Raw genomic sequence first — 57,671 nt, 5'->3', positions numbered from 1 at the left:
CAGCCGGGGTCCCGGTCAGACCGGTCCCGGCGGGCGGCCGAACCAGCCGCATCAGCCGCAGCCGGTGGCCCGTGGCAACGACTTCGGCCCCGGCGCGCAGCCGCACACCGGCACACCGGGCACGCACGGCCCCGGCTCCCGGCCCGGCGGCACCGGTCCCGGCAACACCGGGCCGGGCGGCCGCGGCCCCGGTGGCCACTCGGGGCCGCCGCATTCGCCGGACGGTCACGGTCCCGACGGGCACGGCCCGCGCCAGGACCCGAACGGTCATCCCGACGGCTCACCGCACGACCGCGGCCCCGACGACGGCCAACCGGACCGCCCGCTGACCCCGGACGAGGTCAACCAGCGGCATTCCGAGAGCACCCCCGCGGGCAGCTCGTACCACCGCGGCGACCCCGACATGGGCGACCTGCCGCACCGCGTCCAGCCGGACCCGGACGGCCGCTACACCGTCGACGTGCACGTCACCCCGGACGGGCACGCCCGGATCGGCAACCGCACCTACACCCCCGAGGAATTCGCGGACATCCTGCGCCGGAACGGCGATTACGACGGCCGTCCCATCAGGCTGATCGGCTGTGACGCGGGCTCGAACGACTTCGCGCGCCGTCTGTCGCGGGAACTCGACACCGAGGTCATGGCGCCGAGCAGGCCGGCGTGGACCGACTCGAACGGACGCGTCTTCTCGTCCGACTACGAGATCGGCCCCGACGGCCGCACCCGTCCCCGGATTCCTCCGAACGGCGAATGGGACATCCACAGCCCCGACGGCACCGCCCGCCGGGCGAGCGACGACGGTTTCACCCCGGACACCTCGCACGCGGACAAGCAGGACGTCGACGCCGACAGCGCCCGCAGCCGCGGCGACGGCGACGAACCGCCGGACCGGGACGCCGACACGTCGACCAGCGGTCAGGGCAACCAGCCGCAGCACCCGAACCGCAATCCCGAATCTCGTCAGCAGGAACAGGACCTGCTCGACCCCGACCGGCAACGGGAACGCCGCCAGAATCCGCAGCGGGTCACGGACTTCACCCCGCAGTCCTCGGGCGATCCGATCCCGGTCCGGCCGAACGACCCGCCCCCCGGCGCGCCCCGTGCGCCACGCGCGCACGAGCCGTTCCCCGGCAACCAGCGGCTCGAGCCGAACCGGAGCTACGAGGTCCGCGACGCCGACGGGAACCCGCGCGGGACGTATCACACCGACGGCACCGGCCGAGTCACGCATATCGACACCAGCCAGCCGAACGTGCCGCACCGGATGCCGGACGGTTCACCGAATCCCGACTACCGGGCGAACCCGGATCTGCTGCACGCGCAGCCGAACACGACCTACCGGGTCGAGATCGACGGCGAGCACCAGGTCTTCCGCACCGGCGACAACGGGATCCCTGAGCCCGCCGTCCGGTTCCACCGGCCGGACTTCCCGGCCGACAGGCACGTCGACATCGGCCCGGATCATCCGGGCTCGCCCACCCCGCCGCGACCCGGCCAGCCGTTCGTCGCCCGCACCGACCTGCAGGAGAACACCGCCTACCGGGTGCACGACAGCAACGGCGACTACCGGGGCACCTACTACACCGACGGCAACGGCAGGGTCCGCTGGGCGGAGGTCGAATCCGGCCGGATCGCGCGGACGAACCCCGATCTCGCCAACATGCCGAGGGCCGACATCGGCGAGGTCCGGCTGGTGCAGCGGATCGACCCCGACGCGGAGACTCCGCCCGGTGTACGCAATCCGCAGGACTTCGAAGGTTCGACCAGGCGGGACGTCACCCTCGACAAGAACAAGTCGTTCTTCGACGACCACACGCCGCCGTTGGAACCGAATTCGCGCTACGTCGTGGAGAGCGAGTACAAGGACGGCGACAAGACCGTCACGAGGCAGCGCGCGGTCTACTGGACCGACGAACACGGCAACATCCGGCTCGCCGAGACCTACCAGCCGCACCATCCGGACCTGAACTACCCGAAGCCGAACATGGTCTACAACGTCGACGGCGGGCGGTTCGTGTACGAGACGGGGCCGGAGGTCGGCAACCGCCACACCAGCCGGTCCTACGACACCGACACGGTCGCGCACACGAGCCACGACTTGGAACGCGCGGACAAGCACGAGATCGACCGCCGGGACGAGTCCTCGCAGAAACGCGGTGGCGGCGTCGAAGGCAAGGAACCGGAGCTGGACGCCGACGGCAACCCGACCGGCCGCAACATCAACAAATACGACGGCGGGCATATCGCGGGCAACCAGTTCCGCGGTCCCGGCGAGTTGCTCAACATGCTCGGCCAATGGCGCGCACAGAACCAGGGTCTGCACTCCGCCGGTGACGCGCACTGGTACGCCTTCGAAAGCGATCTGTCCGACTTCCTCGACCCGAAGAAACACACCGACGGCGCGACGCGGAGCATCGAGCAGGTCGACACGTTCGCGCTGCGCGCCGACGGCGACCGGGCGCCGCACACGTTGCAGGTGCGGTGGGTGGAGAATGTGACCGACGCGGACGGGAACGTCGTCCGCACCGTGCGCATCCGGAGTTTCCCGAATGTGCCACCTAGCGCAGGCTCAGGAGCAGGGGGCGGTACGTGATGGCGATCGACGCCACGCAACGGCAGGAGCTGACGAACGAGGTGGGCATCGCCCTCCTCGACGCGGCACCCGAAGGCTGGCGGCGCATCGACCTGATGTGCCTGGCCAACATCGACGTGCACGACCTGGCGCTGACGGTCCTGATGAACGACGGGTCCAACCCGGCCGTGCTGATTCCCGAGGAAGTACGCCAGAGCCTGCTCCGGCTGCGCGAAGGCATGCACGAGCCGGACAAAGGCACCTGGTTCTCCGCGCGGGTGATCCTCGACCCGCCGGGAACGATCTACGTCAAGTACAACTACGACTGGGATCCCTTGTGGAATCCGTCGATCGCGACCGAAGGCTGGGCACGTGACCTCGAAGCGTTCCCGCGCGACGAGCAGCACATCCCGGACTGGCTGAAGGCGAAGCTGGCCGAAGCGGAAACCGCGGAGGAGAACCGATGACCGCCGCGCAGGAACCGTTCGGCGCCAAGGAACAGGACCGGATCTGGAGCCTGGTCTCCAATCTGGTGACCAACTTCTGCCCGGCGGACTGGTCACAGGTGATGATCACCTACCGCGCCGTCGGCGATTACACGGAACTGTCGGTGATGGTCCGGCGGGCCACCGACGGCGGGTTGAACCGGTGGACGCCGCGCCCGGAACTGGCACGGTTGCTCGCCGAGCTGCGGACCGGGATGTACCGGCCGGGCCGGGGAACGTGGAACGAGGCCACCGCGCACGTCTACCTCGATTCGCGGATCGAGTCGGGTTACGTCTGGGATCAGGAACCGACGTGGGACGGCGAGCCGTCCACGGCGGCGTTCGTGCGTGAACTGGCCGACTTCCCGCGCGACGCGGGAATGGTGCCGGACTGGCTGGCGGAGCGCGCGGGCCGGGCGGCGGTCGCGACCCTCGCCGGGGAGTCCGACGCGGACACCGCGGCCAAGGAGGCGCTGGCCGCCGCCGATCAGGCCGCCGTCGAACTGGAACTGGACCCCGCGCGTTACCGCATCGGCGAGATCGCGGACGGCGCCTGGTGCCTGGTGCCCGAGGGCGGTCGCTGGTCGGTCTTCTGGGCACAGGGCGAGGACCGCGTCGCGCGAACCGACTTCGCCACCGCGTGGGAAGCCGCGCGGTACTTCACCGGACACCTCTACCTGAACCGGTCCGCGTTCCGGGACGAACTGCCACCGGATGCCAAGCGGCCGACGTCGGCCTGGCCGATCCAGCCGATGAGCGACGACGGCGGACTCTCGCTGTACGAAGGAAAACGGCTGGTGACCCTGCCGCCGGGGACCGAGATGGACCGCTACGGCGATCCGTCGGGCAACACGTTGTTCGCCGCCCGCACCGAGTTCACCCACCGGTCGCACAAGGCCGAGCGGGCACAGCGCGAATACCACCTGTACCGGCTGGTCGAGCCGGTCCGCGCGATCACCGGCACCGCCGTGCCCTGGTACGAACAGGCCGGTGGCGGTACGGCGTACGTCCTCGCCCGTTCGGTCGCGGATCTGCTCGCCGACGGCTCCCTCGTGGAGCTCGAGCAGGCGACCACGCAGCCCCCGCCGCCGCAGGTCTGAGGGGAGTGCCGATGACCGCACCAGGACCGCTCACCCCGGAACAGCAGCACCAGATCATCGCCCAGATCGGCAACGGCCTCGCCTCGATGGCCCCGGCGGGCTGGCGGCGGCTGCGGACCGAACACCGGGCCGTCGGCAGGCATCTCGAGACCGACGTCCTCGTCACCGGGCCGGACGGCGTGACCTATTCCCTCGCGCCGCCGCCGGAACTGATCCAGCTCCTCGGCACCCTGCGGTCCGGGATGTACCAGCCCGGTCAGGGCACCTGGCTCAGGGCGACGCTCACCTTCGACCCCGTGCAGGGCACATCCGTCGATTTCGCCCTCGACCAGGAGCCGGCCTGGCGGCGGCCCCCGCCGCCGATCGGCTTCCAGGACGAACTCCGGTTCTTCCCGCGCGCCGAGCAGTACATCCCGTCCTGGTTCAGGCAACGAGCAGGCCTGGAACCCGCCCAGCCTGCCGAGCCCTTGGTGGCGACCCCGCCCGCGGAGGCACCGGAGGCCTTGAAGTCCCCGCGTGTCTACGACGGACTCGACGAATCGGGCCGTCCCGTGGTGGATCGCGAGCCGCTGTCCCCCGCCGAGCGGGACCGCGTGCTTGAGTACCTCGACGGCGCGCCGGTCGTGCTGGCGTCACGGACCTACGACGCCGACGCCTTCGAACCGGACCGGGAACCGTTGGTACCGCTGAACTTCCGCACGGACGGCCGATGGTACTGGCCGGGCGCGGTCGCCTACTATCTGCGCGAGCACGACGTGGCGCCCGATCCCGAACTGCTCACCCACATCCGGGCGCTGCGGTTCACCTTGCCGGAGGTCGGCGAACCCGAACGCGAACTCGCGGTCGCCGCCATCACCGGCCAACCGTCCAGTTAGGACCTGCCGCCTGTCCGTCAACTGGCGCTTGGCACGCGCGCCGTCCTTGGGACAGGACTCGCGCGTGTTATGAACGGGACTTTCATTGCAAATTTTGCAATGAAAGTCCCGTTCATAACACGTCACCCCTCACACTCGCGCTCAGACGACCGTCCAGCCCGCCTTCTGCAGCGCCTCCGCCACCTCGGTGCAATGCGAAGGACCGCGGGTCTCCAGCGCGAGCGAGATCTCGACCTCACCCAGCGCGAGACTCCCCGAAACCCGCGAGTGCTCGACGTCCAGCACATTCGCGCCCAGTTCGCTGACCTTTGAGAGCACCGAAGCCAGCGAACCCGGCCTGTCCGGCACCCGGAGCCGAAGTTTCAGATAGCGGCCGCCCGCGGTCATCCCGTGGCGGACGATCTGGAGCAGCAGCACCGGGTCGACGTTGCCGCCCGAAAGGATCGCCACGATCGGCGGGGCGAAGGCGCCCGGATGTTGCATCAGCGCCGCGACTCCGGCCGCGCCCGCCGGTTCGACGACCAGTTTCCGCCGTTCCAGGCAAAGCAGCACCGCCCGCGAAAGCGATTCCTCGGTCACCGTCACGATCTCGTCGACCAGTCCGGCGACGTGCGCATAGCTGACCGGTCCCGGTTCACCGACGGCGATCCCGTCGGCCATGGTGTGCATCTCGCGTAGCCGGACCGGCGCGCCCGCGGCCAGCGACGGCGGATACGCGGCGGCCTCTTCGGCTTGGACACCGATGATCCGCACATCCGGGCGGAGCGCCTTCACCGCCGACGCGACGCCGCCGACGAGCCCGCCTCCTCCGGTCGAGACCAGTACCGTCCGCACACCGGGAACCTGATCGAGGATCTCCAGCCCGACCGTGCCCTGTCCGGCGATGATGTCCACGTGGTCGAAAGGGTGGATGAACACCGCCCCGGTGCGCTCACCGAACGCGATCGCCTCGGCCAGGGTCTCCTCCAACACCTCTCCGTGCAGATGGACGTCGGCGCCGTAGCCCCGGGTGGCGGCGAGTTTCGGCAGCGGTGCGCGCTGCGGCATGAAGACCGTCGCCTTCGTGCCGAGCAGCGCCGACGCGAGCGCGACGCCCTGCGCGTGATTGCCCGCGCTCGCCGCGACCACCCCGCGGGCGCGTTCCTCGGCGGACAGGCCGTGGATCCGGGTGTACGCGCCGCGGATCTTGAACGAACCGGTGCGCTGGAGGTTCTCGCATTTGAGATGGACCGGGCCGCCATGGAGCTTCCGGAGATCTCTGGCGTGCTCCATCGGAGTCACGCGTGTCACGCCTTCCAGCAGCTCACGGGCCGCCCGGACCTTCTCGACGTCGACCAGTTCCATGACCGGATGATGCCAGCTGACGGATACGTCACGTGACAAGTTCACTGTCCGGGTACTCTTGACGACAGCGGCGAAGGCGATCAGGGAGTGCGCATGGCACGGGGGAACATCGGCAGGGTCCGGGCGACCCGTTCCGCCGGGATGCTGCCGGTCGTGCTGGCCCTCACCTCGGCCGCGCTGCTGACCGGCGCCGCCGTCTACACCGTCGATCGCGCCGGCTGCGTGGATCCGGGCCAGTACATCCGGCACGACAACCACATCGAACTCGTCGGCGGCTGCGTCGACGGTTCCGAACTGCCCGTCGCGCCGCAGGGGACCTCGCACGAAGCCGATTCGCAGCTCGACGGCGTTCAGCCCAGCAACTACCGCCCCTGACCGGGCACTTCTCCTCGCGACACCACGCTGACCTGCAAAAAGAGAGCAAGGGACCTTTGCTGTCACTTAGTTAGCATGGGTACGCTAACGATAGCAAAGGTCCCTTGCTCCCCTCCTGGGCTCGGCGGCGGTCAGCCCAGGGCTTTGGCCAGATCGTCGATCAGGTCACTGCCGTCCTCGATGCCGACGGACAGGCGCAGCAGGTTGTCCGGCACCTCCAGGGTGGACCCGGCGGTGCTCGCGTGCGTCATCCGGCCCGGGTGCTCGATGAGCGATTCGATACCGCCCAGCGACTCGGCGAGGATGAACAGCTTCGTCTTCGACGCCACGTCGAGAGCGGCCTGCTCCCCGTCGACGTGGGTGAACGAGATCATCCCGCCGAAGCGCCGCATCTGCTTCGAAGCGACCTCGTGACCCGGGTGCTCCGGCAGGCCCGGGTAGTAGACGTGCTCGACCTTCGGGTGCTTCAGCAGCATCCGGGCGATCAGTTCGGCGTTGTCGCTGTGCCGTTCCATCCGCAGCGCGAGCGTCTTGATCCCGCGCAGGGTCAGCCACGCGTCGAACGGGCCGGGCACCGCGCCTGCCGCGTTGCGCAGGTAGAACAGCTGCTCGCGCAGTTCGTCCTCGTTGGTCAGGATCGCGCCGCCGACGACGTCGGAGTGCCCGCCGAGGTACTTCGTCGTCGAGTGCAGGACGACGTCGGCACCCAGCGAAAGCGGGTTCTGCAGGTACGGGGTGGCGAAGGTGTTGTCGACGACCAGACGGGCGCCGGCGCCGTGCGCGACCTCGGCCAGCGCGGCGATGTCGGCGATCCCCAGCATCGGGTTCGTCGGCGACTCGCACCAGATCAGCTTCGTCTCCGGCCGGATCGCGGCGCGGACCTCGGCGATGTTCCCGAGATCGGCGACCGTGTGCTCGACGCCCCACAGGCTGAGCACCTTGTCGATCAGCCGGAACGTGCCGCCGTACGCGTCGTTGCCGAGCACGAGGTGGTCACCGGGGCGCAGGGTCGCCCGCAGCAGGACGTCGCTGGCCGCCATTCCCGACGCGTACGCCAGCCCATGCCGGGCGCCTTCGAGTGCCGCCAGCGCGACTTCCAGCGCGGTCCGTGTGGGGTTCGCGGTACGGGAGTACTCGTAGTCGCCCTCGCGCGTACCGCCGACGCCGTCCTGCGCGTAGGTCGACGTCTGGTAGATCGGCACGATGACCGCGCCGGTCCGGGGATCAGGGGTCTGCCCGGCGTGGATCGCGCGCGTCTCGAAGCCCAGCAGAGAGTAGTCGTCGGCCATACGGTCCAGGGTACGACCACCACCTCGAGATCCCATCGTCTGGGATGGAACTCACCACTGCCCGGGTGGCGGACCCGGCTGGTGCGGCGGCGGATGACCGGGTGGCGGGTATCCGCCCGGCGGCTGGGGATAGCCGAAGTTCTGCGGCGGCGTGAACACCGCGGGCTGCTTCCCGGCCGCCAGCCAGCGCCCCGTCGGCGGGATCAGCGCCAGCACGATGGTCGCGATCGCCGGGATCAGCAACTGGACGATCAGCCCGAGGAATCCGTAGACGACCGCGACTCCTCCGTACGCATAGACGATGTCCGCCCCACTCGCGCGCAGGATGATCGAGACGATCCCGAAGAAGATTCCCGCGCCCGCGCCGATCACGACGAGCATGCGCCCGGTGCTCTTGCGCCGGAGCAACAGGATCCCGCCGATCAACAGGAGCACCCCGACGGCGAGGTCGAGGATCCCGCCGACGATCAAGTACGGCCGCACCCGGTTGAACAGCAGGATGATCATCCAGACGAGACCGGACAAGAACCACACGCCGCCGAGGATCGCGAGGATCCCCGCGATGACGCCGGTGGCACCGTTCGGTTTCCGCGCCATTCCCGGCGGCGGATAGCCGCCGGGTGGCGGATAAGCGCCTTGCGGCGGGTATTGCTGGAACGTCATCGCTCCCCCTGTCGAGATCCTCGCCCCATCCTGTCAGCCTCGCTACCAGCCGGGAAGCCGATCCTGCTTGGGCGGCTCCTCGTCCTCACGCCGTTTCCCCTCCAGCCAGTCCGAAGTCGGCCGGATCACCGACAGCACCAGAGCGGAGACCGCGGTCGCGAACACCATGAACGCGACGACGTCGTCCTTGACGAGCGGCTGCCCGTCCACCGTGGCGAAGAAGTAGGTCTGGATCTCGCCGTTCGCGAGAACGGAGACCGCGAGCGCGAGGGCCGTCCCGGCGACGATGAGGACGCGACCGAGAGGTTTCCGCAGGAGCAACAGGACACCGCCCACGAACAAGGTCACCGCCAGCACCCCGTTCCAGGCCGCCCCCACGAAGTACGGCGGTGACGCCTCGAGCAACGCGAGTTGCACGCCAAAGGCGCCCGCTTCGGACAGACAGCGCATGCCACAAAGGAAAGCGAGGACGGCCGCGCCGATCGCGGTCGCCGAAGACTGGTTCTGGCTCATGGAACTCCCCCAGGTCGAGCCGAGTCCGGAAGCCTCAGGATCTCACCAGCCGGGCTGCTGGGGAAACTGATTCCGCGGCCGGTAGGGCTGGGCGGGGGACGGCCGCCAGCGCAGATACTTCAGCGTCGGCGGGATGATCGCGAAGATCAGCGTGAACGGGGCGAACGCGAACATGACCACCCTGACCACGGCGATGAATGTCTTGAATTCGAACTGCAGGCGGAAGTACACACCGTAGGTCCCGTTGAACGCCAACGGTTCCACCAGCACGGCGGCGATCACCAGCAGCGAGCCGAGCACCAGGAGGACGGCGCCGGCGACCGAGCGGAAGAACGCCGACAGCGCACCGATCAGGAGGAACAGCGCGGCCAGCAGGTACAGCCCCAGCATGGTGAGCACGAGACCGGGCAGATTGCCGATGCTGAACCCGGACGGCAGCCTGAGGAAGAAGTAGATCGGGATGTACCCGGCGCATCCCGCAGCGACGAGACCGAACAACGCGGCGATGATCGCCGTCGCGCCGGTCGGCCGTGCCTGCGGTGCGGGGTAGCCGAAATCGCCCGGTCCGGGCTGCTGCGCGGGATATCCGTACGGACCGGTCACGTCGCCCCCATCAGCCGGTGTGGGTTAACGGCGCTCACCCTAGCCCGGTGTTCCCGGTCATGGCTGGCGTTTCGGGAGACCCCGGTGAAAACGCCGACGCCCCCGGCCGAGTGGCCGGGGGCGTCGGTGAGCGAAACGTTCAGTGGCGGTGACTCACCACTGCTGCGGCGGCTGACCGGGCTGCTGACCCGGCTGACCCGGCTGGCCGAAACCGCCACTGGGCGGCCCCTGCTGGCCGGGCTGCTGGCCGAAACCACTCTGCTGCTGCGGTTGGCCGAAGCCGCCCTGCTGCTGCGGCTGCTGGCCGAAGCCGCCCTGCTGCTGACCCGGCTGGCCGAAGCCACCGCCGGGCTGGCCGGGCTGCTGTTGCTGCTGGCCGAAACCACCTTGCTGGCCCGGCTGCGGGAACCCGCCCGAAGACGGGCCGGGCTGGCCGTAGGGATTCTGCTGCTGCTGACCGTACTGTCCGGGCTGACCCGGCTGGCCGAAGCCACCCTGCGGCGGACCGCCGAACCCACCGGGCTGGCCGCTCTGCGGGGCACCGAGTACCGAACCGCCGCCACCGAGGCCGACGAACTGCGCTGTCCCCGGGATCAGGCCCAGCACACCGATGATCAGGATCAGGATGCCGAAGATCAGGTGCGGCAGGCCGATGCCGATGCCGACCTTGTCACCCAGCGGCCCGAGCTCGCGCTTGAACTCCTCCGACGGCGTCGTGCCGAGCAGCAGGAGCAGACCGAAGAGGAACAGCAACGCGCCGGACGCGGTGACCGCGATCGGCACGATCTTCTTGAGCGAGGCCGGAAGCTTGCCCACCAGGGCGAGACCGGCACCGGACGCCGTCGCGACGAGCGAGGCGACCAGCAGCAGGATCACGTACAGCCAGACGACGCCGGGACCGACCGTCCCGGCCTTGTCGAGGAACTGCTGCAGTGCCTCGTCGCTCGGCGCGTTGCCGAGGCCTTCGGAGTAGTCGCTGGCGTCGCCGAAGTACACGAAGCTGAAGATCAGCGCGAGAAGACCGAGAAGGCCGACCAGGCCACCGGCGATGAACCCGAACATCGGGTTCCCGCCGCCGCCACCGGCGGGAGCGGGGCTGTAGCCCTGCGGCGGTCCACCGAAACCGGGCTGCTGGCCGAAACCGCCCTGCGGCGGTCCGCCGAAGCCCTGCTGCGGCTGGCCGAAACCGGACTGCTGCTGTCCCTGCGACGGGTCGAACCCGCCCTGCTGGGGACCGCCGAAGCCCTGCTGCTGACCGAAGCCGCCCTGGGCGCCGTAGGAACCGGCGGCCGGGTTGTCGGCCGCGCTCGGCGGCGGGGCGTACGGGATGGCGGGCGGCTGCGAACCGGGCGGCACGAGCTGGGTGGAGTCGGCGCCGGGGGCTTCCCCGCCCCCGCTCACCGGCTGCACGACCTGGGTCGCGTTCGCGTCACCGGAGCCCTGCTGCACCGGCTGCACGACCTGCGTGGGCTCCGGCGTATCGCCGAACCCGCCACCCTGGGGCTGCTCATACGAAGGCTGCCCGTACTGCGGTTGCCCGTAGTCGGGCTGCGCGGGCTGGCCGGGCTGCACCACCTGGGTCGGTTCCGGGGAACCGAACGGGTTGTCTTGCTGCGACTGGGGGCCACTCGGGGGTCCCTGCGGTGGCTGGGCGCCACCCCAAGGCTGATTCGGTGGCTGCGGAGCACTCATTTGGGTCTTGAACCCCCTTGACGAGGACATAAAAGTTCAACTCACCCAACACGCTATCGGATAGCCGGGTGGGCCGCTCGTAACGCCCCGGCCCGGCCATCCGATGGAATGCCTCTTTACCGTCCCGCGAGAAACGCGAGCAGGTCGTGACGGGTGACGACGCCCGCCGGCTTGCCGTCGACCAGCACCAGCGCGCCGTCGGCGCCCGACAGCGCGTTCATCGCCGAACCCACCTGTTCACCGGCGCCGATGGTCGGCAGCGGCGGCGACATGTGCTGCTCGAGCCGGTCGGCGAGCTGTGCCTTGCCGGTGAAGAGCGCTTCGAGCAGATCGCGTTCGTTGACCGCGCCGACGACCTCGGCCGCCATGACCGGCGGCTCCGCGCTGACCACGGGCATCTGGCTGACGCCGAACTCCGAAAGGATCGCCACCGCTTCGGCGACCGTCTCGTTCGGGTGGCTGTGCACCAGGCTGGGCAGCGAGCCGCTCTTCTTCATCAGGACGTCGCGGACGGTCGCGCCGCTCGAATCCGGCGGCAGGAAGCCGTAGGAGGACATCCAGCTGTCGTTGAACACCTTGGTGAGGTAGCCGCGGCCGCCGTCGGGCAGGAGCACGACGACGACGTCGTCCGGGCCGAGTTCCTCGGCGAGCTTGAGCGCGGCGGCGACGGCCATCCCGCACGAGCCGCCGACGAGCAGTCCTTCTTCGAGCGCGAGGCGGCGCGTGATGTCGAAGGAATGCGCGTCCGACACCGCGATGATCCGGTCGGCGATGTTCCGGTCGTAGGTGTCCGGCCAGAAGTCCTCACCGACGCCCTCGACCAGGTACGGCCGCCCGGATCCGCCGGAGTACACCGAACCCTCGGGGTCCGCGCCGATGACCTGGACGCGGCCGTCGCTGACCTCCTTGAGGTACTTGCCGGTGCCCGAGATGGTGCCGCCGGTGCCGACGCCCGCGACGAAATGCGTGATCTTGCCCTCGGTCTGGCGCCAGAGTTCCGGGCCGGTCGAGTGGTAGTGGCTGGCGGGGTTCTCCGGGTTGGCGTACTGGTTCGGCTTCCAGGCGCCTTCGATCTCGCGCACGAGGCGGTCGGAGACGTTGTAGTAGGAGTCCGGGTGCTCCGGCGCCACCGCGGTCGGGCAGACCACTACCCGGGCGCCGTAGGCCTTGAGCACGTTGCGCTTGTCCTCGCTGACCTTGTCGGGGCAGACGAACACGCACTTGTATCCCTTGCGCTGCGCCACCATGGCCAGCCCTACACCGGTGTTGCCGGACGTCGGCTCGACGATGGTGCCGCCGGGCTTCAGCTCGCCCGAGCGCTCCGCCGCTTCGATCATCCGCAGCGCGATGCGGTCCTTGACGCTGCCGCCGGGGTTGACGTACTCGACCTTGGCCAGGATGAGCGGTTGCAGCCCCTCGGCCAGTGCGTTCAGCTTGACCAGAGGGGTGTTGCCCACGAGGTCCACGATGTGCTCGACGTAATCCACGTGGACAGCCTAAACGCCGCAGGTCGGGATGTGTCCACTCAACCGGCAGCGTCACCCGGCGCCGGAACGCGCCATCGGAAAGAGTGGTGTCGGTCGCGTTCACCTTTGACCCGCACCTCCCTCCGGTGGAGGATGCGAGGTGAGCAACCGCTTAGCGCGTGTCTGGATCGAGAACAAGGGAGTGTCGTTCCATGCCCGAAGCCGTCATCGTCTCCACCGCCCGATCCCCGATCGGCCGCGCCGGCAAGGGATCGCTGGTGAACATCCGCCCGGACGATCTCACCGCGCAGATGGTCCGCGCCGCGCTCGACAAGGTCCCCGAACTCGACCCGACGCAGATCGAAGACCTCATGCTGGGCTGCGGTCTCCCCGGTGGCGAGCAGGGCTTCAACATGGGCCGTGCGGTCGCCGTCGAACTCGGCTACGACCACCTGCCCGGCTGCACCATCACGCGGTACTGCTCCTCCAGCCTGCAGACCACCCGCATGGCGCTGCACGCGATCAAGGCGGGCGAAGGCGACGTGTTCATCTCCGCCGGTGTCGAGACCGTTTCGCGCTTCGCCAACGGCAGTTCGGACTCCTGGCCGAACACGCACAACCCGCTGTTCGCCGACGCCGAGGCCCGCACCGCGCAGGTGGCCGCCGAGGGCGCCGACAGCTGGACCGACCCGCGCGAGAACGGCGCGCTGCCGGACGTCTACATCGCGATGGGCCAGACCGCCGAGAACCTCGCGCGGCTGAAGAACGTCTCGCGTGAAGAGATGGACGAGTTCGGGGTGCGTTCGCAGAACCTCGCCGAGAAGGCCATCGCGGACGGCTTCTGGGCCAAGGACATCACCCCGGTGACCCTGCCGGACGGCACCGTGGTCTCGAAGGACGACGGCCCGCGCGCCGGCGTCACCCTCGAAGGCGTCTCCGGCCTCAAGCCGGTGTTCCGCCCCGACGGCCGGATCACCGCCGGCAACTGCTGCGCGCTCAACGACGGCGCCGCCGCGGTGATCATCATGTCCGACACCAAGGCTCGCGAGCTGGGCCTGACGCCGCTCGCCCGCGTCGTCTCGACGGGCGTTTCGGGGCTGTCGCCGGAGATCATGGGCTACGGCCCGGTCGAGGCGTCGAAGCGGGCGCTCGCGCGCGCCGGGATGTCGATCGGCGACATCGACCTCGTCGAGATCAACGAGGCGTTCGCGGCGCAGGTCATCCCGTCGTACAAGGACCTCGGGATCGACCTCGACCGGCTGAACGTCAACGGCGGCGCGATCGCCGTCGGCCACCCGTTCGGCATGACCGGCGCGCGGATCACCTCGACGCTGATCAACTCGCTTCAGCACCACGACAAGCAGTTCGGCCTGGAGACGATGTGCGTCGGCGGTGGCCAGGGCATGGCGATGGTGCTGGAGCGCCTCTCCTGACCCGCTGACCAGCGAAAAGGGAGCAAGGGACCTTTGCTGTCGTTAGTTAGTGCGCTAACGAACGCTAGCAAAGGTCCCTTGCTCCCTTCCGGGCTTAGCGCCTGAATTGGAAGTCGACGCAGACGCGCCACAGCGACCCGACGCCCTCACGACCATCCGCACAGGACGCCTTTCCAGCAAAAGTGCCCGTTTTGGACAATTTGCACGGTTTCACGCCGGGGTCGTGAGTGCTAAGTAGCGTTCTAACCCCACTTGGCACTCACGACCCCCGCCCCCGCGCGAATTCCGACGCGGAACCCCTAGTGGGTCATGATCGGCGGCGCCGCGGGGACCTCGCCGCCGGCCGCGCCCTCCGGCAGCGCGGGCTTGGTCTTCGGCAGGAACGCCGCCGGGACCAGGCACAGCGCCAGCAGGATCATCGACCACAGGAACGTCGTCGAGAACGAGTCCGCGGCCAATCCCGCGGCCACCTCGTGCGTGGCCGGGTTCATGATCGCGCCCGTCGCGGCGAGCTGCCCCTGAGCGGTCGGCACGCCGAACTTCCCCGCCAGCTGCGCGGCCAGGATGATCGACAGCACCGCCGCGCCGATCGCGCCCGCGGTCTGCTGGAAGATGTTCGTCGCCGTCGACGCCCTCGCCATGTCCTTCGGCTCCAGCGTCTGCAGCGCGGCCGAGGTGATCGGCATCATCGTCGCGCCCATGCCGAGCCCGATCACGAACAGGGCCGAAAGCAGCAGCCAGTACGGCGTCGTCGCGGTGACCTGCGTGAACGAAATCAGCCCGGCGAGCATCAGCACGAGACCGGGCAGGACGATCTTCCTGGCGCCGATCTTGTCCGCCAGCCTGCCCGCGATCGGCATGGTCAGCATGGCGCCGAAACCCTGCGGCGCGAGCAACAGCCCCGCGTTCATCGCCGACTCGCCGCGGGCGAGGACGAAGTACGTGGGCAGCAACAGCATCGCGCCGAAGAACGCGACGCAGAAGAACGTCATCGTCACCATCGCGATGGAGAACGACCGGTTCTTGAACAGCTTCAGGTCGACCAACGGGTTCGAAACCCGGTTCGCCCGGAGCACGAACGCCACCAGCAGCACGATCCCGGCCAGCGCGGGCAGCCAGACCTCCACCGCGCCGACACCGCCTGCCGACGGGATGTTCGAGACACCGAAGATCAGCGCCGCCAGTCCCGGCGACACCATCAGCATGCCGGCGAAGTCGAACCGCTCGCCGGGCTCCGGCCGGTCCTTCGGCAGCAGGCGCCAGGCCAGCAGGATGGTGATCAGGCCGATCGGCACGTTGATGTAGAAGATCCAGCGCCAGCTCACCGCGTCGACCAGCCAGCCGCCGAGGATCGGGCCGCCGATCGGGCCGAGCAGCATCGGCACGCCGAGCACACCCATCACCCGGCCGATCCGGTGCGGCCCCGCAGCCCTGGTCAGGATCGTCATACCGGCGGGCATCAGCATGCCGCCGCCGAAGCCCTGCAGGACGCGGAAGGCGATCAGCGATTCGACGTCCCAGGCCATCCCGGTGAGCATCGAGCCGATCAGGAACAACCCGATCGCCGTCAGGTAGAGCCGTTTGGTGCCGAACCGGTCCGAAGCCCAGCCGGTGACCGGGATGACCGTGGCCAGCGCCAGCATGTAGCCGGTCGCGACCCACTGGATGGTGTCGAACGACGTCTGGAACTCGATGGTCAGCTTCTGGAGCGCGACGTTGACGACCGTCGTGTCGAGGATCGCCATGATCGCGCCGAGGATGACGACGCCGGCGATCTTGAGCACGCCTGCGTCGAGTTTGTCTCCGGCGGGCGCGGCCGGACCTTGCGTTGACATGTGAAACCCGTCCCTGGTGATCAGCGGACGCGACGACCCCCGCCGGTCGCGACTGCGAGCTTGATGCCCGGCGTCTGCGCCGGGCCTTCCCCATGACGCTTGTGCACTGATACACAAGCGAGAACAGGTTGCCGAGCGTAGCCGAACACGGGTTTTACTTGCCAACTTTTTCCCCGTATGCGGGCCGAAAGGGCAAGCCCGCATACGGTTTGTCACACTGGGTGATCAGCAGATGCCATCGGTCGGGGCGGGGTTGCCGAGTCCGAAGAGGGGCCGCAGCTTGAGCCCGATCCAGGTGCCGCCGAGCGCGAACACCCCCCACAGCCAGCCGTGCAGGCTCCCGACCGAGATACCCCCGAGGTAGGCGCCGATGTTGCAGCCGCCTGCCATCCGCGCGCCGACGCCCATGAGGATCCCGCCGAGCACCGCGGCGAGGGCGGTGCGCCACGGGATCGAGCTGTGGATCTTCCACGCGCCCGCCGCGGCGGCGGCCACGCCCGCGCCGATCATGATGCCGATGTCGGTGAGGCTGTTCTTGTCCTTCCAGATCGGCGCCGCCAGCGAAGCCGCGTTCGCCTTGAGCCGCCAGAATTCCCAGGTTTCCGGGTGCAGCCCGAACACCTGCAGGATCTTGGCGCCCCACAGGCTGAACGCGCTGGTGACACCCCAGATGCCGCCGGACACCAGGAAGACCGCGCCCGCCAGCACCCCGAGGACGACGGCGCCGACGAGGATCGGCCAGGAACCGCGGAAGACGCGCGCGAAGCCGTGCGCGGTCGGAACGGCGCCGACCGGCGGTGGATTGCGGCGCTTCTGCACGAACCGGGTGCCCAGCACGATCGCGGCGAGGACGGCGACGGTGATCGCCCACGAACCGAACCAGCCGACGTGGTCGGCGAGCAGGATCCCCTTGAACTCCGGCCAGCCCGAAAGCAGCGGATACGCCCACGTGTAGAGGACCGAGCCGGTGATGAACCCGCCGAGGGTCAGCACGATCGCCGACTGCCCGGAGCCGACCGCGAACAGCGTCCCCGACGCGCACGCGCCGCCCAGCTGCATGCCGATGGCGAAGATCGTCGCGCCCACGAACAGCGCGAGCCCCAGTCCGCCCGCCGTCGGATTCGGCGTGCTGCCGAACAGACCGGAACCGGTGCCGACGATCAACGCGATCAGCGTCGCGGCCGTCCCGAGCAGCAACGTGTGCGCCCGCAGACCCTGGCCGTTACCGACCGCGATCAGCTGGCGCCAGGCCGATGTGAAGCCGAAGCGGGAGTGGAAGAGCGCGAGCCCGAGCAGCAGCCCGAGGATGAGCAGGACACCGAACTTCGCGCCGTGCGCGGCCCAGACGTACCAGGTCAGACCGACGGCGAGGACACCCGCGACCGCCAGCGGCACGGTCTTGACCGGCTCCTCCGGTTCCGGGACCGGGGCGGCGCAGGAGGTCGGGAAGTCGAGGAGTTTCTTCGCACCGGCTTGGGCTTCTGTCGTCGCCACCAGGACTCCAGATCGATCGGCGAGGTTGGGGACGAGCAACGTTAGGACCGGTGACCGCCCGGTCGCAGCCCGTCCCACAGTGTGCGACGAACGGACGCGCCCGCAGGCCCGGATGGCGGCGGCGATACCAAAGGTCCCTTGCTCCCCCGGAAGCGCGCGAAGGCCCCCTTCCCTCGACTCAGCCGAGGGAAGGGGGCCTTCACGCGCTTCGGGCTACTTGCCCACTTTCAAACAGATGGTGGTCGGCGGAGTCGAGTACGACCGCACGTGCGTCGCTTCGGTGCCTTCACACACGGCCTCGTCCACGACGTTGGCGACTTTGAGCAACTCCGCGTCCTTGGTGGGGTCGGTGCAGGACACCTTTTGGTAGCCGGCGGTGGAGGAGTTGTAGCCCGTCAGGCAGTCACCCTGCTTGGCGTTGACCGCCAGGCACAACTTGTACGAGATCCGGCCGGTCATCGAGATGCTGTCGTAGTCGCCTTGCGGGCAGGCCTCGTCGCCACCCACGCGGGCGGCGATCTTGACGTTCGCCTCCGGGGCGCCGCAGTCGGCCTTCTTCGGCTCGTCGGCCGTCCGCGAGAACTCGGTCACGCTCAAGCAGTCGCCGGCCTGGGCGTTGCCCGTCCCGGTGAAGTAGTTGAACAGGAAGAGTCCGCCGCCGACCGCGACGACGAGCACCGGGATGGCGAAGCGCAACCAGCCGAGCTTGGACCGCTTGGGCGCCACCGGCTGACCGCCGGGAGGCGGACCGAAAGCATCGGGCTGTCCCACCGGCATTTGGCCCCCAGGGGCCGGCTGGGAAGTGGTCACCGAGAAACCTCACAGGTGTGAAGAGGAATAAGAACCCCGGTATCAAACACGTACCGTGATCAACGCCACCCACCGGCCCCCCGAACGAGTGAAAGCCCCTGGTCGAGGAAGCTATTTCAGACTCTTGACGCAGACCGTCGAAGGCGGCGTCGAGTAGCCCTTGAGGTGGGTCGCTTCCGTGTCGTCACAGGAGGCGGCGCCGTCGACCACCTTCACGACCTCCGCGTCCTTCGCCGGATCCGAGCACGGCACCTTCTGGTACGCGACGCTGTCGGCCAGGAAGTTCTCGAGGCAGTCGCCCTGCTTCGCGTTGATCATCATGCAGAGCTTGTACGAGGAGAACGTCTTGTCGACGGTGAGCTGGTCGTACTCGCCCTCCGGGCAAGCCGCGCCGGTCTCGGTCTTCGCCCCGGCCTTCGCGTTGGCTTCGACCGAACCGCAGTCGGCCTTGGCCGGATCCTCGTCGACATCGCCGAACGTGGTGACCGCGTAGCAGGCACCCACCTGAATGTCGTCCGTGCTGGAGAGGTACCCGACGATCCACGACGACGCGCTGAGCACGACGAGCGCGACCGGTACCAGGACACTCACCCAGAACCATTTGGATCGCTTCGGCCTGACGGGTTCGCCGCTGTGCTCGGTCATGGGGTCAGGGTATGCACGGGAACGGAAAAGGGCGCCCCGATCGCTCGGAGCGCCCTTTCGCGAAAGACCTGCGTCAATCGTTTTGGAAGTACGACAGCAGTCGCAGGATCTCGAGGTACAGCCAGACCAGCGTGGTCATCAGGCCGAAGGCGGCGAACCACGCCCACTTCGACGGCATGCCTTCGCGGATCATCCGGTCGGCCTGGTCGAAGTCGAGCAGGAAGCTGAACGCCGCGACACCGATCACCACGAGGCTGAAGATGATCGCGATCGGCCCGCCGTCACGCAGCGGGTTGAAGCCGAAGAAGCTGGTGATGAGGTTGACCAGCATCAGGATCGCGACGCCGACGACGGCGCCGATGATCCACTTCGTCAGCTTCGGGGTGACCTTGACCGCACCGGTCTTGTAGACGACCAGCATCGCGATGAACACACCCGCGGTACCGATGATCGCCTGAATCGCGATGCCGGGGTAGAGCAGTTCGAAAAGGCCGCTGATGGCACCGAGGAAGACACCCTCGGCAGCCGAGTACGCCAGCGTGAGCGGGCCGCTCGGCTTCTGCTTGAAGATGATCACGAGCGAGATCACGAGGCCGACGAGCATGCCGCCGACGAGCGCGCCGATCACGGCGCCGGGGATGGCGGTGATCTTGCCCGAAGCCGAGGTCGAGACCTGGCTGATCGCCCAGATTGCGGTGAGCACACCGGTCACCAGCGCGGTGCCGAGGCTCAGCGCCGTCTTGATGACGACGTCGTCCACGGTCATCGGACGGTCGTCGGCGCCGGCGGAGGTCTGCGGAGGACCGTAGCCGGGCACCCCGCCCTGAGGTTGGTTGAAGCCTACGTTGGGTCCGTACTGAGCCGCGCCACGCGGCAGGTTCCGGAACGCCGGGTTGCTACTGGATCGCACCTGATCCTCCTGGATCTACTGGCACCTGCATCGGGTTCAACGACCGCGGGGGCCGCCCGGTTCCCGTCGAAGTAAAGACGACTTTACTCACATTCGGGGCCGAGCCCATCTCCCCCACCGTATGCGGCGGAGATCACCGACCGTTCACCGATACCCCACCTGATGCCGTATTGCCAAAACCGCTGCTCACCCGCCACCCTCCACGGTGCGTGTTCGGATAATCACCGAAGGCGTGTCGGGGAACCTATCGATCGTGTGACCTGCGTCGACGTAAAGGCGCCGACGGCAGAACACGGCCAAAGGAGTCAACACACCATGGGGTGGACCACACGCCCGAGCGTGCGTTCGCGCGCCTTGACCAGCCTGATCGCGACATGCCTGCTCGGCGCGCTGTCCGCCACCGTCGCGGCGACACCGGCCTCGGCCGCCAAGCAGGAGGGCGTCGGCTACGAAGTCACGCCCGGTCAGACTGTCGACAAGAAACCCAGAGCACGGGACTGGCTCGGTTCCTACGTCGTCAACGGCAAGCACGTGTTCTGCGTCTCCTTCCAGCTGAAGGCGCCGGACACGAACGAGAAGTACGAGCCCGGTGACGAACTCCTCGACAAGTGGGGCGCGAAGCTCCCCGAGGACACCGCGGCCAACATCTCCTACCTGCTGCTGCGCTACGGCGGCACCCAGGACAAGGCCGAGGCGGCGGCGCTCGCGCACCTGCTGCACTCGTGGACCTCGAAGCCGCGTTCGGCCGCGGATCTCGATCCCGCCCTGCCCGCGGAGAAGATCGGCTACGACGTCCAGAGCCACCTCGACAAGCTGAAGGCGCAGCACGCCGACGCCGCCACGGCCGTCGAGAAGCTGACCAAGGACGCCGAGGCCAACCGCGGACCGTGGAGCACCGCGATCGCGCCGCCGAAGGATGACCAGCACATCGGCACCGCGGGCGAGTGGACGATCAGCGTCAAGAACGCCAAGGGCAAGGGTGTCTCCGGCGTACCGGTGAAGCTCACCCCGTCGAACGCGACGATCGACAGCGGTGAGAGCACGAAGCCCGCTTCGACGTCGACCGCCAAGGCCGAGAAGGCCACCACGGTGAAGACGGGCGAGGACGGCACTGTCACGGTCAAAGTGACGCCGACGGGTGACCAGCCGAAGCTGGCCAGTTCGCTGTCCGCCCCCGCGGACCGGCCGTACGTGCAGTTCCCGGTCGAGACCGGGGTGCAGAAGGTCGTCTCGACCGGCGGCGAGAAGGAACTGAAGGCGCAGGGTGTCGCGGTCGTTTCGAAGCCGGGCAAGGTCCAGGTGAGCAAGGTCGACGCGAAGACCGGCAAGGGCATCGCGGGCGCGGCGCTGCGGATCACCGCCAAGGACAAGACCGCGGCGGCGGTCGGCCACGACGGCAAGCCGCTCAACGGCACCGACGGCAAGCCCGCCGTCGTCACCACCGAAGGCGAGAACGGCACGGTCACCGTCGAGAACCTGCGGACCCCGCAGGAGATCTGCGTGATCGAGGTCAGCGCGCCGCCGGGCTACACCAACGCGTTCGACCCGAAGAATCCGCCGTCCGCCTGCGGCGAGGTCAAGCCGGGTGAGACGCTGGCGCTCAAGGTCGCCAACACGCCCAACGAGGTACCGCGCACCATTCCCGCCGGCGACCGGCCGGTGGCGATGATGCAGGGCACCGTCGAGAATTCGGCGTCGACCGCCGGGATCCTCGGCGTCGGCGCGCTCGCGCTGCTCGGTTCGATCTCGGTGGGCGTGGCCGCGCGGCGGTCTTCGCGACGCTAAGAGGGTTCGGAATGTCAGTACGCCGCGGGTTCGCGCTGGGAGCCGTCACGGTCCTGTGCGCGGACCTGGTCGCGGCCTTGATCATCTGGCCGCCGACGACGGTGGTGGCGGGGACGGCCCAGCCCGTCTCCGTCCCCGTCGCGGGCGGGGCACCGGCCGCGCCCGCGCAGCAGGAGGTCGCGCCTCCGCCGGAGATCGTCCCCACGACCCCGGCCACGGCCCCGCCGCCGCCGTCGAAGGAGCCCGAAGCCCCGAAACCGCAGGGTCCGGGGACGATCAGGCTGCCCGCGGGTGGCGCGGCGAAACTCGTGCGCAAGGAACTGGGGCCGGGTGCGGAGCTTCCGGTGCCGGAGAACCTCGGCGAGGTGACCTGGTGGGGCGCGGAACTGAGTTCGGCCACCGGGGCGAGCGTGTTCGCCGGGCACGTGAACTGGAAGGGCGCGACGGGTCCGTTCGCGGAACTGTGGAACGACCGGATCGGCGGCGCGGTCACCGTGGTCGACAAGACGGGGAAGTCTTGGCAGTACAAGGTTTCCCAGCTGATCACGCTGAAGAAGAACGAACTGCCGCAGCGGGCCGACGAGTTGTTCGGCCAGTCCGGTCCACATCGGATAGTCCTCGTCACCTGCGGCGGCCGTTGGGTCGGCGGGGAGACCGGTTATGCCGAGAACCGGGTCGTCATCGCCGACCCGGCCTAGTTACCCGTGAGTAACTTCACCGGCGCCATGGTGGTCAGCGTCGTCGTGATGCAGCAGAATGCCGGTGGACGCGGGCGAACACGGTGAAGGGTGAAGCAGATGGCGACTTTTCTGGTGACCGGGGCGACCGGACTGATCGGGCGCCAGTTCACCCGGCTGCTGCTCACCAGGGAGGACGTCGACAAGGTCGCGCTCGTCGTCCGCCCGTCCTCACAGGACAAACTCGCGAAACTCGTCAACTCCTGGCCGCATCCGGAGCGCGTCACCCTCGTCACCGGTGATCTCGGCGAGCCTCTGCTCGGCGTCAGCGAAGAGGATCGAGAGAAGCTTCGCGGTGTCGACAACGTCGTGCACCTCGCCGCCCTTTACGACCTCACCGCCGACGACGAAGCCAGCATCAAGGCCAACGTCGAAGGCACCGCGCAGGTGATCTCGCTCGCCGCCGACCTGAACGCCGGCTGCCTGCACCACGTGTCCTCGGTCGCCGTCGCCGGTGACCACGAGGGCATGTTCACCGAGGAGATGTTCGACGTCGGCCAGCGGCTCGTCACGCCGTACCACCGCACGAAGTTCGAGGCGGAGCGCCTGGTGCGCGAGCAGCAGGACGTGCCGTGGCGGGTGTACCGGCCCGCGGTCGTGGTCGGGAACTCCGAGACCGGCGAGATGGACAAGATCGACGGCCCGTACTACCTGTTCCCCGCGATCAGCAGGCTGGCCGGCCTTCCCGACCTGCCGATCGTCGGCCCCGACCTCGGCGACACCAACGTCGTCCCGGTCGACTACGTCGCCGAGTCGCTGCTCGCGCTGGTCACCACCAAGGGACTCGACGGGCGCGCGTTCCACCTGGTCAACCCGGAACCGCAGCCGGTCGTCTCGGTGTACAACGCCTTCGCGAAGGCGGCGGGCGCGCCGACGATCTCCGTGCAGCTCAACGAACGCGTGTCCAAAGGCATCGTCAACCTGGTGAAACTGAGCGAGCACATCCCCGGTTTCACGATCGCGCGCGACGCCGTGCTGGAGCGGCTCGGGATCCCGCCGGTACTGCTGGAGACCATGGCCTTCCCGTCGGTGTTCTCGTCGGCGTCGACGCGCAAGGCGCTCATCGGCTCGGGTGTCGAGGTGCCGCGGATCGAGGACTACGCGCCCACGCTGTGGCGTTACTGGCGTGAGCACCTGGACCCGTTCCGCGCCCGCAAGCACGGCCCTCGCGGCGAGCTGGACGGCCGTCGCGTGATCATCACCGGCGCGTCGTCGGGGATCGGGCGGGCGACCGCGATCAAGGTCGCGGCGGCGGGCGGTGTGCCCCTGCTCGTGGCGCGGCGCCAGCACGAACTCGAAGAAGTGCGGGACGAGATCATCGCCGCGGGCGGCACCGCGTCGGTGTACCCGGCCGACCTGACCGACGAGGAATCGGTGCACAAGGCCGTCGACGCGATGCTCGCCGAACACGGCCGGATCGACATGCTCGTGAACAACGCCGGCCGGTCGATTCGCCGGTCGATCAAGCTTTCGTACGACCGGTTCCACGATTACGAACGCGCGATGGCGATCAACTACTTCGGCGCGGTGCGGCTGATCCTCGCGGTGCTGCCACATATGTCCGAGCGCAAATTCGGGCACATCGTCAACGTCTCGTCGATCGGCGTGCAGGGAATCGCGCCGCGCTTTTCGGCGTACGCGGCGTCGAAGGCCGCTTTGGACTATTTCTCCCGGATCGCCGCGACCGAGACCCACGGTGACGGAATCACCTTCACGACCATCCACATGCCTCTCGTGCGCACCCCGATGATCCGGCCGACGAAGATTTACGACGCGTTTCCGACGAAATCGCCGGATCAGGCGGCGGACATGGTGATGAAGGCGCTGAAAGACCGCCCGAAGCACATCGGCACGCCCGCCGGGCAGGCGATCGGTCTCGCCTACACACTCACCCCCGGACTCACGGATGCCGTGGCCTACCAAGGTTTCCGCGTGTTCCCGGACTCCGCGGCCGCGGGTGGCGGCGGCGGGCTGAAAATCGGGAAGGGCGAGCAGCATCTGTCACGGGCGGCGGTCGCACTCGCCCGGCTCAGCCGCGGCTTCCATTGGTGACACTGCGCACACGGGTGGCGGCCGTTCAGGTGAGGGATCCCAGCTGAGAGCCGACACACGTCGGTGAATCACGAAGCCTGGCAACGGCGACGCCGGGTACGCAGGTACCGTCGTGACCATGGTTCCCGAGCGAGACAACGGCCTGTTGCCCCTGCGGCGCGAGTACACCCAGGCCTGGCACGGCTTCGACCGGAACGAAGTGCGCCAGTATCTGGATCATCTCGAAGCGCAGGTGCATCGCATGATGACCGACCGCGACGCCGCGATCGCGCAGGCGACGGCGGCCACGCGTGAACTCGAAACCGTGCGCCACGAGGTGGCGAAGCTCAACGCCAGGATCGAGGAGCTGAAGAAGCCTCCGGAGCGGCTTGAAGACCTCGACGAGCGGATGCAGCGCACCGTGACGCTCGCACAGGCGCGCGCCGCGGAGATCACGAAGCGTGCCGAGGTCGCGGCCGAGAAGCACTGGGCGTCCTCGAGCGAGGCGTCGAAGAAGCTCCGTGAGCGCTACACGCGGCTCGTCGCCGAGCTGGACAAGCAGGCGGACGCGCTGCACTCCGAGCACGAAAACGCGCTCGCCGAGACGCGGGCCGAGGTCCAGCGGCTCACCGTCGAGGCCGCCCAGCGCCGGGAACTGCTGGACAACGAGGCCGAGCGCAAGCGCCGGAAGATCGAACGCGAATTCGATCAGACGATCGCGGCCCAGCGCGCGGCGCACGAGAAGCACATCACCGACCAGCAGACGGCCAGCAAGAACCAGGCCGAACGCCGGATCGCGGAGGCCACCGCGGAGGCCAAGCGCCGCATCGACGAGGCCACGGCCGAAGCCAAGCGCCGGCTCGACGAGGCCACGACGACAGCGGCCCAGCGCACGACGGCCGCCCAGCGGAAGGTCGAACGGCTGGCCGAGATCCGCGAGCAGGCCCGCAAGAGCCTGCTGCAGGCCGACGAAGTCCTGAAGGGCAGCGAAGCGATGCTCGCCGCACTGCCCGAGGAGTCGGTGATCCCGCACGCTTCGAAGCTCGTCGGGGGCGACAGCAAGCCCGAAGAGACGAAGCCCGCGGGCAAGCCCGCCGAGCCTCCCGCGTCGAAGGCCGCCGCCCCGGCCAAGCCCGCTTCTCCGGCGCCTGCCGCCGCTGCGCCGAAGAACGGGCAGAGCGACCAGAACGGTCCGAAGGCCAACGGGCAGAAGCCGTCGCCCGCCAAAACCGGCTCCTGACCAGCGCGAAGTAGCAAGGGACCTTTGCTGTCACTCTCTTTTGGAGAGCGATAGCAAAGGTCCCTTGCTCTCTTCGGGGGCGGTGCTGGTCCGGGTCCGGTGTCTCGAAGGCCCCCTTTGAGACGTTCACCGTCGCAAAGGGGGCCTTCGAGGCACAGCCGCAAGTGACCGTGTCTTATTTGAGAGGTAAGGCAAACGTGGCGTGATCGACTCGATGCCGTGAAGGTCCCCTTGCCTACCCTCAAGGTAGCGAAGGAGGCCTTCACTACTTGGCGACCTACGTGAGGCTCCCTCGCGAGACGCACGTTCCTGAACGGGGTCGTGAGTGGTAAAGAGCGTTCTAACGCTCCTTGCCACTCACGACCACCTCGCGAAACCGCACAAACGCCCCAAGCCGGACACTTGTTTCAGAAGAGTGTCTCCCGGAACCGCGGCCCGGCTTCTGTCAGCCAGCCGGACGCTCGCCGGGGCACGACATCTTTGCCTTACCCCTCAATAAGTACCTACGTGGGCGGCGGTCCCTCCCCGAATGGTGCGGGGCCAGGGGTTGGCCGCTTCGAGCTGGGCGGCGAGGCCGAGGAGGAGCGCTTCCCCGCCGGGTGCGGCGACGAGCTGAACGCAGGCCGGGATGCCCGACGGGTGCACGCCCACCGGCACCGACATCGCCGGATAGCCCGCGAGATTCCAGAACCCGGCGAAACCCGCGACGCGCACGGACGGCAGCACGTTGGTGAGCCACCGGCTTCGGTGCCAGGTGCGGGCCTTGAGCGGAAGTGACGCGAGCATGGGCGTGATCAGCACGTCGTGCTCGGCGAAGAACTCTTCGGCACGCTCCAGCCAGCGGTCGCGGGTGCTCTCCCGGACCCGTGTCGCCAGCAGGCGGCCGAGCCGGACGTGTGCCCGCGTCCGGGGCTGAAGCGCGGCGAGGTCGTATCCGTCCGCTTGCTCGGCCGGCCCCGCCACCCAGCGCGCGAAGAGACCTCCCACGGCTCCGGCGGTGTACCGGGGCGTTCCGCGCACGACGGTGTGCCCGGACGCGCGGAGCAGGTCTCCGGCCCGCGTGACGGCTCGGCTGAACGCTCCCGGCAAGGGCGCCCTGGTCAACGGGACCTGAGTCGACAGAGCGATGCGGGACCGCTTCGGGTCGGTGGGGTCCGCCAGGCCGGGTTGTCCGGCGAGGACGGACATCAGCACGGCCGCGTCGGCCACGGTGGTCGTCATCGGGCCGTGGGTGGACAGCCCGAACCAGCCGTTCTCCCCCGGTATGCGGACCACGTCCTTACCCGGCTTGAGACCGACGATCCCGCAGATCGCGGACGGCAACCGGATCGAGCCCAGGCCATCGGTGCCGTGCGCGATGGGCACCAGCCCGGCGGCGACCGCCGCGGCACTGCCCCCCGACGAACCGCCCGCGGCGTAGGACGGATTACGCGGATTACGCGCAGTCCCGTCCGGACCGTCACTCGACGGCCAAACGCACAGTTCCGGCACCCGGGTCAGGCCGACGATCACCGCACCGGCCGCGCGCAGCCGCCGCGCTATCTCGCCGTCCTCTGTGGACACCGTCGAGGAACCCGCTCGCGAACCCCATGAGGCGTACTCGCCTTCGACCGCCGTGACGTCCTTGACCGCGATCGGGACCCCGGCCAGGGGCAGATCGGCCAGGTCCGCGCGTTCGGCCACCGCCGCGGCCTCGGCGAGCGCCTCGTCGGCCCGGACAAGGCGGAACGCACCGATCACTCCGTCCGCCGCCTCGATCCGGGCCAGCGCCTCGCGGGTCACCTGGACCGGATCGAGTTCCTTGGCACGCACAGCCGCCGCGATCTCCACTGCCGTCTTGACCATCCCCGCACTGTAGATCGGGCGGCGAAGATCAGCTGCGCGCCGAACAGGCGAACTTCGCCGAGTCCGGATCGAACGCCGGGAAGTCGGTGTAGCCGTCAAGCCGGGCGCCGTAGTAGACGTCGTGGTCCGCCGCGGCGAGCGGGGCACCGAGCGCGAAGCGGGCGGGCAGGTCCGGATTCGCGATGAACAGCCTCCCGAAGGCGACCACATCGGCCAGCCCGGACTCGATCAAGGACTCACCCTCCTCCCTGGAGGTCGGCTCTTCGGAACGGAGGTTCGCGATGAGCGTCCCGGGCCACAGCGGCCGCAGATGAGACAGTGCCTCGGCCTCCGGGGTGTCGATGACGTGCAAATACGCGAGTTCGTACCGGCGAAGCTCCGCGAGCAGCCGTGAGTACACCTCCTTCCAGTCGTCTTCCACGATGTCGTTCTCCGGGTTGCCCGGCGAGATCCGCAGGGCGACCCTGGCCGCGCCGATCTGATCGGCCACGGCCGCCACCACCTCGAGCGGGAACCTGAGCCGGGCGGCGACGGAACCGCCGTAACGGTCCTGCCGAAGGTTGGTGTTGCGGGCGAGGAACTCCTGGATGAGATATCCGTTGGCACCGTGGAGTTCCACGCCGTCGAACCCCGCGTCGACGGCCTGGCGTGCCGACGTGGCGAAGTCCTGGACGACCTCGCCGATCTCGTCCTCACCGAGCGCGCGTGGCTCGACCGTGTCCATCCACTCGTCGTCCACGAAGATCCGCCCGGCCTGACGGACCGCCGACGGAGCCACCGGCGTCCGGCCCATCACGCCGGGGTGACTGACCCGGCCCGCGTGCCAGAGCTGCGCGAAGATGCGGCCGCCTTTCTCATGGACGGCGTCGGTCACCGCACGCCAGGCCTCGACCTGCTGTTCCGTCACCAACCCTGGGATGCCCGGGCCGCTCTTGCCGGTCCGGTGGACCCAGACACCTTCACTCACGATCAAGCCGGCGCTCGCGCGTTGCGCGTAGTACTCGGCCGTCAGCGGATGCGGGACGCCTGTCGTGTCGTCGGCACGTCCCCGGGTCATCGGGGCCATCGCGATCCGGTTCGGCAACTGGATCGCAGGGCCGCGGAATGCTTCTAGCAACCTCATGAACGCGAAGCTAAACCCTGACACCGGCGTCACGGTCAACCGCGGATTCCGCGGCTAATGTGGACTCATGCGGATCGGCGAGCTGGCGGAGCGGACCGGCGTGAGCGTGCGCTCGTTGCGGTACTACGAAGCGGAAGGGCTGCTGCATCCCGATCGATGCGTCAACGGCTACCGGACCTTCACCGAAGACGACGTCGCCCGGGTCCTGCAGATCCAGCTCTTCTATTCGGCCGGGTTGTGCAGTGGCAAGATCGCGGAGCTCCTGCCCTGTGTTTCCGGGGACGACACGCATTTGGTGCCTTCCCCGGGGATGACCGACGAACTGGAGATCGCCAAAACCCGGATCCAGAACCAGATCTCCTTGCTCACCACCTCGCTGTCGGTTCTGGACAGGGTGCTGGCCGCGGCCAAGGGGACCGGCACGGCGGAAGTGCCGGTTCCTCCCCGGCCCGTCCGGCGGCACCGGGGCATCCATGTCTGACCGCGCCCACGGTTCCATAACCAGGCGGTAATTCACGGCCCGAGAGCTGCGCAAGCAGGTACTAACAGGCATGCGAGCGCGTACGAACGGGCAACTGGGGTTACCGTCGGTACCGGCATGGACGACGACTGAAACGAGCCGATGAGCGCCGGGCGACCGAAGACGACGAAACGATGGGCCACCGTCATCCTGGGAGCGGCCACCGTTCTGCTCACGAGCGTGCAGTGCGGTACGGCGAACGAGCAGGCCGGATCGGCACAGCCGGCGGGAACGGTGCCACCACCGCGCGGCAGCGTTTCGAACCCGCCGAGCACGAGCCCGCCCTCGCCGTCACCGAAGGCCGAGCAAGTACCCGTGTCGGGCTGTGAAGCCGTCATCGCCAAGATGAGCCCCCGGCAGCGGCTGGCTCAGCTGGTGGTGGTCGGCGTGAACGCAGGGGACCCGAAGGCGACGGTGAAACTGGTGCGCGATCACCAGGTCGGCGGGATCTTCCTCGGCGGCAACGAGACTGCCCTGCTGCAGAACCGCGCGCTGGACGAGGTCCAGCGGGCGGCGAAGGTCCCCGTGTCGGTGGCGATCGACGAGGAAGGCGGCCGCGTCCAGCGGATCGACGCCCTCGACGGCGCCATGCCGAGCGCACGGAAGATGGCCACGACCATGACACCGGCGCAGGTACGGGCGAAGGCCGCCGAACGCGGCCGTCAGATGCGGAACCGCGGCGTCACCGTCGACTACGCGCCCGACGCCGACATCACGGAACAGCCGGACCGCGACATCGTCGGCGACCGGTCGTTCGGCGCGAACCCCGAGGTCGCGCGCAAGTACGTCCTGGCGTTCGCGCAAGGGTTGCGGGACGCCGGGGTGCAGCCGGTGCTCAAGCACTTCCCCGGCCACGGGCACGCTACGGGCGACTCCCACAAGGGCTTGGTGCGGACTCCGCCACTGACCTCGCTGCGCAAGGTCGACCTGGTGCCCTACCGCGACATCGGCGAGTACGGCGAGGTCGGTGTCATGGTCGGGCATCTGGACGTGCCCGACCTGACCGGCGGCCTGCCGTCGACCCTGTCGGCGCCCGCGTACCGCCTGCTGCGGAAGGACTACGCGTTCGACGGCCCGGTGATCACGGACGATCTCGGGGCGATGAAGGCGATCACGTCCCAGTACCCGCTGCCGACGGCGGTTCTCAAGGCCTTGCAGGCAGGCGCGGACCAGGCGTTGTGGTCCTCCGGCGGCAACATCGACACGGTGCTGGCCAAGCTGGAGCAAGCGCTTGCGTCGGGCGAGCTCCCGGCCGCCCGGGTGGATGAGGCACTGACCAGGGTCCTCATGGCGAAGAAGGCCTGCGGCTGACCCGCGAAGCCGCCGAAAACACAATGAACACAATGCTGACCAGGCAGGCGCGGGGAGTGACCCTGATCACCACCCCGTCGCCCGATCAAGGAGGATCGCGTGCCTGGTCCCACGAAGTCCCTGCGCCGTCTCGCGCTGACGGCAGCCGCCGTGGCCGGACTGAGCCTGTTCGCCGCACCGGCGTCGGCAGCGCCGTCGCCGATCGACAGCCCGGTGCCGACCACCGGCTGTGACCGTCCGTCCCCGGTGCCCCCGGGCATGACGACATCGCGGACCCTGACGTCCGGCGGTCTGGTCCGCGAGTACACCGTGCACGTACCCGCGCGGTACCGGCCGTCGCGGCAGTACCCGCTGGTGTTGTCGTTCCACGGTCACAAGCGGACATCGAAGTACCAGGAGGAGCTGTCCGGGTTCTCCGCCTATGACGCGATTTCCGTTTATCCGCAAGGACTTCCGGGCACCGACGGCGAGGCGGCCTGGACCGGCGCACCCTATTCGGCGGCCGCCGACGACGTGCTCTTCACCAGCGACCTGCTGAACACGCTCCAGCGGGAGCTGTGCGTCGACTCCCGCCGGATCTACGCGACGGGCAAATCGAACGGCGGTGGCTTCGTCGGCGTCCTCGCCTGCCGGATGCCGGGCCGGATCGCGGCCTTCGCGCCGGTCGCCGGGGCGTTCTACCCGCAAGGCGGACAGTGCGCCCCGTCGCGCCCGGCGCCGATCCTCGATTTCCACGGCACCGCCGACGCGACGATTCCGTACGGCGGGAATCCCGCGAAGGGCCTGCCGACACTGCCGGCCTGGCTCGCCGGGTGGGCGGATCGGAACGGCTGCTTCCCCGACCCGGTCCAGTACTCCCCGAAGACCGGCGTCACGGTCCAGCGCTGGATCGGCTGCTCGCTCCAGCACTACCGGATCGAAGGCGCCGGGCACGTCTGGCCGAGCACGGCACCGAACAACGACTCCGCCACACCGACCGTCATCGACGCCACGCCGGTCATCTGGCGCTTCCTCCTCGCCCACCGGCTGCGTTAAGGAAACGTCGATTTCCTTGCCGGGTCCGCCCCCGCGGCGCTATCGTTCGACTGACCGGATGACCAGATAAGCGAATTTGGTCACGAAGTCAGAGGCTGGGAGCGCACGTGGCAGAACGTCCGGACCGCACCGCCGGCCGCGCCGATCGCATCCTCGACGCGGCCGGCGTCCTGCTGACGCGGCTGGGCTATCGCAAGGTGACCATCGAGGACATCGCGAACCAGGCGGGCATCGGGAAGGGCACGATCTACCTGCACTGGTCCACCAAGGAGAACCTTTTCCACGCGTTGCTCCTGCGTGAATCCCTTCGCGCCGCAGAGGCGCTCCTCGAAGGGCTGGCCGAAGATCCGGAAGAGGTGCTGCCCCATCGTTTCCAGCGGGCGGCCTTCCTGTACACCCAGCGGAATCCGTTGCTCGGCGCGCTCGTCTCCGGCAACACGGAACTGCTCGGCCGGCTGAAAAAGCACCCCTTGCAGGATCAGGACGCCGTCGTGACCGAGCGGTACCTGAAGACGATGACCGACCAGGGCCTGCTGCGCGACGACATCCCGAACCTGACCTACGTCCTGCGTTCGGCGGCACTGGGGTTCTACCTGATGGACAGCTTCACCACCGAGGGCGACGAACTCACCGCCGAGGAGAAGGCCGACGCCCTCGCGCACATCATCCGGACGGCCTTCGAGCCGCCGGAGAAACCGTCCCCGGCGAACCTGGCCGCCACCGCGGCCGAGGTGACCCAGGCGTTCCTGGATCTGATTTCGACCTATCGCGCCTGGATCTACCGGCAGGACGGAACAGAGGGGCCCGTCTGATCCGAGCTCCTTCACCCGAAAAGAAGGGGGCACGTCATGACCACACTCGCCGAAAACTGGGGAATCCACGAAAGCCAGTTCTGGCTTCGCGGTGAATTCCCGGCCGACCCGGTCCGTTTCGACCCCGAAACGGGCATGTGGAACGTCTACGGCCACGCCGAGGCACTGAAGACCCTGAGCGACCCCAAGGTGTTCTCCTCCGACACCGTCCGTCTGGTCCCGCCGGAGATGGCACCGGACAAGGACCTGTTCGTCGACGGCAACCTGCTCCAGATGGATCCGCCCGACCACAAGAAGCTGCGCACCCTGGTGAGCCACGCCTTCACCCCGAAGGTCGTCGCGGACCTCGAACCGCGGATCGCCGCGCTGACGAATGAACTCCTCGACGCCGTCGACGGCGAGGAGTCGATGGAACTGGTGACGAGCCTGGCCTATCCGCTGCCGGTGATCGTCATCGCCGAACTGCTCGGCGTTCCGGCGAGCGATCGCACCCTGTTCAAGCAGTGGGTCGACACGATGCTGAACAACAGCCAGCAACGGTCACTGATCAAGCAGACCGAGGAGGACAAGAAGGCCTCCGACGAATCGGTCGAACAGTTGAAGAACCTGGTGAACTACCTGTCCGAGCACGTCGACGACAGGCGGCGGAACCCGCGTGAGGATCTGCTGACGAAGCTGGTCGAAGCCGAGGTCGACGGCGAAAAGCTCACGCAGAACGAAGTCGTCAACTTCGCGAACGTGCTGCTGCTCGCGGGACACATCACCACCACGATGCTGCTCGGGAACACGATGCTGTGCCTGGATTCCCATCCGGACGAGTACCGGCGCGTCCGGGAGGACCGTGCGCTGCTGCCCGCCACGATCGAGGAATCACTGCGCTTCCTCAGCCCGTTCGCGCTCGTCGCCCGCGCCACGATGACCGAAGTCGAACTCGGCGGCCAGGCGATCCCGGCGGACAGCATGCTCGCCATCTGGATCGCGGCCGCGAACCGCGATCCGCGCACGTTCGAGGATCCGGGCACGTTCGACCCGGCCAGGACGCACAATCCGCATCTGGCCTTCGGCCGCGGGATCCACTTCTGCATCGGGGCACCGCTGGCCAGGCTGGAGGGCAAGACCGCACTCGGCATCCTGCTGGACCGGTTCCCGGATCTGCGCACCGATCCCGGCGTGCCGCCGTCGTTCATCCCCAGCCCGAACATGACCGGGGTGAACGAACTCCGGCTGCTGCTGAAGCCTTAGCGGTCGGCGAACCGGGAAGCGAGCGGGACCACCACTCGCGGAATCCGCTTCCCCGGCGTGTACCGCAGTTCGGTGATGTTGCCGTTCGGCACGAGGTAGGTGTCGGCGAACGTGCGGAATCCGCGCATGGCCTCGCTGTCCGGGGTGGTGATCCCGGTCAGCAGCGACCACATGACCGCGCGGATGAAGAGTCCGTGCGTGAAGACGGCGATCGGCCCGGGTTCTCGTTTTCCCACCCTGGCCAGGAATTCCTGAGTCCGGGTGAAGAGCCCGGCGAAGGATTCCGCGCCGTTCACCGCGTGGTGCGGATCGGCCCGGTCCCAGTACGCCTCGGTGTACGGCCTGCGGATGGCGGTGGTGGTGACCTGTCCATGGAGTTCGCCGAGAAAGGTGAACTCCTGGACAGGCCACTCCTCGCAGTCCGCGCCGGGGAACCGCGCGATCGTCGGCTCGGCGGTCTGTCGCGCCCGCAAAAACGGCGAAGTCACGATCAACCTGGGCGGTTCGGCCAGCGATTCGGCGACTTCGGCGGCCTGCCGCCTGCCGAGTTCGGTCAGCGCCGAAGCCCCCGGGTCACCACCCGGGAGACCCGCGTTCGTCTCGCTTTCCCCGTGTCTGATCAACCACACCCGTGCCACGATCGCCTCCTAGACCCCGTGTGCACCGACGATCGCACCGAGTGGAGTTGATCGCGACTTCCAGGATGCGTAATCGCCGTGGAAGTGACGCGGTTCTCAGCGGTCGAACTGCCCCGGCTTGCGTCCCTCACCCGCGGGACCGCGGTAAGCCTGCGCGATGTCCAGCCAGTGGTCCGCCAGCGCGCCTTCGGCACGGACGTCGAGGTCGTCGCGGTGGCGGCGCCGCGTCACCAGAAGGCAGAAGTCCTCCGCGCTGCCGCTGATCCGCTGCATCGAGTCCTCGGGGCCGAACGTCCACAGTTGCCCGGACGGCGAGGTGATCTCGAAGCGGAACTCCTGCTCCGGCGGGGTCAGGCCCCGTGCCTCGTAACCGAAGTCCCGCACCCGGACGGCGAAACCGACGAGGTACGCGAGCCGGTCGGTCCGCTCCGGGCGCACTCCGAGCGCGTCCGCGACGTCCTGGCCGTGCGCGAACAGTTCCATCATCCCGGCGCAGGCGAGGATGGCCGGCGGCAGCGGGTTCACCAGCCAGGGCACCACCTGGTCCGCCGGGACGGCGGCGAGCGCCTTGATCCCGGCGTCGCGTTCGGCGCGCCACCGGTTGAGCACGACCTCGTTGGGGTCCCCGAGGTAGTCGTCGAGGGCCGCGTTGACGGCGGCGTCGAAACCACGCGCCATCGAGCTCTTCGCCAGTTCGGCGAACTTCCGCGGTTCGGCCGCGGAGAGCCCGGCGATCTTGAAGATGAAGGAAAGATGGGCGATCTGGTGCTTGACCGACCACCCGGCCGCCGGCGTGGGAAGCGCCCAGCCCGCGTCATCCAGATCGGACACCAGGGCGTCGACCTGTTCACCCTCCGTGGTGAGGTCCCTGATCACGTACCGGAAGTCAGTCACCGTGCCGTCCTCTCGCCGTTTCCACCCTTCCCGATGATGCGGACCCGGCGCGCCGTCGTCTTCTCCTCACGAGCCCCGGCGAAAATCCGAGCTTGATTCTGGAGCCGGGTCCAGGTTCTACCCTCGGTACATGCGAACCGAAGCGACCACGGCGCTGACGATGTCCCAGGTGACTTCGCGTGCCGGAGTACGACCGGACACGGTGCGCTACTACGAGCGCATCGGCCTGCTGCCCACCCCGGCGCGGACGACCGGGGCGCACCGGCGCTACGACGAGGGCGTCATCGACAGGTTGCGGTTCATCCGCGGCACCCAGCGGCTCGGGCTGACGCTGACCGAGATCGGCGACCTGCTGAGCGTGCGCGACACCGGGGTGTGCCCGTGCGAACCCGCCGAAACCATGCTGGAACGCCATCTCGCCGAAATCGACGCCGAGATGAAGCGGCTCGGCGCGCTGCGCGCCGAACTCACTTCCATGCTGTCCGGGATGACCGGCGCGAACTGCGCCGATCCGCTACCCGGCGCGTGGTGCCCACCCGACCGCGAACCCGGGAAGGAGGTGGCTGACCATGCGTAACGACGACTGGTGCGATTGCGACTGCGGCACCGGCTGCTGCTGACCCGCTTCGGCGGGACCGGCCGGGCTTGACGTCACCCGGCCGGCCATCCGAGGTCAGTCCTGCGGCAGGAGCACCGTCTTGCCGATCCGGTCCTTGCAGACTTCGGCCGAATAGGCCATCAGCCCACCCGCCTGCGCGTCCCGGAAGAGCCGCTGGATCGGCGAAGTGCGCAGGAAACCCGAGCCACCGCCCGCTTTCAGCGCCAGCTGGGCGACATCACGGGCGATGTCGTTCGCGAGCACCTTCGCCGTCATGGTCGCGGGCAGGAACTCCGGCGAGTTCTGATCCGCCAGCCACGCCATGTTCCTGGCGTACATACGCGCGGCTTCGAGGCGGGTGTGGACATCCGCGACTTCGAACTGGAGCCATTGCATTTCGGCCAGCGACTGCCCTGTCGCCGGAATGACGCGGCCGCGGGAGTGTGTGATCAGGGCGTTCTCCGCCGCGTCCGCAATTCCCAGGGACAGGAAGGCGAGCCCGGCCCCGATGTGGTTCGGGCGCCGTGCGGCCGACGGCGGGCACCTGCGGTCCTCCCGCAGAACCGTGCCTTCGAACGAGACGAGCTGACTCCGGCTGGCGCGCAGGCCCATGGTGTCCCAAATGGGCACGAAGGTCATCGTGTCGTCCGGAGCGACGCCGAAGAAGGTGGGTGCTCCGTCGACGAGCGCGTTGACCAGGAAGTGGTCGGCGGCCTCGCAGCCGGAAACGAACCGCTTGGCGCCGGTGAGCCGGAACCCGCCGTCGACGGGCTCCGCGACCTGTTGCGGCATCAGGAACATGTTCCCGCTGCTCGGTTCCGACAGCGCGTTGGCGAATCTCTTGCCGTCGATGAGTTCCCCGGCGTAGAAGCGGCCGACTTCGGGAGTGGACAGCTGGACCAGCCCGACGGCGGCGCCGATGTGCATCACCCAGATGCAAGCCGTCGAAGAACAGGCGGCGCTGAGGATCCGCACGATCTCGCCGTAAGCCCGGTAGCTCAGGTCCTCACCGCCGAACTCCGCGGGCAACGTCGCCCTGTCGAGGCCGGTGGCGTGCAAGGCACGGAGATTGGCGATGGGCAACTCGGCCGTATCGTCGAAGCCTGCCGCTGTCGCGGCGAAGTCCTTCGCCAGTTCAGTGACGGTTTCGATCCAGTGGCGTTCCCGCGCGGGCGGGGCGAACGGATGGACGGACTCGGTCATGCCCCGCATCATGCCGGAAACGCGAAGGCCTCCTCGCCACCCCGAGAATGGCGAAGGAGGCCTTTCACGGTCCGGCCGTCACACTCCGGTGCAGGCGGCCGTGGCGAATTCGCCGGAAGCGGTCTTGGTCGAAACCACCGCGCCGTCCACGGTGATCTTGCAGCTGACCGAACCGCCGGTCTCGCCCGTGCTGACGGTCAGCGTGCCGCCCTTGTAGACACCCTTGTTCTCGACTTCCTTGTGCCACGGCAGCGCCGGAACCGTTTCGGTGACGGGGTTGAGCACCTCGCCGTAGATGACCTCGACGTTCGTGGCGTCGCCGGTGATCTCGTAGGACACCTTCGCGGTGCGGTTGAGTTCGTTGTTGACCTCGTTCACGGCCGCGTTGAACACGAAGATCCACACCACGCACACCACGAGCCCGAGTGCGGACAGCGCGATACCGGTGATGGAGAGCCCCTTGTTGGAGGCCTTCCCGTTCTTGACGCGGACGAGTCCGATGATCGAGAAGATCAGGCCGAGGATCACCAGCGGCCAGGCGATGACGCCGACGAACGGGATCGGGGAGAAGACCAGCCCCACCAGGCCGAGGACGAAGCCCGTGACACCGATGCCGTTGCGGGGCGGCATCGGGGCGGCGGGGGCTTGCGGGGCCGGCGTGTAGGGGGTTTGCTGGGTCACGGGGTTTTTCCTTTCCAAAGGGATGAACGAGGCGGCATACAACCAGCGATCGCGGGGTGGCCGCGTCGTCCTCGGCGCTTGAACCCGTTACGACGAAAGTCGTAAATCGCGCTTCTGGAAGGACCTGTTCCGCTGATGCGAAATGCCTGGCGGGCCTGCGTACGCTCAGCGCATGGGAAGGCGTGTGCTCGGTGTGGTGCTCACCGTGGTGGCTGTCGCGGCGTGCGTGATCAGCAGCATCTTCGTCTTCAGCACCCACGGTTATCTCCCGGCGACCCGGTCGTTCGACCCGACCTGGTGGTCCGCGCTCGGCTTCTTCACCGGGATCGCGGCGGCGGTCATGCTCTGCTGGCGGCACAAATGGCCGGAGCTCGTCGTCGCCATCGCCTTGGTGCCACCGCTTTGTTTCCGGTCCGACGCGCTGGCCGCGTTGATCGCCCTCGCCGCGTTGGCCGCGCGCCGTCGCGACCGTCTCTTGTGGACAGGCTCCGTACTGGTCTATCTCGCCACGGCGTGGGCGTTGTTCGGTGACGCCAACCGCCATCCCGACGTCACCGTCGCCGGGCAGATCGTCGGCAAGCAGTTCTCCGCGGTGCAGGTGATGGGGACGCTGACGGTCGCCGTCGTGATGACGGCAGTGCCGCTCACCGTCGGGGTCGTCCGCGGTATGCAGGACAAGCTCGCGGTCCGCGAGGCCAAGGAAGAAGAACTCCGCGCCGAAATGACCCGTCGCGCGGAACGCACGCGGATCGCCCGCGAGATGCACGACGTCCTCGGGCACCGGCTTTCCCTGTTGTCACTGCAAGCCGGTGCCCTCGAAGTCACCAAAGGACCCGCGACGTCGGAAGCGGCGAAGACCGTCCGCACGACCGCGCGCCAGTCACTCGAAGATCTGAGACAGGTCATCGGAGTCCTCCGCGACGGCCAGGGTTTCGCCGGAAACGGCGAGAACGGGCCCCATCCCGAACCGCCGCAGCCGACGCTGGCGGACATCCCCGAACTGGTCGCCAACGCCCGCCGGGCGGGGCTGGGGGTCAACGTGACGATCCTGCTGGACGACGCGGGCGGCGCGCCGGCGTTGCTCGGCTCGACCGCGTACCGGATCGTCCAGGAAGCGATGACCAACATCCTGAAACACGCGCCTGGCGCCGCGGCCGAGGTTTCGGTTCGCGGCGGGCCGGGGAACGGGCTCGTCGTCGAAGTCGTCAATCCGCTGCCCGCGACGGTCACCGCGGGGAAACCACCGGGCGCGGGCACCGGACTGACCGGGATCGGCGAACGCGTCGGCCTGATCGGCGGAAACGTCAGTGCCGGACCCACCGAGGAGCGCACGTTCGCCGTCCGGGCTTGGCTGCCGTGGGGACACCACTAACCTGACCGGGTGAACCAGCGCCCACTGCGAGTGCTGCTCGTCGACGACGACCCCCTCGTGCGAACCGGCTTGTCGATGATCCTGTCCAGCACGGACGACATCCGGGTCGTCGCGGAAGCGGGCGACGGGGACGAGGCCGTGCCGAAGGTGACCATGCACGCCCCCGACGTCGTCCTGATGGACATCAGGATGCGCCGGATGAACGGGCTCGCCGCGACCGCCGCCGTCACCGCCCTGGCCAATCCGCCGAAGGTCCTCGTACTGACCACCTACGATCTCGACGAATACGTCTTCGACGCGCTCGGCGCGGGCGCCTCCGGGTTCCTGCTGAAGGAGGGCTCGCCGCAGGAGATCATCGACGCGGTACGCGTGGTCGCGGCGGGCGAGGCGATGTTGTCGCCGCGGACGACACGGAAACTCATCGGCCACTTCGTCGCGACCAGGATGAGCCCGCGGCGGCACCACGCGCAGGCCGGGCTGGCCACGTTGACCGAACGCGAACGGGAGATCGTCACCGCCGTCGCGCGGGGCGGGACCAACGCCGAGATCGGCGCGGAACTGCATCTGAGCGAAGCGACGGTGAAGACCCACATCACCCGGATCTTCGCCAAACTCGACGCGACGAACCGGGTCCAGCTGACGATTTTCGCCTACGAAGCCGGGCTTGTCGCTCCCTGACGATCCGCGGCGAGCAACCCGGCGGCGACGGTCGCCCAAAGCACCACCGCGCCACCGAAGCCCGGCACGAGCTGCCACGCGGCTGCCCAGCCCACGATCGCGAGCACGGCGGCCAGCACGGCGACGGCACACAACAAGGCGCTCAGCACCAGAAAACGCCGTGAGCCGAACAACTTCGCGAACGGCAAGAAGTGCAGGCCGACCACGAACAGCACCCACGCGGGCACGGCTTCCGGCACTTCGAAGACCGCCGAGAGCACCCGCGCCCCGGCGAAGATGCCCACCAGCATCAGCAGCACGGCGATGCCGTACTGCTTGCCGAATGGACTTTCCTCCCGGCCTCCGCCCGAGGGCAGCCCGGCACCCCGGCGGGCGGTCAGGGCGAGCCAACCCGCCAATGCCAGCACCGCGACGACACCCACGACGACCAGCGGCGCCGACCCGGCGGAGGAGGCTCCGAAGAACCACCACCCGGCACCGAATCCCACACCGATCGCGGAACTGATCAGCAAGGTGATCAGATGCCCTTTGGTGAACTGTCCGTCCGTCATCTCTTCCGGGTCTCCTCCTCCCCCCGGAGCGGAACACTACTTGGGCGGGTGACGGTGTCAGGCGAGTCCCGCGAGAATGTCCGCGACCTCCTGTGGCCGGATCAAGAACCCGACGTGGCTGCTCTCGACCGAGTGCGCGTCGGTGGGGTTGTCCGGGGTGAGCGTGTCCGCCTCCTTGATGAAGCGGTCCTGCAGCGCGATCGGCAACGACCGGTCCTCGGTGAGCCTGATGTAGGTGCGCAAGATCCGGCCCCACGTGGCGGCGTCGGCGCGTTCGCTACCGGCATCGAGACTCTCGTCCGGTTCGAGGGTGTTGAGGTAGGCGAAGAACTCCTGCTCAGTACCGTCTTCGAGCATCGCGGTCTTCAACGCGGCCAGCAGCTCGGGATCGGCGGTACGCCAGTTCATCCGGAGCGCGCCGATCGCCGCGGGGTCGGCGACGACGACCCCGCCGACGTCGTTGAGCGCGCTGCTCGCGTACTCGGGCCCCTGCATGTATTCGCCTATGGTCGCGTCGACGCAGCACCACGCGGAGATGTAGACGATCCGGTCGATCAGTTCCGGGACAGCGTTGCCGGCCCCGGTGAGCGTGGCACCACCGCGGCTGTGCCCGACCAGGACGACCGGCCCGTGCTCCGCGACCCTGCGCACGACCTCCACCACGTGGTCGACAGCCTCGGCGTGCGTGGCCCCAGCCATTTTCGATGGCTCCGTGGACAACGCTTCGAGGTCCTGGGGCGCCTGGTAAGCCGCCGGGAAACCGGCGGCGAAGCCATGTCCGGGCAGGTCGACGGCCAGCGAGCGGTGGCCGAGCAGGGCTAGTTCGCGTTGCAGTGGGCCCCAGGTGAACGAGCCGCTGTTGGAGCCGTGTACGAGAACGTAGGTCGGAGTCACGGTCCACATTCTGGCATCGCGACTTTGCCGTCGATGATCACGAGCGGACGGCGTCACTCAGTCCGCGATGAACACCTGGCCCGCCCCGTCGAACCGGTAACCGACCCCGCGCACGGTCGTGATGGGCGCCAGCACGGGTTCGAGTTTCCCGCGGATCTTGCGGATGTGGACGTCCACGGTCCGCCCGTTACCGCCGGACAGCCCCCACACCCGCGCCATCAGCGTGAGGCGGTCGAAGGCGCGGTCCGGATTCCGGCTCAGGAACAGCAGGAGGTCGAACTCCAGCTTGGTGAACTGCAGTACCTCACCGCACAGCAGCACTCGTCGCGAGTCCGGCTCGATGCGCAGTGGTGGCGCGGACTCGCCGAAGCGTCGCCGTCGTCCGGCGAGTTCGATGACCTGCCCGGAATCCGCTTGGACAGTCCGTGTCGTCAGGGTCAACCCGACAGTGTCCTCAAAGGACTCAAGCAGGCGCGCGGCGATCGCGGCGGCATGCTCCGAGTCGGTGCTCACCCGAAGCGCCAACGTCAGTTCGACGGTCGGCTCCCCGGGCACCACGGCCGACTGCGTCATCTCACACCACCCGGACCGGATGCCGGACGACCGCGTCGAAAAGGTAGCCCTGCGTGTTGTACGGAGTGACATCCGGCTGAGTGACGCCGGAGATGTCCGTGGCCCGTGCCCGTAGCGTATGAACGCCGGAAACCCTGGGACGCCAAGGGATCTCCCAGCGTTGCCAGCCACGATCCGCCGCCGCGCCGACGAACCTCGCCTGCCGCCAGCCGTCGCCCGCGTCGACTTCGACCCGCCGGATCCGGCCGTTGCCTGACCACGACCTGCCGCGCAGCACCTGCCTGTCACCGGCCGCGAATTCGGCGTTCCACGGCAGTTCGAACGCGCTCTTGACCACCTGCCGGGTCACGACCGTGCCCTCCGCCGGATAGTCCGGTCCGAGCAGCCGGTAATACTGGGTGTTCCACGGCGACACCAGTGGCGTTTCCGAGACTTCGACGCGCCCCAGCCATTTGATCGACGAGATCCCGACCCACGAGGGCACGACGAGCCGGACCGGATGGCCGTGGTCCGGCGGCAGCGGACGCCCGTTCATCTCGTAGGCCAGCAAAACGTCCTGCAACGCCTTCGCGACCGGCAGCGGGCGGCGGACCTTCCCCAGGTTGACCCCGCCGGTCACGTAGTCGGCGTCCAGCCCTTCTCCCAGGACGTCCACCGCGTGCCGCGTCAGCCCCGCCTTGGCGAGCACGGTGGCGAGCCGGACGCCGCGCCAGCGTGCGACTCCGATCGCGCCGAGCTTCCACGCCGTGCCGGACACCGCCTGTCCTTGCTGGCCGGTGAAGAAACTCCGGCCGTTGCCCGCGCATTCGATGGCGCAGGTGATCGTCTCCGAAGGCAACCGGAGCAAGTCGGCATAGGTGAACTCGACCGGCCGGTCCGCGGTCGGCGCTCCGCGCAATCCGGTGCCGAAAAGCTTCAGCCGCCACGAAGCGGCGTCGATCAGCGGGGTCGAGGTGTGGTTGCGGACGAAGAACCGATCGACCGGCGTCAGGTATCCCTGCCCGCTCAGCGCCTCCCAGCGCGTTTCCGCGTTCGTGCCGTAGACCTCGAAGATCTCCGGAGGCAAGGGCTTCACGATCGGCCCGGCCGCCGACGCCGCGCCCGCCGGGAACGTTCCGAACGCCGTCAGCGCGAGTCCGCCACCGGCCGCCAGCCGGAGCATCCTGCGTCGCGGCATTCCGTCACCTCGCGCCTGTCCCGTACGCCACTGGGTGAGCCGCGTGCGGTCGTAGGTCACTTCGTCGGTCGGGCCGGTTCCGGTCATGCGGGCCATTGTCGGCAGCGGCCGTCCGCGCGGACCAGCACGTCCACAGAGCGGAACTGCTTGTGCCCCGGACGGGGATCGAACCCGCACTGTGTCGATTTTAAGTCGACTGCCTCTGCCAATTGGGCTACCGGGGCACGGACAGCTTAAGCGATGGCCATCAGTTCGCCGCTTCAGTACGCCGATATTCGAGCCACTGGAGGCCGCTCTCATTCCAAACGGCCTGGTACTCCTCGAACTTCTCGGTGATCACCCGGGGATCGATCTGATCAGGCGGGGTCGACGCGATGTAGAAGCTGAGCTCGTCGCGTAGCCGATAGAGCCGGAATTGGACCTCTTCCATCAGCACCCAAAGAGACCGCCAGGCGAAGAACGGCTCGAGCGCGCCGACCACGGTCGTCACGGCGACCAGAGCGAACGCCACACCGGTCCAGCCGTTGAGGTTCTGCAATCCGAGAATGATCGTGGATACTGCGGAGAGCGCCAGTATCAGCAACCTGATCGACACGGCTCGCCACCGGAAACGCCTCTTTCGGGAGCGGGCGTGCGCGTTGTCGCGCTCGATCCTCTCCAGGACGTGCTTCGCCAGGTCGGCCGGAGCGAGCCCGACGGCGAGCGGAACGGCGGGTATGGGCTTACGAAAACCTGGCACCGGTTCACCCTAAAGCCGTGAAGGCCTCCTTCCCTACGCTCAAGGTAGGGAAGGAGGCCTTCACGGCAAGCGGGGAACTCAGGACTTCGACAGCCTGTCGAACTCCTCGCGCGGATTGTTGATCTGACCGAGCGAGATCACCTCGCGCCGGAACAGGCCACCGAGCATCCAGTCGAACAGGATGCGGATCTTGCGGTTCCACGTCGGCATCGCCTTGAGGTGGTACGCGCGGTGGAAGAGCCAGGCCGGGAAGCCCTTGATCTTCAGGTTCAGCGCGTCGGCGACACCCTTGTGCAGGCCGAGGCTGGCCACCGCACCCAGGTTCTTGTGGTAGTAGTCCTTCGGCTTGCCGCCGCGGATCACCTTGATGATGTTCTTCGCCAGCAGACGCGCCTGGCGAACGGCGTGCTGCGCGTTCGGCGGGCAGGTCGCGGTCGGGTCCTGCTCGGTGCGCGAGAGGTCCGGCACGGCGGCGTTGTCACCGGCGGTCCAGACGTCGGGGTGCCCGACGACCTGCATCGCGGCGGTGGCCTCGACGCGGCCGCGCTTGTCCAGCGGCAGGTCCGAGCTGGCGAGCACCGGGTTCGCCTTCACACCGGCGGTCCAGATGATCGTGTCGGTGTCGAATTCGGTGCCGTCCGAAAGGACGACGTGGCCGTTCTCGAACGACTTCGCCGCTGTCGACAAATAGACTTCGATGCCGCGCTTCTCGAGCTGCTCGACGGTGTACACACCGAGCGTCTCGCGCACCTCGGGGAGGATCCGCCCGGCCGCCTCGACGAGTACCCAGCGGATGTCCTCGACCTTGAGGTTCGGGTAGTAGTTCTCCACCGCGAAGCGGGTCATGTCCTCGAGTTCGGCGAGCGCCTCGATACCGGCGAACCCGCCGCCGACGACGGTGAACGTCAGCAGGCGCTTGCGCTGCTCGGGATCGAGCGTGCTGGCGGCCTCGTCCAGCTTCGTCATGACGTGGTTGCGCAGGTAGATCGCCTCACCGATGGTCTTGAAGGCGATGCCTTCCTCGACCAGGCCGGGGATCGGCAGGATGCGCGCGACGGCGCCGAGCGCCACCACGAGGACGTCGTAGTTCAGCTGCTCGACGTGCCCGTCGGCGGCCTCGACCGTGACGGCCTTGCGCTCGTGCTCGATCTTCGTCACCCGCGCGGTGAGCACGTGGCAGCGCTTGAGCACGCGCCGCAGCGGCACGACCACGTGCCGCGGTTCGATCGCACCGGCCGCCGCCTCGGGCAGGAAGGGGGCATAGGTCATGTGCGGCTGCGGGTCAACGACCGTCACGGACGCTTCGTTGGCCCGGAGCATCTTCTGGAGCCCGTACGCCGTGTAGAGCCCGACGTATCCACCACCAAGGACGAGGATCCGTGTCGGTTCCGACTTAACACCAGCCATATTTCTATAGTCGCACCCATCTGCTGAGATCGCTCGTAGACCCCATCCGGCTGTGACCAGCGTCGCCACGGCTTCCGCACCGATTCAGTTCAGGCCGGCCACCGAGGTCGCGGCGGTGAGTACGTCGCACACCATGTCAAGCGTCAGCCGACCGGTCTGGACATTGCGCTGCGACACGTGGTAGCACCCGAAAAGCCGCAGGTCGCCGAGGCCTACCTCGGCGCCGTGGCCGAATTTCGGGCGTGGCGCGGGCACCGGCCAGCCCGCCTCGGCGAGCACCGGCAGCAGCGCCTGCCAGCCGAACGCGCCGAGGACCACGACGGCCTTCAGCGTCGGTTTCAGCAACGCGAGTTCGGCCGCGAGCCAGGATCGGCAGGTCTCCCGTTCCTCAGGTGTGGGCTTGTTGGCGGGTGGCGCGCATCGCACCGGCGAGACAATCCTGGTCCCGCGCAGCTCCAGACCGTCACCGATATGGGTCGACGTCGGCTGCGAGGCGACCCCGACCCGGTGAAGCGCCTTGAAGAGAACGTCACCGGAGGGGTCGCCGGTGAACATGCGGCCGGTCCGGTTCGCCCCATGGGCCGACGGGGCGAGGCCGACGATCGCCAGTGACGCGTCCGGCGGGCCGAAACCGGGCACCGGCCTGGCCCAATAGGTCTCGCCGGCGAAGGCGGCGCGTTTGACCACGGCGATCTCCTCGCGCCACGCGACCAGCCGCGGGCACGCGCGGCAGCCGATGACCTCGGCGTCGAGTTCGGCGATCGACGAGAACTTCACCGGGCGAGCGCCTCCTTCAGGGTGTCGCGGGCGAGGCGGTCGGCGTGCCGGGTCGTCTCCGGCTGACGGAACGCGGGGCACAGCCTCAGCACCTGACGGCACGCGTTGTCCAGCGAGATCTTGTGCCCGACGGAGACGTAAAGCGGCTTCACGCCGTCCTGGGTGCGCAGGACGGTGCCGACCACCTCACCGCCGTCCGTCAGGGGCGTGCGGGCGCCGCGCTCCCGGCCCGGCTCGGCGTGCTCGCCGATGAACCGGGTCTTCCCCACTCCGACGGTCGGCAAACCGGTCACGACACCGACGTGGCACGCCAGCCCGAACCGGCGTGGATGGGCGAGCCCGTGACCGTCGCAGATCAGGAGGTCCGGCGTGTGGTCGAGGGCTCGCAAGGCGTCGATAAGCGAGGGCAGCTCGCGAAAGGCGAAAAGGCCGGGTTCGTACGGGAAGGAGACCTCGGAAACCACGGTTCGCTTTTCCACGACCCGGAATCCGGCGGTTTCGAGCGTGACCGCGGCGGCGGCGATGAGGTCACTCTCCTCGTCGTAGGCGACGTCCAGCCCGGTGACCGTGACGATCTCTTGTGGACAGCGATCCTCGAGTTCGACCAGGCCACGCAGGGTCTCCTGGATTTCGATCGCTTCGGCGACGGTGTTCGGGCGATCATGCGCCGTGACGATGTCCACCCGTACAGACTGCCAGTAAGTTGGGACCATGCCGGACACCAATCCCGATGAGAAGGCCACCGACGAGAAGGACACCCCGTCGGTGGAAACCAAGGTCGAGCCGATCGACGACCTGGTCACCACGAAGCACACGCTGACGCTCAAGCGCCGGAAGCTCGCGTACACGGCCCAGACCGGCCGGATCGTGCTGCGGAAGGAGGTCATCACCGACGGCAAGTCCGAAGGCCACAAGGCCAAGGCCGAAGTGTTCGTGACCTCGTACACGCTCGACGACGCGGATCCCGGCACCCGGCCGGTCACGTTCGCGTTCAACGGAGGGCCCGGCTCGGCGAGTGTCTGGCTGCACATGGGCCTCCTCGGCCCGCGCCGTGTCCTGTCCGGCGACGTCGACGACCCGGTCGCGCCGCCCTACGGGCTGACCGACAACCAGGAAACCCTCCTCGCGCACAGTGACCTGGTGTTCATCGACCCGGTGTCGACCGGCTACTCGCGTGCGGTGGACGGTGAGAAGGCCAAGGAGTACCACGGGTACACCGCCGACATCGAGTCCATCGGCGAGGTCATCCGGCTGTGGGTCTCGCGCAAGCAGCGCTGGCTGTCACCGAAGTTCCTGGCGGGCGAGTCGTACGGCACGCTCCGCGCGGCCGGGCTGGCGGCGCATCTGCAGGAACGCCACGGGATGTACCTGAACGGGCTGCTGCTGATCTCGTCCGTGCTCGACCTGGGCACGCTGCGGTTCACCGAGGGCAACGACCTGCCGTACACGCTCTACGTGCCGACGTACGCGGCGATCGCGCACTACCACGGCCTCCACGGCGACCGCCCGCTCGACGACGTCCTCGCGGACGCCGAGGACTTCGCGGCCAAGGAACTCCCGTGGGCTCTCGCGCGCGGCGCACGTCTGTCCACACAGGACCGCGCCGAGGCGGTGGCGACACTCGCTTCCTTGACCGGTTTGAGCGAGTCCTATGTGGACCGTGTCAATCTGCGGATCGAGCATGTCCGGTACTTCACGGAACTCCTGCGGGACAAGGGTCTCACCGTCGGCCGGATGGACGGGCGGTTCACCACCTGGGAACCCGACGGTGGCCGCGAGCACATGAGCGACGACCCGTCGATCTCACGGATCATCGGCGCCTACGCGAGCGGCCTCAACCACTACGTACGGGCCGAACTGGGTTACGAAAACGACCTTCCCTACGAACTCCTGTCGATGGACGTGTTCAAGACCTGGTCCTACTCCGACTTCGAGGGGCGCTCGGTGTCCTCTGTGGACTCGCTCGCTTCCGCCATGCGAGCGAATCCACATCTGAAGATTCACGTCGCTTTCGGGCATTATGACGGCGCGACGCCTTACTTCGCTTCGGAGCACGTGTTGGCGCACCTTCAGATTCCCGAGGAGCTGCGGGAGAACATCGACACGGCGTACTACCCCGCGGGGCACATGATGTACGTGCACGAGGAGTCGCGGGTGCGGCAGTCGAAGGACCTGGCGAAGTTCGTGAAGGCCGCTTCGGGGCAGTAGGAGCCTCCGCACGCGTGCTGCGAACGGTACTTTCACGCCTGCGGAACGTGTCATGAGGGGTCCCCATAGGACGAAATTTGTCCTATGGGGACCCCTCATGACATTTGGCGACCAAGACTGTCGGTGGGTTACCTGACGATGGCAGCGTGAAACTCACGAAACTCACCCAGTCAGAAGCATTTCTCCTCCAGCACAGCAGAAAGGGAGTGATCACCGCCAATCAGCTGGAAAAGCTGGGCATACCGCAGCGGACCACCTATCGAAGATGCCAACCCAACGGGCCTTGGACACATCTCCTGCCAGGAATCGTCCTCTTGGCTCGCGCTCGGCCAACGGCACGACAACGAGTGGAAGCCGCCCGGTTGCACACGGACATGCTCGGGATCGTCACTGGATTCGAAGCCACCCGCCGGTACGGTCTTCGCACCGTTCCCGACGACAGTCTGGTGCATGTGCTCGTACCTCATACGCATCGCTTTTGTGACAAGAAGTTCGCGATCGTCGAGAGGACAAGGTACTTCCCGGAGCCCGTCCACTTGGACGGTGTCCCCTTGAGTCCCCCCGCACGTGCTGTCATGGACGGTCTGCGGAGAATCCGGCAGCAGGATGTGGTCAGCGCAGTGCTCCTGGAAGCCCTGGAGAGCGGATTGTGCACCTACGATGAACTCGCGAAAGAGCTGCTGGAGGGCAGCCAGCGAGGCACGGCTCTGCCCCGCGCCACTCTCGCCGAGCTACAGGCAGATATCCGATCGGTCCCCGAAATGGACGCAGCATCTCTGTGGAAACGCGCCGGCCTGCCCGCCTCCGTGTCCAATGTCAGGTTGTTCGATCAGCAGGGCCGGTTCATCGGGATGCCCGACCGGTGGTGCGACGAGATCGCCATGGCATGGGAAGTCGATTCCTGGCAGTACCACCAGCGGGGCCGTCACTACGCGAAAACGCTGGAACGCAACAACCGCTATGCCGCGAACGGGATCATCGTCGTGCAGACGTTGCCCAGCCGATTGCGCACCGACCCGAAAGCGGTCATCGCCGAGTTGAGGGCGGGCGTCAAAGCCGCGAAGCGACGACCGCGACCTGACATCCGTGTGGACTCGCGACCCGTCCGCCGAGCCTCGTAACCCGTCCCACCTGGGTGTGTCATGAGGGGTCCCCATAGGACGAATTTCGTCCTATGGGGACCCCTCATGACACTCTCGACCCACGCCGCACGAGCGGCGCGGCGGAACCGAAGCATCAGCCTCGCAGGTACTTCGAGCCTCGCGTAACGGCCGACCAGGCGTCGACGGCACCGTGGCCGTAGAAGCCGTTGAACGAAGCGTCACCGACGCAGGTCGCGGTGAACGACGCGTCTCGGCCTTCGTCCAGGTAGTCGACAGTCCGCGGCACCGGGCAGGCGATGTCGGAGGCCGTGCCCTCGAGCACCCGCTGCACCGCGTCCGGGTCCATCCCGAAGTCGCGCGAACCCTTGCCGTACTGCGAAACGATGAGCGCGGCGACACCGGTCGCGTGCGGCGACGCCATCGACGTCCCCTGCAGCCACTGGTAGTAGCCGACGCGGCCGTCGGCGGTGGTCGCCTTCTGGATGCCGGCGGTGACACCGTCTGGCGTGATGTTCCCGGCCGCGTCGATGTTGCCTTCCGCGACGCCGACGTTGCGCGGGTACGTCGAGAGGATCTCGTTCTCGAGCGTCCGGAACCACGGGGTGCCGAAGCCGTCACGGAAGTATCCGCCGGGCGCGGAGACCGAGATCTGCTCGACGCCGTAGTTCGAGTAGTCCGCCTTCGCCTGCGACGGCCCGAAGGACGAGACGCCGATCGTGTGCGGGCCCTCGACGGGCAGCGAGAGGCAGCTCGCGTTGTCGATCTGCCGCGGGTGCGTGCTGTTCGACGGGTAGTCCGGGCTCGAAGCGTCCGGCTGCGGGGCGCCGAGGTCGCTGTGCTGGTTGCCCAGCGAGACGACCTGGCTGACGCCCTTGCGGTGCGCGTAGTTCAGCGCACGGGTCGTCGCCTCGATGATGGTCCGCTGTTCCGCCTGCTCCGCGGCCGAGTCGGCCGGGTTGGAAGCGCAGTTGTAGAGCCAGGGGTCGGTGTAGAAGCTCATGTTGACGACGTCGACACCCGCGTCGCCGGCGTAGGTGATCGCGTCCACGGTCGGCTGCAGGAAGAAGAAGCCCGAGTCCTGGCCGGCGCGGAGGTTCACCAGCGTCACGTTCGGCGCGACGCCCGAGACGCCGAAGCCGTTCGCGGCGGCGCCGATGGTGCCGGCGACGTGCGTGCCGTGCCCGTTGTCGTCGACGTCGGTGGGGTCGACGCAGCCGCGGTACTCGCACGGTCCGTCGACGGGCTCACCGTTCACGTCGGCGACGATGTCCTTCGTGAAGTTCCGCGACGCGGCCCGGTCGAAGTTCGGCGCGATGTCCGGGTGACTCGCGTCGACACCGGTGTCGATGATGCCGACCTTCACCCGCTTGTCGCCCGGCTGGACGGTGCGCGAAAGGTCCGAACGGACGGATTTGAGACCCCAGAGCTGACCATCGAGCGGGTCGAGCCCGGCGGACTGGGCCGAAGCAGCCTTCGGCGCCGAAGCAGCCCCGCGGCTCTCCTTCTCGACGGCGTTCGACTTGACCTTCGCCTTGTCGCTCTTCGGCGCGGAGCCGATCGGCTTCGCTTTGGCCGCACCGAAAACCGAACGGTCCGCGGAGACGCGCTCGGCGAACCCGTTGGCGGGCGCGGTCGCGGTGATCAGGCCGACCGCGGCGTTGCTGGTCACGACGGTGCCGCCGGCGGCACGGATCGCCCGTTCCGCCGAAGCGACGCTTTGGCCGTCACGGGCCAGGACGGAGAATTCGGTCGTCGCCCCGGAAAGCCGCGGTTGGGCGGACGCCGCCGGCGCGGCGACGATGGCACCGAACAGCGGTACCGCCAAGGCGATGACGAGAGATCTGGGTCTTTTCACTTCATGCCTCCTGAAGAACACGATTCGTGCAAACTACGCGAGCGATCTCCTCATATCAACGAAGTCCCTACTAAAGTCAGGGGACGACGGTTTTTTCCTCCGCGAAATGACAGGCCGACAAATGTCCACCGGCCCGCGTGATCAATTCGGGTTCCTGTTCGGCGCAAATGTCCTGCGCCTTCCAGCACCGGGTGCGGAATCGGCAGCCCGACGGCGGGTCCAGCGGGCTCGGGACGTCGCCTTCCAGGCGAATCACCTGCCGCTGCCCACGCAACGCCGGATCGGCGACCGGGACAGCGGACAACAGCGCCTGCGTGTAGGGATGCGACGGATGTTCGTAGATCTCCTCTTCCGTCCCCATTTCCACGATCTTGCCGAGATACATGACCGCGACCCGCGTGGAAAGGTGACGGACAACAGACAAATCGTGTGCGATGAACACATAGGAAAGGCCGAATTCCTTCTGCAGTTCACCGAGCAGGTTCATCACCTGCGCCTGGATCGAGACGTCCAGCGCCGAAACCGGCTCGTCGCAGATGATGACCTTCGGCCGCAACGCCAGCGCCCGCGCGATGCCGATGCGCTGCCGCTGCCCGCCGGAGAACTGGTGCGGATAGCGGTTGATGTGCTCGGGATTCAGCCCGACGACGTCGAGCAGCTCCCGCACCTTCGCCGCCCGGGAACCCTTCGGCGCCACCTCGGTGTGGATCTCGAAAGGCTCGCCGACGATGTCGCCGACCGTCATCCTCGGATTCAGCGAGGTGTACGGATCCTGCAGCACGATCTGGATCTCGCGCCGCAACTTCCTGAGCCCGGATCCCCGCAACGCGAAGATGTCACGGCCTTCGAAGGACGCGCGCCCGCTCGTGGGTTCTTCCAGACGCATCAGCACCTGGGCCAAAGTGGACTTGCCGCAGCCGGATTCCCCCACCACGCCCAGGGTTTCGCCGGGCATGAGATCGAACGAAACCCCGTCGACGGCCTTCACATGACCTATCGTGCGTTTGATGAGGACCCCGGCTCGCACCGGGAAGTACTTCACCAGGTTTTCGACCCGCAGAATGGGCTCAGACACGGTCGCTCACCACCTCGTCGGCGAAGTGACAGGCGCTGACCCGGCCGAAACCGAGGCTTCGCAGGGCAGGCCGTTCCGACTCGCACCGGCTCTCCGCCCGGGGACAGCGCGGATGGAACGGGCAGCCGGGCGGGATGTTCAGCAGGCTCGGCGGCAGGCCCTTGATGGTCTCCAGAGTCTGTCCTTTGAGGTCCAGCCGCGGCAGGGAGGCCATCAGCGCCTCGGTGTAGGGATGCCCCGGCGAGCGGAACAACTCGGTGACGTCGGCCTGTTCGACGATCCGGCCCGCGTACATCACCGCGATCCGGTCGGCGACCTCGGCGACCACCGCCAGGTCGTGGGTGATCAGGATCAATCCCATCCGCCGTTCAGCCTGGATCTCCGCCAGCAGGTCCATGATCTGGGCCTGCACGGTGACGTCCAGCGCGGTCGTCGGCTCGTCCGCGATCAGCAGGTCCGGGTCCAGCGCGAGCGACATGGCGATCATCGCGCGCTGCCGCATCCCGCCGGAGAACTGGTGCGGGTACTCGCGGACCCGGCGGGACGCGGCGGGGATGCGGACGATCTCGAGCAGTTCGATCGCGCGTTTGCGGGCGTCCTTTTTGGACATACCGAGCCGGACCCGCAACTGCTCCTCGATCTGGAACCCGACGGTGAAGACGGGGTTCAGCGCCGAAAGCGCGTCCTGGAAGATCATCGCGATCCCGCCGCCCCGCACCTCACGCCGCCGCTCTTCGGTGGCGGTGAGCAGGTTCTCGCCGCGATACCGGACGGCGCCGCGGGTGACGACGGCGGGCGGGCTGTCGAGGATCCCCATCACCGTCTGCGCCGTAACGCTTTTTCCCGAACCCGATTCTCCCAGCACGGCAAGGGTTTCCCCGGCGTGCACGGAGTAGTCGACGCCGTTGAGCACTGTGGCGACACCGTCCGAGGTCCGGAATTCGACGTGGAGGTCTTCCACTTCGAGCAAGAGTTCGTTGTCCACAGCCGCTCACCGGGCCTTCGGGTCGAGCGCGTCGCGGATCCCGTCACCGAGCATGACGAACGCGAGCACGGTGATGGTCACGAACCCGGCGGGGAACAACAGCATGTGCGGGATGACCCGGAAATAGTCCCGGGCGTCGCTGATCATCACGCCCCACGAGACGACCGGTGGCCGCACGCCGACGCCGAGATAGGCCAACGTCGCCTCCGCCCCGATGAAGGCGCCGAGCGCGATGGTCCCGTAGACCAGGACCGGCGCGATCGTGTTGGGCAGCAAGTGCCGGAGCACGATGCGCGGTGTGCTCGCGCCGAGCCCGCGGGCGGCCTTGACGTAGTCGAGTTGCTTGGCCACCAGCGTCGCCGACCGCATGATGCGCATCGCCACCGGCCAGCTCAGCGCCGCGATCGAGATCACCACCTGCACGATGATGGTGACCGCGCCGGGATTCGTGCCGGGAGCGTTGAACGTCGTCAGGATGACGATCGCGCCGAGCACGAACGGCAACGCCGCGAAGATGTCGCCGACGCGGGAGAACAGGCTGTCGACGAGACGGCCGTAATAGCCGGCGACGATCCCGACGACCGAGCCGATCAGGATCGTCAGCACCGTGGCGAAAACACCGACCAGCAACGACGCCCGCGCGCCGTGGATGGTCCTCGCGTAGACGTCGTAACCCTGGTTGTCGTAGCCGAACCAGGCGTCCGCGGACGGCCCTTCGTTGGCGTGCGTCAGATCGCTGAACCCGGCCGGACGGGAACTGAACAGGTCCGGCGCGATGGCGATCAGCACGATCACCAGGATGATGACGGAGGAGATGATGAAGGTGGGCTTGCGGCGCAGCATCCGCCAGGCGTCGCCGCCGAGGCTGCGCGGTTTGTGCGCCAGCGCGGAATCGTCGGCGACACCGGCCGCCGCGACGTCCACAGAGGACACGCCACCGGCCACATTGGGGTCAGTCATAACGGATCCTCGGGTCGAGAACGGCATAGAGCAGGTCGACGGTGAGACTCACCAGCAGGTACACCATCACCAGCAGGACGACTACCCCGGTGACGGTGGCGCCCTCCCGGTTCTGGATACCGCGGAAGATGAGCCCGCCGATGCCGTTGATGTTGAACACGCCTTCGGTGACGATCGCCCCGCCCATGAGCGCGCCGATGTCGGTGCCGATGAAGGTCAGCACCGGGATCACCGAGTTGCGGAGCAGGTGCACGCCGACGACGCGGCTGCGCGGCTGGCCTTTCGCGACGGCTGTGCGGACGTAGTCGGCGTGCCGGTTCTCGGCGATGCTCGTCCTGGTGAGCCGGGCGATATAGGCCATGGACAGGCTGCCCAGCGCTATGCCGGGCACGATGAGTTCGCCGACTCCCGCGTCCTCGGACACGCTCGCGTCGATGAGGCCCAGTTCCGAACCCAGGACGATCTGCAGCACGATCGCGGTGACGAACACCGGGATCGAGATCAGGAACGTGGTGGACATCAGCACGAGGTTGTCGAGGAAACCCTTGCCCCGCAGGCCGGTCAGGATGCCGGCGGCGAGCCCGATGATCGCCTCGATGGCCACCGCGATGAGCGCGAGCCGGACGGTCACCGGATAGGCGTTCGCGATCAGCTCGCCGACCGAGACGCCGTTGAAGGTCTCCCCCCAGTCGCCGGTGAACAGGTTGCCGAGGTATTTGAAGTACTGGACGAAGATCGAATCGTCGAGATTGAACTTCGCGGTCATCATCTCGATGTAGGCGGGCGGGCAGGCGACCTGACCGCATTTGCCGGCGAAGGGGTCGCCGGGCACGGCCCACACCAGTGCGTAGATGAGGAACGTCGTGCCGAAGAAGACCGGGATCAGTTGGAGTAGGCGACGGAGGATGTACTGGGACATGGGCGTGCCGTCCTGAAGATCGCGTGGTGGGAGCTGAGGGACCGGCGGGTCGTGAGTGGCGATTCGGGTTAGAACCCGAATCGCCACTCACGACGCACGAAGCCCGCGCGGTGCTCTACTTCGCGGCGACCTCTATGGACGAGTAGTCCGCGAGACGGCCGAAGTCGAGCTTCGCGACCTTCAGCCGGTTCGACTTACCGCCGACGCCCTTCTCCTCCCACACCGGGATCTGCGGCAGGTCCTTCGCGATCAGGTCCTCCGCCTGCTGGTACAGCTTGATCGCGGCCGCCTTGTCGGCGGTCTGGTCCGCCTGGTTCAGCAGTGCGTCGACGGCCGGGTTGTTGTACGTCGAGTCGTTGGACGAACCGGTGCTCTTGTAGCGCGGGTTCAGGTAGTTCTCGATCGACGGGTAGTCGGCCGACCAGTCGGAGCGGCCCATGCCGGTCAGCTTCCGGCCGTTGACGATGCTGCGCCACTGGCCGAAGTCGGTCGCCGGGACGAAGTCGCATTCGACGCCGAGCGCGTTCTTGATGCTGTTGCACGCCGCGACCAGCGGTTCCTTACGGCCGCCGTCCGCGTTCGAGGCGATGGTCAGCTTGCCGGTGTAACCGGACTTCGCCCAGAACTCCTTGGCCTTCACCGGATCGAACTTGCAGAACTCGCAAACCCCCGGCCGGTAGCCCTCGATACCGCGCGAAACGTAACCGTCGGCGGGCGAATAGGTGTCGTTCATGACGGTCTTGACGATCTGCTCGCGGTCGATGGCCAGCGAGATCGCCTTGCGCAGGTCCAGGTTGTTGTAACCCGGGACGTAGTACGGGATGGCGAGGGCGCTGATGCCGAGCAGGTTGCCTTCGACCAGCCGCTCACCGAGGTCGGTCTTGTACTTCCCGCCTGCCTTCGCCGCGGGCGGGAGCGCCTCCATGAAGTCGAGGCGGTTGCTCAGGAGATCCTGGTACGCGGTCTCCTGGCTGGTGTAGATGCGGACTTCCAGGTCCTTGAACTTGACCTTGTCCTCGCCCTGGTACTCGTCGTACCGCGTGAGCTTCATGTTCTGGTTGGGCGTGCGCGAAACGAACTTCAGCGGACCGTTGCCGATGGGGGCCTTGGCGAACGCCTCCGGGTCGGCGAAGAACTTGTCCGGCAGCGGCGCGAAAGCGAGATAACCGATCTTGGTGGCGAAAACGGAGAACGGGCCCTTGAGCGTGACCTGGAATTCGTAGTCGTTCACGACCTTGAGGCCGGACATCTCCTTGACGGCCGGCTCTTTGGCGCTGATCTCGTCGTAGCCCTGGATCTGCTCGAAGAACGACGCGTTCTGCATGCCGTTCTTGCCGTTCGCGCTGTAGTTCCAGGCATCGACGAAGTTCTTCGCCTTGACTTCGGTCCCGTCGTGGAACTTCCAGCCCTTTTTGATCTTGATGTCGAAGACCTTCGAATCGGTCGTGGTGATCGATTCGGCCATCAGGTTGTACGGCTCGGCGGTGTCGGATTTGTAGCCGACCAGCGCCGAAAAGACCGGCTTGAGGGCCTTCGACCCGCCGAGTTCGTTGGTATTGGCGGGAATCAACGAGTTCTCCGGCTCGGTGCCGTAGACCGAGACCGCCGCATTGGAGTCTGTGGCGCCGGATCCCTTGTTTTCCGTGGACCCACCACCCCCACAGGCCGTCAGCAGCATGGCCGCCGTGGCCACCACCGCCGTCGCTCCCCAGAACCCGCGTGAACCCCGCATGTCCCCTCCAACTCTCGTCGTCGGATCGTTCGGCGAGCGCGGGTCGCGCTCAGCCGCCCAGAAGGTGAGACGACGCTATGGGACAGGTGAAGCCGATCACAGTGCGTTGGTGTTGCAAATGTGTGACGGTCTCGGGCACCACCCGGTTAGAGCACGACCTTGGTAGGAACGAAGCTGGACCGAATGGGCTAATCCGGACAGGAGGTCACCACGTGATCACCGACAGAAATGGCGTCACGTAAGAGAAATCGGCAAATCAGGCGAGCGAGAGCGCGATGCCGTCCAGGATGTCGTGCTCGGAGACGACCAGTTCGCCGGGACCACTGCGCGTGGCGAACTGCTCGGCCAGCACCTGCACGATCACCGAACCGCCGCCGATGACGTCCACCCGGCCGGGGTGGATCACCGGATTGGCGGCCCGGGTCGCGTGGTCGGCGGTCAGCAGGGACTGCGCGACCCGGTCGATGTCGGCGCGGGAAAGCTTGGAGAGGTGGGTGCGCTCGGAGTCGTACTCCGAGAGGCCCTGCGCCACGGCCGTCAGGGTGGTGACCGTGCCGGCGACGCCGATCCACGTCTTCGCGGCCGAAACGTCCACGACGTCGAAAGCCTCGGTGAGGACCTTGGCGGCCAGCTCACGCGCTTCGGCGATCTCGGCCGCCGTCGGCGGGTCGGACTTCAGCGCGCGTTCGGTGATCCGCACGCAGCCGATGTCGACCGACTTCGCGGCGATGACCTCCGCCTGGCGGCCGTCCCAGGTGCCGACGACGAGTTCGGTCGAGCCACCGCCGACGTCGACCACCACGAACGGACCGTCGTCCGGGTCCTGCTCGCCCACTGCGCCGGTGAAGGACAGCCGGGCCTCTTCGT

General features: G+C 67.9%; 53 protein-coding genes and 1 tRNA gene (2 of these 54 cut by a window edge). 20 read left to right on the top strand and 34 right to left on the bottom strand.

The window, feature by feature from the left end:
* The 4 genes in view from SD37_RS43030 to SD37_RS06065 are tightly spaced (at most 11 nt apart) and all read left to right on the top strand, a layout consistent with a single transcriptional unit that may run on beyond the window.
* Positions 1-2,593, top strand: partial view of a hypothetical protein gene (locus SD37_RS43030; RefSeq protein ID WP_044852221.1) — the 3' portion only. The gene continues 2,111 nt to the left of window position 1, outside the view; 2,593 of the gene's 4,704 nt are visible here — the last part of the coding sequence; its start codon lies off the left edge, out of view; it ends in the stop codon at positions 2,591-2,593.
* The gene (locus SD37_RS06075; protein ID WP_044852220.1) at positions 2,593-3,039 is read left to right on the top strand and encodes a hypothetical protein; all 447 of its coding nucleotides are present in this window, start codon (positions 2,593-2,595) and stop codon (positions 3,037-3,039) included. The genes SD37_RS43030 and SD37_RS06075 overlap by 1 nt, the downstream gene beginning before the upstream one ends.
* A complete protein-coding gene (locus tag SD37_RS06070; protein WP_044852219.1) occupies positions 3,036-4,157 on the top strand; it encodes a TNT domain-containing protein in 1,122 nt (373 codons plus the stop codon). Before SD37_RS06075 ends, SD37_RS06070 begins: the two co-directional genes overlap by 4 nt.
* A gap of 11 nt (positions 4,158-4,168) precedes the next feature.
* The gene (locus SD37_RS06065) at positions 4,169-5,032 is read left to right on the top strand and encodes a ferredoxin (RefSeq protein WP_044852218.1); all 864 of its coding nucleotides are present in this window, start codon (positions 4,169-4,171) and stop codon (positions 5,030-5,032) included.
* 141 nt (positions 5,033-5,173) lie between these two features.
* Here the strand turns inward: SD37_RS06065 and ilvA are convergent, their stop codons facing one another.
* On the bottom strand, positions 5,174-6,376 hold the full coding sequence (gene ilvA, locus SD37_RS06060) for a threonine ammonia-lyase (protein ID WP_065912751.1): 1,203 nt from the start codon (positions 6,374-6,376) through the stop codon (positions 5,174-5,176).
* A gap of 93 nt (positions 6,377-6,469) precedes the next feature.
* On the opposite strand from ilvA, the gene SD37_RS06055 reads away from it, so the two are divergent.
* The gene (locus SD37_RS06055) at positions 6,470-6,751 is read left to right on the top strand and encodes a hypothetical protein (protein WP_044852216.1); all 282 of its coding nucleotides are present in this window, start codon (positions 6,470-6,472) and stop codon (positions 6,749-6,751) included.
* A 131-nt stretch (positions 6,752-6,882) separates the two neighbouring features.
* Here the strand turns inward: SD37_RS06055 and SD37_RS06050 are convergent, their stop codons facing one another.
* The 6 genes from SD37_RS06050 to SD37_RS06025 all read right to left on the bottom strand — a co-directional run bounded on the left by SD37_RS06050 (position 6,883) and on the right by SD37_RS06025 (position 12,998).
* Positions 6,883-8,040 (bottom strand): cystathionine gamma-synthase, encoded by a 1,158-nt coding sequence (locus SD37_RS06050; protein ID WP_044852215.1) that lies wholly within the window; start codon positions 8,038-8,040, stop codon positions 6,883-6,885.
* 51 nt (positions 8,041-8,091) lie between these two features.
* Positions 8,092-8,703 carry a hypothetical protein gene (locus SD37_RS06045; protein WP_044852214.1) on the bottom strand — a complete coding sequence of 204 codons (612 nt, stop codon included), beginning with the start codon at positions 8,701-8,703 and terminating at the stop codon, positions 8,092-8,094.
* A 42-nt stretch (positions 8,704-8,745) separates the two neighbouring features.
* Positions 8,746-9,216 (bottom strand): hypothetical protein, encoded by a 471-nt coding sequence (locus SD37_RS06040; RefSeq protein ID WP_044852213.1) that lies wholly within the window; start codon positions 9,214-9,216, stop codon positions 8,746-8,748.
* Between the two features lie 42 nt (positions 9,217-9,258).
* Complete coding sequence (locus SD37_RS06035; protein ID WP_052674994.1) at positions 9,259-9,819, bottom strand: hypothetical protein; 561 nt, start codon at positions 9,817-9,819, stop codon at positions 9,259-9,261.
* A 153-nt stretch (positions 9,820-9,972) separates the two neighbouring features.
* Positions 9,973-11,394, bottom strand: a complete 1,422-nt coding sequence (locus SD37_RS06030; RefSeq protein WP_044852212.1) for a hypothetical protein — start codon at positions 11,392-11,394, stop codon at positions 9,973-9,975.
* Positions 11,395-11,627: 233 nt separating this feature from the next.
* Positions 11,628-12,998, bottom strand: a complete 1,371-nt coding sequence (locus tag SD37_RS06025; protein ID WP_044852211.1) for a cystathionine beta-synthase — start codon at positions 12,996-12,998, stop codon at positions 11,628-11,630.
* 191 nt (positions 12,999-13,189) lie between these two features.
* Here SD37_RS06025 and SD37_RS06020 point away from each other — a divergent pair, with 191 nt between their 5' ends.
* Positions 13,190-14,410 carry an acetyl-CoA C-acetyltransferase gene (locus tag SD37_RS06020; protein WP_044852210.1) on the top strand — a complete coding sequence of 407 codons (1,221 nt, stop codon included), beginning with the start codon at positions 13,190-13,192 and terminating at the stop codon, positions 14,408-14,410.
* A gap of 299 nt (positions 14,411-14,709) precedes the next feature.
* Here the strand turns inward: SD37_RS06020 and SD37_RS06015 are convergent, their stop codons facing one another.
* The 5 genes from SD37_RS06015 to SD37_RS05995 form a co-directional block, all read right to left on the bottom strand.
* On the bottom strand, positions 14,710-16,245 hold the full coding sequence (locus tag SD37_RS06015; RefSeq protein WP_044852209.1) for a DHA2 family efflux MFS transporter permease subunit: 1,536 nt from the start codon (positions 16,243-16,245) through the stop codon (positions 14,710-14,712).
* A gap of 225 nt (positions 16,246-16,470) precedes the next feature.
* Positions 16,471-17,739 carry a YeeE/YedE family protein gene (locus SD37_RS06010; protein WP_044852208.1) on the bottom strand — a complete coding sequence of 423 codons (1,269 nt, stop codon included), beginning with the start codon at positions 17,737-17,739 and terminating at the stop codon, positions 16,471-16,473.
* A gap of 213 nt (positions 17,740-17,952) precedes the next feature.
* The gene (locus tag SD37_RS06005) at positions 17,953-18,516 is read right to left on the bottom strand and encodes an LppU/SCO3897 family protein (RefSeq protein ID WP_044852207.1); all 564 of its coding nucleotides are present in this window, start codon (positions 18,514-18,516) and stop codon (positions 17,953-17,955) included.
* A gap of 144 nt (positions 18,517-18,660) precedes the next feature.
* Complete coding sequence (locus SD37_RS06000; protein ID WP_044852206.1) at positions 18,661-19,194, bottom strand: LppU/SCO3897 family protein; 534 nt, start codon at positions 19,192-19,194, stop codon at positions 18,661-18,663.
* A gap of 73 nt (positions 19,195-19,267) precedes the next feature.
* The gene (locus tag SD37_RS05995) at positions 19,268-20,104 is read right to left on the bottom strand and encodes a Bax inhibitor-1/YccA family protein (protein ID WP_044852205.1); all 837 of its coding nucleotides are present in this window, start codon (positions 20,102-20,104) and stop codon (positions 19,268-19,270) included.
* Between the two features lie 315 nt (positions 20,105-20,419).
* Here SD37_RS05995 and SD37_RS05990 point away from each other — a divergent pair, with 315 nt between their 5' ends.
* From SD37_RS05990 to SD37_RS05975, 4 genes are all read left to right on the top strand, one after another.
* On the top strand, positions 20,420-21,889 hold the full coding sequence (locus SD37_RS05990) for a SpaA isopeptide-forming pilin-related protein (RefSeq protein WP_044852204.1): 1,470 nt from the start codon (positions 20,420-20,422) through the stop codon (positions 21,887-21,889).
* An 11-nt stretch (positions 21,890-21,900) separates the two neighbouring features.
* The gene (locus SD37_RS05985) at positions 21,901-22,587 is read left to right on the top strand and encodes a class F sortase (RefSeq protein ID WP_044852203.1); all 687 of its coding nucleotides are present in this window, start codon (positions 21,901-21,903) and stop codon (positions 22,585-22,587) included.
* Between the two features lie 99 nt (positions 22,588-22,686).
* The gene (locus SD37_RS05980) at positions 22,687-24,678 is read left to right on the top strand and encodes an SDR family oxidoreductase (protein WP_044852772.1); all 1,992 of its coding nucleotides are present in this window, start codon (positions 22,687-22,689) and stop codon (positions 24,676-24,678) included.
* A gap of 118 nt (positions 24,679-24,796) precedes the next feature.
* Positions 24,797-25,897, top strand: coding sequence for a coiled-coil domain-containing protein (locus SD37_RS05975; protein ID WP_044852202.1), 1,101 nt, complete (start codon positions 24,797-24,799; stop codon positions 25,895-25,897).
* Positions 25,898-26,389: 492 nt separating this feature from the next.
* Here SD37_RS05975 and SD37_RS05970 read toward each other — a convergent pair whose 3' ends face one another.
* The gene (locus SD37_RS05970) at positions 26,390-27,742 is read right to left on the bottom strand and encodes an amidase (RefSeq protein WP_044852201.1); all 1,353 of its coding nucleotides are present in this window, start codon (positions 27,740-27,742) and stop codon (positions 26,390-26,392) included.
* Positions 27,743-27,770: 28 nt separating this feature from the next.
* On the bottom strand, positions 27,771-28,865 hold the full coding sequence (locus SD37_RS05965) for an alkene reductase (RefSeq protein ID WP_044852200.1): 1,095 nt from the start codon (positions 28,863-28,865) through the stop codon (positions 27,771-27,773).
* Positions 28,866-28,932: 67 nt separating this feature from the next.
* On the opposite strand from SD37_RS05965, the gene SD37_RS05960 reads away from it, so the two are divergent.
* The 5 genes from SD37_RS05960 to SD37_RS05940 all read left to right on the top strand — a co-directional run bounded on the left by SD37_RS05960 (position 28,933) and on the right by SD37_RS05940 (position 33,785).
* Positions 28,933-29,346 carry a MerR family transcriptional regulator gene (locus SD37_RS05960; protein ID WP_044852199.1) on the top strand — a complete coding sequence of 138 codons (414 nt, stop codon included), beginning with the start codon at positions 28,933-28,935 and terminating at the stop codon, positions 29,344-29,346.
* Positions 29,347-29,487: 141 nt separating this feature from the next.
* The gene (locus SD37_RS05955) at positions 29,488-30,696 is read left to right on the top strand and encodes a glycoside hydrolase family 3 N-terminal domain-containing protein (RefSeq protein ID WP_044852198.1); all 1,209 of its coding nucleotides are present in this window, start codon (positions 29,488-29,490) and stop codon (positions 30,694-30,696) included.
* 99 nt (positions 30,697-30,795) lie between these two features.
* A complete protein-coding gene (locus tag SD37_RS05950) occupies positions 30,796-31,731 on the top strand; it encodes a CE1 family esterase (RefSeq protein ID WP_044852197.1) in 936 nt (311 codons plus the stop codon).
* A 107-nt stretch (positions 31,732-31,838) separates the two neighbouring features.
* The gene (locus SD37_RS05945) at positions 31,839-32,543 is read left to right on the top strand and encodes a TetR/AcrR family transcriptional regulator (protein WP_044852196.1); all 705 of its coding nucleotides are present in this window, start codon (positions 31,839-31,841) and stop codon (positions 32,541-32,543) included.
* 36 nt (positions 32,544-32,579) lie between these two features.
* On the top strand, positions 32,580-33,785 hold the full coding sequence (locus SD37_RS05940) for a cytochrome P450 (RefSeq protein ID WP_044852195.1): 1,206 nt from the start codon (positions 32,580-32,582) through the stop codon (positions 33,783-33,785).
* On the opposite strand, the gene SD37_RS05935 is transcribed toward SD37_RS05940, so the two are convergent.
* On the bottom strand, positions 33,782-34,414 hold the full coding sequence (locus SD37_RS05935; protein WP_236725279.1) for a histidine phosphatase family protein: 633 nt from the start codon (positions 34,412-34,414) through the stop codon (positions 33,782-33,784). The two genes, SD37_RS05940 and SD37_RS05935, sit on opposite strands and share 4 nt — an antisense overlap.
* A gap of 105 nt (positions 34,415-34,519) precedes the next feature.
* Positions 34,520-35,317 (bottom strand): TIGR03084 family metal-binding protein, encoded by a 798-nt coding sequence (locus SD37_RS05930; RefSeq protein ID WP_044852193.1) that lies wholly within the window; start codon positions 35,315-35,317, stop codon positions 34,520-34,522.
* A 130-nt stretch (positions 35,318-35,447) separates the two neighbouring features.
* Here SD37_RS05930 and SD37_RS05925 point away from each other — a divergent pair, with 130 nt between their 5' ends.
* Entirely contained in the window at positions 35,448-35,894 is a 447-nt protein-coding gene (locus SD37_RS05925) for a MerR family DNA-binding protein (RefSeq protein ID WP_044852192.1), read from the top strand.
* 96 nt (positions 35,895-35,990) lie between these two features.
* Here SD37_RS05925 and SD37_RS05920 read toward each other — a convergent pair whose 3' ends face one another.
* Complete coding sequence (locus SD37_RS05920) at positions 35,991-37,118, bottom strand: acyl-CoA dehydrogenase family protein (protein WP_044852771.1); 1,128 nt, start codon at positions 37,116-37,118, stop codon at positions 35,991-35,993.
* Between the two features lie 78 nt (positions 37,119-37,196).
* A complete protein-coding gene (locus SD37_RS05915) occupies positions 37,197-37,748 on the bottom strand; it encodes a DUF4190 domain-containing protein (protein ID WP_044852770.1) in 552 nt (183 codons plus the stop codon).
* Positions 37,749-37,971: 223 nt separating this feature from the next.
* Between SD37_RS05915 and SD37_RS05910 the strand changes: the two genes are divergently transcribed.
* Positions 37,972-39,171 (top strand): sensor histidine kinase, encoded by a 1,200-nt coding sequence (locus SD37_RS05910; protein WP_174567824.1) that lies wholly within the window; start codon positions 37,972-37,974, stop codon positions 39,169-39,171.
* A gap of 30 nt (positions 39,172-39,201) precedes the next feature.
* Complete coding sequence (locus SD37_RS05905) at positions 39,202-39,849, top strand: response regulator (protein ID WP_044852190.1); 648 nt, start codon at positions 39,202-39,204, stop codon at positions 39,847-39,849.
* On the opposite strand, the gene SD37_RS05900 is transcribed toward SD37_RS05905, so the two are convergent.
* The 9 genes from SD37_RS05900 to nfi all read right to left on the bottom strand — a co-directional run bounded on the left by SD37_RS05900 (position 39,822) and on the right by nfi (position 46,650).
* Positions 39,822-40,400, bottom strand: coding sequence for a DUF7010 family protein (locus SD37_RS05900; protein WP_044852189.1), 579 nt, complete (start codon positions 40,398-40,400; stop codon positions 39,822-39,824). The two genes, SD37_RS05905 and SD37_RS05900, sit on opposite strands and share 28 nt — an antisense overlap.
* 57 nt (positions 40,401-40,457) lie before the next feature.
* Positions 40,458-41,294, bottom strand: a complete 837-nt coding sequence (locus tag SD37_RS05895) for an alpha/beta fold hydrolase (RefSeq protein WP_044852769.1) — start codon at positions 41,292-41,294, stop codon at positions 40,458-40,460.
* Positions 41,295-41,351: 57 nt separating this feature from the next.
* Positions 41,352-41,867: a winged helix-turn-helix domain-containing protein gene (locus tag SD37_RS05890; RefSeq protein WP_044852188.1), complete on the bottom strand. Its 516-nt coding sequence runs from the start codon at positions 41,865-41,867 to the stop codon at positions 41,352-41,354.
* A 1-nt stretch (position 41,868) separates the two neighbouring features.
* Positions 41,869-43,131, bottom strand: coding sequence for a sulfite oxidase (locus tag SD37_RS05885; RefSeq protein ID WP_044852187.1), 1,263 nt, complete (start codon positions 43,129-43,131; stop codon positions 41,869-41,871).
* Positions 43,132-43,194: 63 nt separating this feature from the next.
* Positions 43,195-43,268: transfer RNA gene (locus SD37_RS05880), tRNA-Leu, on the bottom strand.
* A gap of 23 nt (positions 43,269-43,291) precedes the next feature.
* Complete coding sequence (locus tag SD37_RS05875; protein WP_044852186.1) at positions 43,292-43,783, bottom strand: SLATT domain-containing protein; 492 nt, start codon at positions 43,781-43,783, stop codon at positions 43,292-43,294.
* 78 nt (positions 43,784-43,861) lie between these two features.
* On the bottom strand, positions 43,862-45,190 hold the full coding sequence (locus SD37_RS05870) for an NAD(P)/FAD-dependent oxidoreductase (protein WP_007028829.1): 1,329 nt from the start codon (positions 45,188-45,190) through the stop codon (positions 43,862-43,864).
* 84 nt (positions 45,191-45,274) lie between these two features.
* Complete coding sequence (locus SD37_RS05865; RefSeq protein WP_044852185.1) at positions 45,275-45,967, bottom strand: uracil-DNA glycosylase; 693 nt, start codon at positions 45,965-45,967, stop codon at positions 45,275-45,277.
* Positions 45,964-46,650: a deoxyribonuclease V gene (nfi, locus tag SD37_RS05860; protein ID WP_044852184.1), complete on the bottom strand. Its 687-nt coding sequence runs from the start codon at positions 46,648-46,650 to the stop codon at positions 45,964-45,966. The genes SD37_RS05865 and nfi overlap by 4 nt, the downstream gene beginning before the upstream one ends.
* A gap of 28 nt (positions 46,651-46,678) precedes the next feature.
* On the opposite strand from nfi, the gene SD37_RS05855 reads away from it, so the two are divergent.
* Complete coding sequence (locus SD37_RS05855) at positions 46,679-48,175, top strand: S10 family peptidase (RefSeq protein WP_044852183.1); 1,497 nt, start codon at positions 46,679-46,681, stop codon at positions 48,173-48,175.
* 146 nt (positions 48,176-48,321) lie between these two features.
* A complete protein-coding gene (locus SD37_RS05850; protein WP_083254886.1) occupies positions 48,322-49,296 on the top strand; it encodes a hypothetical protein in 975 nt (324 codons plus the stop codon).
* A 115-nt stretch (positions 49,297-49,411) separates the two neighbouring features.
* Here the strand turns inward: SD37_RS05850 and SD37_RS05845 are convergent, their stop codons facing one another.
* The 7 genes from SD37_RS05845 to SD37_RS05815 form a co-directional block, all read right to left on the bottom strand.
* Entirely contained in the window at positions 49,412-51,133 is a 1,722-nt protein-coding gene (locus tag SD37_RS05845) for a S8 family serine peptidase (protein WP_044852182.1), read from the bottom strand.
* Between the two features lie 76 nt (positions 51,134-51,209).
* Positions 51,210-52,208, bottom strand: a complete 999-nt coding sequence (locus SD37_RS05840) for an ABC transporter ATP-binding protein (protein WP_044852181.1) — start codon at positions 52,206-52,208, stop codon at positions 51,210-51,212.
* A complete protein-coding gene (locus tag SD37_RS05835; protein ID WP_044852180.1) occupies positions 52,201-53,193 on the bottom strand; it encodes an ABC transporter ATP-binding protein in 993 nt (330 codons plus the stop codon). Before SD37_RS05835 ends, SD37_RS05840 begins: the two co-directional genes overlap by 8 nt.
* A 6-nt stretch (positions 53,194-53,199) precedes the next feature.
* Entirely contained in the window at positions 53,200-54,153 is a 954-nt protein-coding gene (locus tag SD37_RS05830; RefSeq protein WP_044852179.1) for an ABC transporter permease, read from the bottom strand.
* Positions 54,146-55,072 (bottom strand): ABC transporter permease, encoded by a 927-nt coding sequence (locus tag SD37_RS05825; RefSeq protein ID WP_044852178.1) that lies wholly within the window; start codon positions 55,070-55,072, stop codon positions 54,146-54,148. The genes SD37_RS05830 and SD37_RS05825 overlap by 8 nt, the downstream gene beginning before the upstream one ends.
* A 115-nt stretch (positions 55,073-55,187) precedes the next feature.
* The gene (locus SD37_RS05820; protein ID WP_044852177.1) at positions 55,188-56,804 is read right to left on the bottom strand and encodes a peptide ABC transporter substrate-binding protein; all 1,617 of its coding nucleotides are present in this window, start codon (positions 56,802-56,804) and stop codon (positions 55,188-55,190) included.
* A gap of 256 nt (positions 56,805-57,060) precedes the next feature.
* A protein-coding gene (locus SD37_RS05815) for a Ppx/GppA phosphatase family protein (protein WP_044852176.1) crosses the window boundary here: on the bottom strand, positions 57,061-57,671 show its 3' portion. Its footprint extends 343 nt past the window's final position; only the last 611 of its 954 coding nucleotides appear in the window; its start codon lies beyond the right edge, outside the window — the gene reads right to left on this strand; the stop codon is at positions 57,061-57,063.

This window comes from Amycolatopsis orientalis, assembly GCF_000943515.2.
Lineage (GTDB): Bacteria > Actinomycetota > Actinomycetes > Mycobacteriales > Pseudonocardiaceae > Amycolatopsis > Amycolatopsis orientalis.
The sequence above is the reverse complement of the archived record's forward strand: the minus strand, read 5'-3'. Positions and strand labels throughout refer to the sequence as shown.

Coding starts and splice junctions, on each gene's coding strand:
- SD37_RS06045 (WP_044852214.1), bottom strand. CDS start 8,703: ATGACGTTCCAGCAATACCCGCCGCAAGGCGCTTATCCGCCACCCGGC.
- SD37_RS05900 (WP_044852189.1), bottom strand. CDS start 40,400: ATGACGGACGGACAGTTCACCAAAGGGCATCTGATCACCTTGCTGATC.
- SD37_RS06000 (WP_044852206.1), bottom strand. CDS start 19,194: ATGACCGAGCACAGCGGCGAACCCGTCAGGCCGAAGCGATCCAAATGG.
- SD37_RS06015 (WP_044852209.1), bottom strand. CDS start 16,245: ATGTCAACGCAAGGTCCGGCCGCGCCCGCCGGAGACAAACTCGACGCA.
- SD37_RS06055 (WP_044852216.1), top strand. CDS start 6,470: ATGGCACGGGGGAACATCGGCAGGGTCCGGGCGACCCGTTCCGCCGGG.
- SD37_RS05920 (WP_044852771.1), bottom strand. CDS start 37,118: ATGACCGAGTCCGTCCATCCGTTCGCCCCGCCCGCGCGGGAACGCCAC.
- SD37_RS05915 (WP_044852770.1), bottom strand. CDS start 37,748: ATGCCGCCCCGCAACGGCATCGGTGTCACGGGCTTCGTCCTCGGCCTG.
- SD37_RS06070 (WP_044852219.1), top strand. CDS start 3,036: ATGACCGCCGCGCAGGAACCGTTCGGCGCCAAGGAACAGGACCGGATC.
- SD37_RS05825 (WP_044852178.1), bottom strand. CDS start 55,072: ATGTCCCAGTACATCCTCCGTCGCCTACTCCAACTGATCCCGGTCTTC.
- SD37_RS06050 (WP_044852215.1), bottom strand. CDS start 8,040: ATGGCCGACGACTACTCTCTGCTGGGCTTCGAGACGCGCGCGATCCAC.
- SD37_RS05890 (WP_044852188.1), bottom strand. CDS start 41,867: ATGACGCAGTCGGCCGTGGTGCCCGGGGAGCCGACCGTCGAACTGACG.
- SD37_RS05820 (WP_044852177.1), bottom strand. CDS start 56,804: ATGCGGGGTTCACGCGGGTTCTGGGGAGCGACGGCGGTGGTGGCCACG.
- ilvA (WP_065912751.1), bottom strand. CDS start 6,376: ATGGAACTGGTCGACGTCGAGAAGGTCCGGGCGGCCCGTGAGCTGCTG.
- SD37_RS05925 (WP_044852192.1), top strand. CDS start 35,448: ATGCGAACCGAAGCGACCACGGCGCTGACGATGTCCCAGGTGACTTCG.
- SD37_RS05855 (WP_044852183.1), top strand. CDS start 46,679: ATGCCGGACACCAATCCCGATGAGAAGGCCACCGACGAGAAGGACACC.
- SD37_RS06065 (WP_044852218.1), top strand. CDS start 4,169: ATGACCGCACCAGGACCGCTCACCCCGGAACAGCAGCACCAGATCATC.
- SD37_RS05955 (WP_044852198.1), top strand. CDS start 29,488: ATGAGCGCCGGGCGACCGAAGACGACGAAACGATGGGCCACCGTCATC.
- SD37_RS05980 (WP_044852772.1), top strand. CDS start 22,687: ATGGCGACTTTTCTGGTGACCGGGGCGACCGGACTGATCGGGCGCCAG.
- SD37_RS05910 (WP_174567824.1), top strand. CDS start 37,972: ATGGGAAGGCGTGTGCTCGGTGTGGTGCTCACCGTGGTGGCTGTCGCG.
- SD37_RS05975 (WP_044852202.1), top strand. CDS start 24,797: ATGGTTCCCGAGCGAGACAACGGCCTGTTGCCCCTGCGGCGCGAGTAC.
- SD37_RS05965 (WP_044852200.1), bottom strand. CDS start 28,865: ATGAGGTTGCTAGAAGCATTCCGCGGCCCTGCGATCCAGTTGCCGAAC.
- SD37_RS05830 (WP_044852179.1), bottom strand. CDS start 54,153: ATGACTGACCCCAATGTGGCCGGTGGCGTGTCCTCTGTGGACGTCGCG.
- SD37_RS05870 (WP_007028829.1), bottom strand. CDS start 45,190: ATGGCTGGTGTTAAGTCGGAACCGACACGGATCCTCGTCCTTGGTGGT.
- SD37_RS06005 (WP_044852207.1), bottom strand. CDS start 18,516: ATGCCGGTGGGACAGCCCGATGCTTTCGGTCCGCCTCCCGGCGGTCAG.
- SD37_RS05990 (WP_044852204.1), top strand. CDS start 20,420: ATGGGGTGGACCACACGCCCGAGCGTGCGTTCGCGCGCCTTGACCAGC.
- SD37_RS06020 (WP_044852210.1), top strand. CDS start 13,190: ATGCCCGAAGCCGTCATCGTCTCCACCGCCCGATCCCCGATCGGCCGC.
- SD37_RS05985 (WP_044852203.1), top strand. CDS start 21,901: ATGTCAGTACGCCGCGGGTTCGCGCTGGGAGCCGTCACGGTCCTGTGC.
- SD37_RS06040 (WP_044852213.1), bottom strand. CDS start 9,216: ATGAGCCAGAACCAGTCTTCGGCGACCGCGATCGGCGCGGCCGTCCTC.
- SD37_RS05960 (WP_044852199.1), top strand. CDS start 28,933: ATGCGGATCGGCGAGCTGGCGGAGCGGACCGGCGTGAGCGTGCGCTCG.
- SD37_RS05885 (WP_044852187.1), bottom strand. CDS start 43,131: ATGACCGGAACCGGCCCGACCGACGAAGTGACCTACGACCGCACGCGG.
- SD37_RS05940 (WP_044852195.1), top strand. CDS start 32,580: ATGACCACACTCGCCGAAAACTGGGGAATCCACGAAAGCCAGTTCTGG.
- SD37_RS06075 (WP_044852220.1), top strand. CDS start 2,593: ATGGCGATCGACGCCACGCAACGGCAGGAGCTGACGAACGAGGTGGGC.
- SD37_RS05970 (WP_044852201.1), bottom strand. CDS start 27,742: ATGGTCAAGACGGCAGTGGAGATCGCGGCGGCTGTGCGTGCCAAGGAA.